Below are 57,671 nucleotides of genomic sequence, written 5' to 3'. Positions count from 1 at the left end.
CACACACCCTCGTTTTCTTGTTTGACACGACAGGTAACAGAACCAGATTGAGTAAATTTAACAGCATTGGAAATTAGGTTAATCAAGACTTGCAACAGACGGTTGCGATCGCCCACTATTTGAGGTAGACCATCTTCAATGTCATTAATTAAATGCAAGCCATTGCTTTCAAATAATGCCCATGTAGAAGTAGTTGCCCAATCTAATAACTCACCCGGATCGATTGGCTGCATCTGCCATTCCACCTTACCGGCTTCCATCTTGGCGATATCTAAAACATCGTTAATTAAAGATGTCAGCCGTTCTGCTTCCGAGACAATAATATTGAGATTGTCACCCACCCGCTTGATTGTTTTCTGAAGTTTGCGGTCTTCAGTAGGAAGTATGGGGAACACATCGGTTTCTAACTTGTCTTTAATGATGGAGGCAAAACCAAGCACAGAAGTTAGTGGTGTCCGCAGCTCGTGGGAAACTGTGGAAATGAAATCAGTCTTCATCTTGTCGATTTCCTTCTCTGCTGTTATATCCCGAATCAACAGTGCTGAACCAAAACAAGCAGCAGGTTCGTTAGCTAATGTCCGCTTAAAGATGGCAGTGGCTACTGCCTGACCAATACGTTCCTTAGTCAGTGCAATTTCAGCAGCAAATATCTCTTGGGGATGGGACTGAGTTTGTTCAATCAGGTTCGGTAAACCGGCGATCGGCAGTTCTTGGTAATGTCCCTTGAGTGCGGCGGCTGTCAATCCGTGCATACTTAAAAATGCAGGATTAAAGTGGGTAATTTGTCCGGTGGTGTCTACTACCAACAAACCATCTGCTAAGTTATCTAAGATGGCATTTAACCCTTGGGCTTCTGCGAGGGTATCTTGCAGTGCTGCCGTCCTTTCGGCAACCCTGGCTTCTAGTTCTTGGTTTAGTTGCCGGAGAGCGATTTCTGCTTGCTTGCGAGCAGTAATATCAGTATTGATTTCTAGTATGGCGCAGGGCATTCCAGAGAAGTCTCTTTGCAATGTCCAACGACTCTGAACCATGATCATTTTGCCGTTGCAGGTGAGGTGTTGCACTTCTCCTTCCCAATTACCTTGCTCTAATAAATCTGCGAAGATTTCTGCTTTGGGTTTGGGAAAGGTTTTGGTAATAAAAGTGTAAATAGATTGGTCTTTTACTTGTTCACGGGTCAAATTGTAGAGACTTTCTGCACCTTGATTCCAGTAAGCAATCTTGTCATTCATGTCACGCACAATAATGGCATCACTGGAATGATTTAACATATCTAATAAACGTTGATTTTCCGCTTCTGTCAGCTTGCGTTCATGAATGTCGGCACAAGTAACAATCCATTCCCGGACGCTACCATCGGCTTCTAGAACAGGTGCGCCACAAACCGAGAAGTGGCGATAGTGACCGTCCTGACTACGCAACCGATACTCGGTTTGATAGATACATCGGCTTGCCACTGCTGCACTCCAAACTTTGGCGGAGCGATCGCGATCATCGGGGTGGACTGCTTCAATCCAGCCCCAACCCTCAGTTTCGGACTCAGTCTGACCTGTATAAGCCATCCAAGTCAACATTTCACGGCTGATGGCCATTCCTGCCGGCGTTGCTCCCCAAACAATCTGTGAGGAGGCGGTCACTAAAGAGCTGTATCGCTCCTGAAGACGTTGATTTTCAGCTTCTGCCAATTTGCGATCTTGAATATCTGTACAAGTGCCAATCCATTCCCGCACACTGCCGTCATCTTCAATCACAGGCGCACCCCAAACCCAAAAGTAGCGATAGTTGCCATCCTTGCCCCGAATGCGGTATTCAATTTGATAGGAACTGAGGTTGGCTACGGCATTACTCCAGGCTTCTTCTGTATAGTCGCGATCGTCGGGATGAACGGCATCAATCCAACCGCCATTCTCGGCTTCAGCTAGGCTTTGACCTGTGTAGGCGATCCAGTCTTTGAGTTCAAAGCAAATTCCTTCTGGTGAACTAACCCAAATAATCTGCGTGTTAGTTTTGAGCAGAGAACGGTATCTTGCTTCATTCTGTTTCAAGATTTTTTCGGTTTTTTGGCGTTCTTGTTGGGCTTTTCTCAAGTCGCTGATGTCCTCCACACTCGACCAGATCAGCTGCTCTCCATCTTGCTCAATCATCCGTCCCCAGATCCTGACTGGAACTAAATGCCCATCTTTGTGGATATACTCCTTTTCATACGGCTGACCTGTACTAGTTTGTTCTGGGTTTTCCAGCATGGCTCGCTCGGTGGCGATATAGTTCTCGGCAGTGATTTGCCAGTGGTTGAGGTTGAGAGTTTCCGGGACAGTGCGCCCCAAAATGGCAGCATAGGCGGGGTTAATGTCAATCAGCGTTCCATCGAGGCGGTAAAGCACAAGACCAATGGGACATTGTTCTAAAAGGTGACGGCTAGATTCTTCAAGTCGGCTAGACATAGTTGAGATTTCCTGGGTGGATGTTGCTAGGAGCTAGGAATGAATCAATTCAAAATAAAAAAGGTTTGAGGCTATGTTATTTTTCTTGAAATAGGTGGGTTTTTTCTCGTTGTTCTCCGTATGGGGTAGCACTAGGACAGCAGAACCAGGACAATAAGGTGGCATAAAGCTTTAAAGAAATCGGGTGACGTTGGAACATTTGGTAAATTTGCTCAGGGGATGCCGCATCTACTCCTGGACTCTGTGTTGAAAGTCGCCGAATCAGTTGAGTATGGCGGATCAGTAGTTCAGCTGGTTTGAGTATTGGAGTTCTCGATGGGATAAAGCCCTCGGCATCGACATCGATTGCAGGTGCGATGGGCTGCGCTCCACGGTCGGAGATCATCGCAGTTTTGCCAACAGCACTGATGCTACTCTGCTCTACAACGCCCTCCTGAGCGACACAATTGACGGGAATCTGAATCCAAAATTCTGTACCTTTGCCTGGTTGTGAACGACACTTGAGAGTCCCCCCATGTCCTTCTACAACAATTTGGTAGGTGATGGCCATACCCAACCCAGTTCCTTTGCCAATTTCTTTTGTGGTGAAGAAGGGATCATAAATCCGGTGAATTACCTCCTCATTCATACCTGGGCCATTGTCGGCAATCCTAATCACAACCCACTGGTCGTCTATGGTTTGGGTACGAATCGTAATTTGGGGAGTAGGGTTAGCTATTACCTCATTCTCCATTGCCTCTTCTAAAGCATCAACAGCATTTGCCAGGATGTTCATAAACACCTGATTTAACTTTCCGGGATAGCATTCAACTAGAGGAAGTTCGGTATAGTCTTTAATGATTTCAATTGCTGGACGGTTACTAGAGGCTTTGAGACGATGGCGCAGAATCATCAGCGTTCCGTCGATACCACTGTAGATGTTGACGGTTTTCATTTGGGCTTCGTCATGGCGGGAAAAGTTTTTCAGGGATTTGACTATTTCCACAATGCGATCTGTCCCCAGTTTCATGGAATCCAGCAGTTTAGGAAGATCCTCCATGATAAATTCCACATCGATATTATCTAGCTCTGATTGCAGTTCTGTGGTAGCTACAGGTGAAAACTGTTGATAGTATTGCAGCAGGTGTAATAAGTCTTGGGCGTATTCGGCAACATACTTCAAATTGCCGCAGATAAAGTTAACTGGGTTATTGATTTCGTGGGCAACTCCGGCGATAAGTTGCCCTAAACTTGACATTTTCTCGCTTTGAATTAGCTGGGTTTGCGCCAGTTGTAAATCGTGGAGAGCCTGCTGGAGTTTTTCTGTTTGGGCTTTAGCTTGGGCGGTGGCTTGGGTGCTTTGCTCGTATAGCAAAGCCTTTTCAATGGCGATCGCTGTTTGTGAAGTAAAAATACTCACAATTTTGAGATGTTCAGCTTTGTATGAGTCGGTTTTGGTTGTACCAATAGCGATCGCTCCTGTGACTCGTTCTTTGGCTCGCAAGGGTACGCAAATCAACGCACTCACTTTTTCTTGTCCTTGCGATCGCGAATCGGCCTGCACATTATTGATCAGTTCTGCTCGCCCGGATTGTACAATGTTGCCAATAATTCCCTTACCTGGTTGCGGCTGACTTTGGTCAAAAAAGAGTCCATATTCGCCGATGATTTCAAATGCAGTTGCATCTGAATTCAGCAGCAGGATCATTCCCGCCGAAGATTCAATTAATTGACTCATTTCCTGAAGTACAAGTTCGGCAATCTGACGTTTATCCAAACTTGTTGTCAGTTGAGTTGAGATATCCTCAAATAAATCAATTTCCTGATATCGCTCCAGCAATTCTTTCGCAAGTTCTTTCTTGTCTGCTTCCTGTTTTGCTATAAATGAGAGCAACATTGCAACTAAGCTTACTTGTTCCTCTCCAATTACCCACCCAATGATTTCTCCTGACACCTCAATTGGATGTCGCTTTTTTGCAGTTTGCTCCCCAATGCTCAGGAGGTTAGTACCGTCTACCAATTCAACATCGATCGCCATATTGAGTTGGTAGACTAACTCGTGCAGGACAGAAGGTAACTCTTTTTTATTAAAAATTTTTTTGAGGTTAACTGCGGACATGAAACACCTCATTTAAAAATTGATCACAAATTTTTGGCATTTAAACCAACCAAATGATTAATTTCATGCACTACCCTTGTGATTACGTTGCCCAAGGCAAATATTTTCTGACTATCGCAAACATACATCTTAGGAGTAGCAAGCTATACGTAGTAGTGCCTAAAAGCGGAGAAAGTTAGCAGATGATTAAGCCTAGCTTTCCCAAAAAAATTGCTCCTATAACAATGCAGTAAACAGAATTTACGAGCAACCAATATTGCGCTCGCATCTTAGTAACAAAACGTATTAATCAATCACATCTACTAGTATTATGTACTTGACGCGAAATTTATTCCCATATTCGCTGCCAAGATAGTTATTTGAGCGGGGAATGGGCGACAAGGAGAAAATAGAACCCCAAGTATACCGACACCGATCATCTCCTAATTTTAATTATGGGGACTTCCCTGTTGCCTGTTCCCGCTTAATTATTGACTATCACTCAAAGTTTCAATTAATAAATCAACCTGCTTTTGTCGTTGCTGTAAAAAAGTTTCGCATTGCTGCAAGTATTCAACTGCATTGGCAAACTGATCAAATACAGCTTCTAACTGTAAATTACCTGATTCAATCCGAGCGATAATTTTTTCTATTTCTGCTACTTTTTCCTCATAATTCCAATCTGGTAAAGCATCAGAATTAGAAGATGATTTCCGTTTAACCATTGATTCTTTCTTTATTTTTAACCAGTGAATTGATCAATTTTCTCTCACATTAAACCACAAATAAACCCCAACAATTCAGCTATGCAACTCTACTACAATGCCCCATACCCATTTATTCATTATCTACTTCCAGCACCTTCACTTTCACTTTACCTTGTGCCAATTGCAGCAATAATTCTTGCCCTATGGTTAGTTCACTAGCAGCACGCGCGATCGCACCATTTTCTTGTCTGACTACCGCATAACCACGCTGTAACACGGCTTTGGGGTCGAGAGTGGCTAATTTTTGCCGTAATAATTCTAAATGTTGTTTTGCTTGTTGCGATCGCCCTTTGGTTAGTTGCAGCAATCGTTGACGTTCCCAAGTCAGTTTTTGGACTTCTTGCTGTACTTGTCTATCTAAGCGCAGATTTCGCAACCGATGGCGCAAGGTTTGCAGTTTATAAGCAGCTTGACTCTGAGAAGCCAGCAACGCATCATATAAAGCATCAAATCGCTGCTGATGCTGACTATATAATTCTGCTAGAGAAGGGACAACAGTTTCCGCCGCCGCCGTGGGTGTATGTACACACACATCCGCCACCAAATCTGTTAACGACTCATCCCGTTGATGACCAATCCCCGTAATTACTGGTATAGAACACTCAGCCACCGCCCTAACTACTCGTTCATCATTAAAACAAGCCAATTCCTCCACTGCACCGCCGCCCCGCGATAAAATTAATACCTCCGCGCGTCCATCTCCTTCTACCCGTTCAATAGCTTTAACAATCGAGTCTGCTGCTTGCTCACCTTGGACTGTAGCGGGTGAAAATAAAACGTGTAACCCTGGATATCTTTGCTTGAGGGTTCTTTGAATATCTCCCCAAGCCGCCGCCGTTGGAGATGTGACAACAGCGATCGTTTGGGGATGCAGAGGAAGCGATCGCTTTCTAGCAGCATCAAATAAACCCTCAGCTAGCAAGCGATTACGCAACTGTTGATAGCGCAGTGCTTGCAAACCCTCACCAGCAGGTAAAGCTTGCCATACTGTTAATTGATACTCTCCTCTTTGGGGATATACGCGAATACTGCCTAAAATAATAATCTGTTCCCCAACAGTAGGTAGCTGCATCAATTTAGTAACTTGACTATTCCATGTCACACACTTAATTGAGGCTGTGCGATCGGGGTCTTGCAGGGTGAAAAATAACCCACTCCGATGCTGATTTGCACTCGATACTTCACCAATTACCCAAACTTGTCGCAGGATGGGATTTTCTTCTAACAGGACTTGGATATATTCGGTGATTCCTGCTACAGATAAAGTGGTATCAGGAAAGTCAAGATTCATATTATTTCAACCCACTATGCACTTAGAATCAACATAACGCCTTTCTTATACATCCAGCATTTAGAGTGAAGACTGACAGTATTTTTTATCAATTATTTGCTGAGTTTCCTAGTATTTTCTTTGAGTTAATCGGATACTCTGGTTATCAATTTCGTTCAGTAGAAATCAAACAAACAGCTTTTCGCATTGATGGAGTATTTCTACCAACAGCCAAAAATCCCGATCAAACTGTCTATTTTTGCGCTCGCGTAGCGTGCCGGAGGCATAGTGCAATTCTAAAAAGATGAATTGCTGTACCATAGGGTATTTGCAGAGCTATTCTTCTATATAGACCAAAATCTAGATATTTATGACTGATATTTAGTGATTATCTACCCCAAACGTTCTCTAGAACCAAATTAAAATAGATTACATCAAATATTGTTAGACAGTTCCAAAGTTCAAAGAGTATATCTGAATGAAATCGAACCAACCTCCCAGTCCTTGGGTATCGATATCATTAAATTAGTAGTAAAACCAGAAGAAACTGCACCTAACCGTGCTAGAGAACTGATTACTAAAACTAGACAAGAAATAGCAGACCGTTTCTCTAGCCAAGCCATCATAGATTTAATTGAAACGATCATAGTTTACAGTTTCCTCTATTAAGCCGCCAAGAGATAGAAAATATGCTGAAACTGAACGCCCTCAAACAAACTAGAGTTTATCAAGAAGCCTTAAATGAAGGGAGAGAAGAAGGTAAGTTAGAGGCTGTGCCATTGCTGTTAAAAGCAGGAATTAGTGTAGAAGACATCGCTCAACAGTTAGACATTAACATTGAAGCCGTGAAGAGAATTGCACAGCAACAGACTTGACACAGGCACTTAGTCACTGTTGTTACAACGCATAGGGAAAATATGTCATCTTGTGAATCAAATAATCCCAATGCTATTGAAGTAGATGGAATCGGCTTTGAAACTATGATGTCTGAAGAAATGGTGCGCCTCCCTAAAATTGGAGAAGAAATTCCTGTTCAATTTGGAGTTCGTATTACTAATCAAGCATCAATACCCTATCGCTTTGACTTACCTTTGATTTTGCCTGAAATATTAGATCCTCATGGCAAGGCTATGCACATATCTTTAAATAAAAATGCCACAAGGGAGGTAGAAAAGTCAGATATCCCACTAATCATACCTAGAGAAAGTTTTGATTTTTTCATGGATGCCAAATTTAATTGGTACGGTGAAAATTATCTACGGCTTCTAGGCAATGCCATTTATTGAGGTATTTGGATTTTCTGGCACAGTCAGCCTGGTAAATATCAAGTTAGGTTCACCTATGAAAATCAACTGGCAAAGAAGAAAATGCTGACATTAAAAGAAGGATGGACTGAAATTGATGGATTTTGGACGGGGAAACTTACATCACACTTTGCAAATTTAATTCTCAGATAGCCCCGATACGCCAATACGAGTGTCAAAAACTACCTTTTTCAAAATTTTTACAATCCCACTACCCCAATCACGTAGCAATCAGGTTAGGATCTTGTCACAGTTACTTTTTAATTTGAGAAGTCCTATTCCAGAAATTTCCGGCTAAAATAGTATATCTGTTCTACTCAAACTCTAGACCCCACACATCTTAAATCCATATACTTATAGAGGCACGAATGGCTATCAATACCGATACTTCCGGCAAGCAAAAGGCTCTAACGATGGTACTTAACCAGATTGAGCGCAGCTTCGGTAAAGGAGCAATCATGCGCCTGGGTGATGCTACCCGGATGAGGGTAGAGACAATTTCCACAGGGGCGTTGACTTTGGATTTAGCATTAGGTGGTGGTTTACCCAAGGGACGGGTAATTGAGATTTATGGGCCGGAAAGTTCCGGTAAGACGACTGTAGCACTGCACGCGATCGCAGAAGTACAAAAAGAAGGTGGCATCGCTGCTTTTGTAGACGCAGAACACGCCCTTGACCCTACCTATGCTGCGGCTTTAGGTGTAGATATTCACAATCTCCTGGTTTCTCAACCTGACACCGGTGAAGCAGGTTTGGAAATAGTTGACCAATTAGTACGCTCCGCAGCAGTTGATATTGTAGTTATTGACTCAGTAGCAGCCTTAGTTCCCCGCGCTGAAATTGAAGGAGATATGGGTGATGCTCACGTTGGGTTGCAAGCCAGACTGATGAGCCAAGCCCTACGCAAAATTACGGGGAATATAGGTAAATCTGGTTGCACTGTAATCTTTATTAACCAGTTACGGCAAAAAATTGGTGTCACCTACGGTAGCCCTGAAACTACTACCGGTGGTAACGCGTTGAAGTTTTACGCGTCAGTGCGCTTGGATATTCGCCGGATTCAAACTTTGAAAAAGGGTACAGATGAATTTGGTAACCGCGTTAAAGTCAAAGTCGCTAAAAATAAAGTTGCACCACCTTTTAGAATAGCGGAATTCGACATTATTTTTGGTAAAGGAATTTCTACTATAGGTTGTCTAGTGGATTTAGCCGAAGAAACTGGTATTCTTGTTCGTAAAGGAGCTTGGTACAGTTACAATGGCGATAACATTTCCCAAGGTCGAGATAACGCTATTAAGTACCTAGAGGAAAAGCAAGATTTTTCTGAACAAATCAAGAAACTAGTACGAGAAAAATTAGATAAGGGCGCAGTTGTTTCGGCAAATTCTGTGGCTAAAGTCAATGAAGAAGATGAAGATGAAGATGATGTTGATGCAGAGGAAGAATAGAATTTAATTCAAAATGCGGCTATTGATGAAAAAGATTACTCCAAATAAGAGTAATCTTTTTTTAGTCCTCACTACCAACATTAAAGTTGTTTGGTTGTTGAAAATATCTGTCTAAAATTTCTGATTTTTGCTGTTCATGTAAACCATCCCGCCCATATTCTAATCTACCCCAAGCACAATCTAGAGAAATTTGTACAGTCTCATCAAGGTTTGCTAGTTCAACTTGCTCTTGATAAACAGTATTATCACCTAATGCCTGTTGTTGAATATCTGTTGGTAGTGGAATTAATTGAGTGAGTAAATCTGTTGGTAATGTTGGTAAAATGCGGCGTTGATGATTTAAGAAAAAATCAAAAGTCAAACTTCCTAACCGGATGCGATCGCCATCTTTAAGTTTGACTGGTTGATAGACAGTTTCACCATTGACAGAAGAACCATTTGTACTATGAAAATCTACTAAATAAAAACCTTGATTCACAATGTACTGAATGGCGGCGTGACAACGAGATAAATGTTGGTCATCAGTGCATATACCATTATTGAGATCGCGCCCTATTGTCCAAACCTGTTGCGGTTGCTGGAGAGTTTGCGTCTGATTGTTACAGAGGTTAGTGATTACATAAACAGATGAAGCATCTACAAAACCCTGAACATAACGCAATTTTAACTCTGTTAATGATGGCTGATAGAGATTTTCTAGTTGGAGAATTTCATCTAGAAGATGACCATGCCGTTCATATAAAGCCAGAAATACCTGATACAAATTTAAACGCCGTTCTATTTCCTGGTTTTTTAAATTATTTTTCATATCTGCAATCCCTAAGAGGAATAAGAATAATTTTGAATTAATTAATTCTGAGTTCAAGCCTGTCACCGTCACCCGTCACCTGTCACCGTCACCTGTCACCTATTCACAGCCTTTTTCAAATCACAATAAACCCCGTTTACCGTTGGGACGTACTGTCATCCAATTAGTCTTAGCTAATGCTAGTTGCTCATCAGAAATTTTTGCCCCGGTGAGGTTAGCACCACATAAATTCGCACCCCGCAGATTAGCATTACTGAGATAAGCATTAGTGAGGTCTGCACCACGTAGGTCTGCTCCTTCTAAATCGGCATGATTGAAGTAAGCTTTAGTGAGATTAGCATCCTTCAAATTGGCACGAGTTAAACTAGCTCTACCAAAATCGCTATTGTGGAGATTAGCTCCTTGGAGATTAGTATTTTGTAATTGACAAGAATGGAAATTAGTAGATGATAAGTCTACACCTTGGAGATTGAGTAAGTTTAAATTATGTAGAGCAAAATCTCGTCTTCCCTTCAAATAAGCTGTTAGTAAACTTTGGGTATCTAGTCTACGTCCAACTTTGGATTTGGGGTTTTGTGAAGCATTGCTGTTACTGTTAGCATGGGAAACGCCTTGTCGTGTTCCTCCAGCATCTAATCTAGTTCCATCACCTATTTTGGCTCGTCTAGCGCGAATTGCAGCAGCTACCTGTGCTACCCCTAAACCTGTCGCTGTAGCAGAAGGGTTGCTATGTAAAATTGCAGAATCTTCTGGGCGATTGTGTGTTGAATCTTTATGATTAGGATCTGATTTAACTAGCAATCCACCAGCCAAGCTTTCTAAATATGGCTCTATCTCCAATGCTTTGAGAACTTCTGTAGCTGAATGATAGCGACTGCGAACAGAGACTTCCAACATTTTTCGTAGTACAAGAATCAAGTGGTCACTAGCTTGCACTAAATGTTCCCACATAATTTCACCTGTACTGGGATTGTAATCGAGGTCTTTGGGAGTTTTACCTGTCAGAAGATAAACACAGGTGACACCAAGTGCATAAATATCACTAGCGTAAACTGGACGCATCGCCATTTGCTCTGGAGGTGCGAAACCAGGAGTACCAATTGCATATGCAGTTAGGGCTGTATGTCCTGATTGGTTGGTTGTGGCTTGGGTAACTTGGTTTTTGACCGCACCAAAGTCAATGAGTACCATTCTCGAATCTTGAGAACGGCGAATTAAGTTAGCTGGCTTGATATCACGGTGAATAACCTTTTGATCGTGGATGTATTGCAATAAAGGGAGAGTTTCGCTTAAAAATTGCTTAACACCCGCTTCGCTAAAAGTTCCATTCAGTTTCACCTCTTGCTGGAGCGTAGAACCGCTAATATATTCCTGAACTAAGTAGAACTGTTCTGCCGCCTCAAAATAGTCTAACAATCGTGGTATCTGGGGATGATTACCAATTTTGCCTAGGGTGTTGGCTTCTCGCGCAAACAGTTCTCGCGCCATCTGCAAAACCTGGGGTGCTGTAGTTGAAAGACGTAGTTGTTTAATTACGCAACTTGGTTCTCCTGGCAAAATTTCGTCACGGGCTAAAAAGGTTGCGCCAAAGCCACCCTGACCTAATGGCTTCAATACCCGATAGCGATCGCGCAACAGTAATTGTGAGCCACAAGCTTCACACCTTTGGCTATATGCTACATTCTCTGGATTAGGACAGGTCGGATTTATGCAATAGCTCATGCACTGTCAACTCGCTGCACGAAATAATAACCGGTAGCGTTACACTCTCTTTTCAATTATTGAGACTTAAAGCCAACTCTTGCTAGGTAAGTTTTGCGGTACATCCTTTGAAGAGTTGCTAAAGTTGAATCTGATTTATGTAAAGCAATTAACAGGTCAAACAACTTATTATACTTATACTTCTAGATAGTGTCGAGTCTCTATCATGTCCTTAAATCAAAGACTGCGATCGCATTTGTTGTACGTAAGCAGATTTTAAGCTCGCTGATTTTAATTCATCAAAAATATACAACTTACGTACTATTACTTAATTAAAAATTTTGAGCTATCTGGATTCAAGTTTCTGATCTGATTGAGCAGATTTTTATCTTCATTGCTCAGAAATTTACGTTAAATTATATAAATAATATATGAATATCTGTTCAGGTATAATAGTGTAATTACAGTAATATTTGGGAGAAAAATGATGACAACCGTAAATCAATTGAAATGTGCCTGTCCGGATTGCCTCTGTATCGTTTCCATAGAGGATGCAATTAACAAGGAGGGGAAATACTACTGTTCTGAAGGCTGTGCAGAGGGTCATAAAACCATCAAAGGATGCAATCACAAAGGATGTGGCTGTTAATTAGTGCTGAGTTGAAAGTGCTGAGTTATGAATATTACATAGGTCTTACCCATAACTCAGCACTCCTCACTCCTCACTCAGCACCGGCTAAACGCCGCGCTACCGCTAACAGCACTCAGCACTCAGCACTCCTCACTCATAGACTAGATAATACATCCCGTGCGATCGCGATCGTTTGGTCAATATCTTCTTCAGTGTGAGCTAAAGAAGTAAAACCAGCCTCAAACTGAGAAGGTGCTAAATAAACACCGCGCTCTAACATACCGCGATGGAAACGGCCAAATTTGGCTGTATCTGACTTTTTGGCATCTTCATAGTTATGTACAGGCCCAGAAGTGAAGAATAAGCCGAACATCGCGCTAATATTACCACCGCAAACTGCATGACCAGTTTCTTGAGCCGCTTTTAGCAAGCCATCTGCTAGTCTTTTAGTGATTCGCTCCAGATATTCATAACTACCTGGTTTTTGCAATAATTCCAAGGTTTTAATTCCCGCAGTCATCGCTAGGGGATTTCCCGAAAGAGTTCCGGCTTGATATACAGGGCCAGCCGGGGCAATCATAGACATAATATCGCGGCGACCACCGTAAGCACCTACTGGCAATCCACCACCAATGACTTTACCCATCGTGGTTAAATCGGGTTTGATGCCAAATTTTTCTTGTGCGCCACCATAGGCAATACGGAAACCTGTCATTACTTCATCAAACACAAGTAACGCCCCATACTCATGAGTTAGTTCCCGCAATCCTTCTAAAAAGCCAGCATCAGGGGTAATAAATCCGGCGTTACCCACAACAGGTTCTAAAATCACACCAGAAATCTGATCGGGGTTTTCTTCAAATAAAGCTTTAACTGCTTCTAGGTCGTTGTATGGGGCGGTAAGAGTGCTGATAGTCGCTGATTTAGGCACACCTGGGGAATCAGGTAAACCCAGGGTGGCTACACCTGAGCCAGCTTTGACTAAGAACATATCAGCGTGTCCGTGATAGCAGCCTTCAAACTTGATGACTTTCTCGCGGTTTGTAAAAGCTCGCATCAGCCGTAGCACAGCCATACAAGCTTCTGTGCCTGAGTTAACAAATCTCACCATTTCGATGCTAGGAACGGCAGCAATTACCATTTCCGCCAGGACATTTTCTAGCACGGAAGGCGCACCGAAGCTAGTACCTTTTTCTAACGCTTCATGGAGTGCGCTAATCACTTCTGGATGAGCATGACCACAAATAGCCGGCCCCCAAGTGCCTACATAGTCGATGTATTGGTTGCCATCTACATCCCAGATATACGCGCCTTTGACCCTGTCAAAAACTATGGGTTGTCCCCCTACAGATTTAAAGGCACGAACTGGGGAACTAACTCCGCCTGGCATCAGGTTTTGAGCAGCAGCAAAAACTTCTTGTGATTTTGTGGTTTTAATTGTGGTGTTTACCAAGGTTTTCTCCTATCTGTGGGCATTCAAAAAAAGCTCTATCTTAGGATAGGGTTAAATTTTGCCTAGAACTTATATCGTATAAAATTAACAGAGACAAAAAAATAACAATATGTTATACAAGTCGAATCAAGACTTGCCTTTAGAGATCCGTACCCAACTATCTGAGGCATACCAAGACCTTTATCGGGCGGCCTTTAACTCGGCAATTCACTGGTATGGTGAAGTTTCTAAGGCTCATCACGTTGCGTCAAGTGCTGTGAGAATGCAGTCCGCCATGCAAAGGGATGTTGTTTTACAAAGATGATCAATATATTGTGTGGAAAAATCATACCAGTCGAACTATTGATAATGGTATCGTGAAACCAGGCATCATTAGATTTATTTAAAGAAAATTAGCTGGTATGTTTTCCACCGATCCAAATTCATTACACAACGCCATCCCCGTCGAAAAAATCCGCTACGATGAACGGGGTTTAGTGCCAGCGATTGTCCAAGATTACCTGGATGGCACGGTGTTAATGATGGCGTGGATGAATCAGGAATCTTTACAAAAGACTTTAGACACCGAAGAAACATGGTTTTGGAGTCGTTCCCGTCAGGAATTATGGCACAAGGGAGCGACTTCTGGGCATATCCAAAAAGTGCAAAGTATTCGTTATGACTGCGATAGTGACGCTTTGCTAATTGGGGTAGAGCAACTAGGAGATATTGCCTGTCATACAGGCGAACGTAGTTGTTTTCATCAAGTAGAAGGAAAAATCACCGCCCCACCTGGGGATACATTATCTCAGGTGTTTGAGGTAATATGCGATCGCCGCGATCATCCTAGTGAAAGTTCCTATACCTGCAAGTTATTTGCTGGTGGTGATAACAAAATTTTAAAGAAAATTGGGGAAGAATCGGCTGAGGTAGTGATGGCGTTTAAGGATGATGAGCCAGACGCGATCGCTGGTGAAGTGGCAGACTTACTATACCATACAATGGTTGCCTTAGCTCACCATCAAGTAGATTTAAAGGCTGTTTATCGCAAGCTGCAAGAACGTCGGCGTTAGGGAGTAGGTGACAGGTGACAGGTGACAGGTGACATTGTCCGTAATTTTAAATTTTGACCCTTCACTTCGTTCGAGGGCAAGATTTTGAATTTTGAATTAGAGCGCAGCGACTTGACTATTTTGTAATTCTTATCATTGAGTAAAATTTTCCTCACTGATTCCACAGGGTTTCCACAGGAATTTTTGGAGTTTTCCACAGATGTTTTACGAAAGGATGGGTACTTGCAGGCTTACTGGGGATTTTTGATTCACGGTGTGGATAATCTGATTAGACTGAGTTTTTATTAAGTTATGTAATATAAATATAGTTAAAACACTGATTATTTCGTTTGCTTTTATTTTTTATACAATCGTTTTTAACATTTCGCAGCATTGACAAACCTACCCCCTCTTGTCGCACAATGATGCGACTAGGTTTTATAGTTTGTGCAAACGTTGACACCAAAACTTACCTCTGAGATAAGTTTTGATGTTGCCTACAACTGCCTCACACCAAGCGATAGTTCGTTTTAACTGAACTTACACAAGGAAAATCTCATGAACGCAACAGTTAGTATTTTTACAGAAATCCCCGAAACTCTTCATGAATCACTGAAAACTTACTTAGAAGCCCATCCTGATTGGGATCAAAATCGGGTACTGACAGCAGCACTATCATTATTTTTACTGCAAAATGGAGACAGCGATCGCCGTGCTGCCCGTGTTTATTTAGAAACTTTGTTCCATCACTGCTAGTTTAAAAAAGTTTTGTACCGACTTGCCAAAGCTTCTGTACCAGATACTCTTCCGTGCTGGTACAAACGGTACTAATTGATCGTCGTAGAACGACGGGGCTTTTACCCAAATTTCCCGTAATTAAAAATTCAAAATTGGTAATACAAAAATTTGGGCATGGTATACCATGCCCACTAATTATTCATACATAAATTGGGATGATTGAAAACAACTCAAGGATTTGTTTCTAACTGGGAATGAGTTGGACATTCAAATTTATAACCAACTCCACGTACAGTCTGAATTAATGCTGGTTGGCTAGCATCGACTTCAATCTTTTTGCGAATTTGGCCAATATGCACGTCTACAACACGTTGATCACCCACATATTCGTAGTCCCAAACTTCTTGAATCAGTTCTGCACGTCGCCAAACTCGACCAGGATGACTAGCTAAAAAATGTAACAAATCAAATTCCAAAGCTGTTAAGGGTACAGCTTGGCTATTCAGTGTCACCTCTCGCCGTACCGGATCGATCATCAATTTTTCAAATAGCAAGCGTTTCTGTTCGGCGGTAGTTACTACCCTCTGTCGTCTCAAAATAGCGGCTACTCTGACTTCCAGTTCTCCCAAGCCAAATGGCTTCGTGAGATAGTCATCAGCACCTTTGGCAAAACCGCGAATCTTGTCAGTCTCATCTGTACGGCTAGTCAGCATGAGAACAAAAACACCATTACGACTTTGCATTTCTTGACAGAGGTTAAACCCAATTACGTCTGGCAAATTGACATCAAGAATTACCAAATCTGGGTTAAATTGCTCAAATAAGGACAACGCGGTCTTTCCATCCTCAGCAGCTTCTACCTGATAGCTTTGCTTCAACAAAAAGCGTTGGATTAAATTCCGCACCGCAGGGTCGTCATCAACTACAAGTATCTTGGCAGGAGCCATGACCATCTCTTTACACAAAAATAAATTTATTTAAGATTAACAGCAGTGTTGCGTAAAACGCAGTTTCCACTGAGGGATGATGTAAGGAGCTACAAGGCTCAGAAATTCATTTCCTGATTTTCTAAATGATAGTGTAATCAAGATGCTGGACAAATATACTAGAAAAAATTTTGTAACTATTTTTACAGTTTAATTTAGATCCTGTCATGAGAAACTTATATGTCCAGCTACCCAATATTAGGCTATTAGCGACAAATCATTTATTCAGCCTGGAAACTTCCCTATATTAATTCAGTGGAGATTTAAAACTTTTCAATTTTAAATCTTTATGTGGATAGATACCACTACTTAGGTTGGAGCTAAATCATAGAAATGTCCTCAAGTTAGGATGGAGTGGTAAACCTAAAGCCGAAAAAATCTTTTTAGAAACATTACATTCTTTAGGTATTCTCAGTTCAAATTCTAGGTTAGAGCTAGAATGGGTCAACGACATGAGGGTATACACGGAGTTATAACAATATGTTAAAGTGGCTGTAGCTGAAATTCCTGGGTCAATCTGACTAACGCGTGCTACTATCCTGGTAGAGCATAAAATTCGGTCGATAGGTTTGTCTTCGATCCAATTAAAATCTAAAATTGTTATTCTGCAACAAAAAATTGCCTCTGACTAAGGCTGAAGTATAAACTCCCATGAGCGATCAAAATCCCTACGAAAAACTTGGGGTATCAGAAGATGCTAGCTTCGATGAGATTCAGGACGCTCGCAATCGCCTGATGGAGCAATGTAGCGGCGATGCCAAGAGTGTAGAAATCGTTGAGGCAGCTTACGATGCGATTTTAATGGATCGCTTACGGATGCGCCAGGAAGGAAAAATCAAAGTACCAGAGCGTATTCGCTTCCCAGAATTGAGGATACAATCTGCTCCCAAAGAAAGTCCTACGCCTCGTGAGCAATCACCTGCATGGCTGCAAAATATTCTGGATCAGCCCACAAAGGCAGATGTGCTTTTACCCGGTGCTTGGTATGTGGGTTTGAGTGCAGTCAGCATTTTTACAGGTAATCAAGTTTTACAGCTGTCCTTAGTGGTTGGGGTAGGAGTTAGTATTTTCTTTCTCAATCGCAAAGAAGGTAGATTTGGCCGAGCAGTTTTGTTTACTCTCGTTGGGCTAATCATTGGCTTAATTGCGGGAGGGCTAATTGCTGGCTGGCTGTTACCACAAATACCATATCTCTCGGCTAATCAGTTTTCGACTGTACTGACGTTTATATTGTTGTGGTTAGTTAGTAGTTTTCTGCGTTAAGTACAATTCTCAATCTAACTCAGCCAAAACCCCTTTCTGAATAAGGAAGGGGTTTTTAGTTTATGTGTTTGATGATGAAGTTGATACTCTAGATTCCAGGATGAAATTTACCGCAGTATTTAAATCTGGAACAATTAAGTCAGGATAGTAAAGTTCCAATTGCGTGCGATCGCGGATACCAGATTCAACAGCCATAACTTTAATATCATGCTTTTTAGCGGCGGCAATGTCAGCTTCTGTATCCCCTACCATCCAAGTATCGGCTGCGGGGGGTAGTTCTGCTAATGCCCTGGTCATTAATAGGGGTTTATCTTCAATATCGCGAGTTTTTACATAATCGTTACTGAGGCAATAACAGCGATTTTCAGGAAAAAATCGCCCTAAATCGTATTTTTGGCAGGCATAATCTAACTCCTTCACCCGGCGCATCGTCATCACAGCTAAATCAACGCCAGCCTGCTGAATTTTTAACAATGCTTCTACAGCACCTGGGATGAGGCTATCATACTCAAAGTAAGATTCTGTATGTACTGTTTTGCGCCGCAATTGGGCAAATTCTTGAGCTTGCGTCTCATCTAAACCGGAATTCAAAGCAATTTGTTTTTCTGGAATTTGCGATCGCTTCATTTGCCAAAATTCCGCTTTAGCCAGTTGTCGCACTGCTTGGTGGGGATATCGGATTTCTTCGAGGCAAAATAGATAGACACGATAATACCTCTCGGAAACATCCATGATAGGGCCGTCGAAGTCGGTAATTAATCTCAGCATCGGCGGAAGTCAGTGTTAATTTTTATTACAAATATTTTACCTCGATGTAATGAGTCATCAATAAATATTTTCCCTACTCCCCACTCTTTACTCAGCACTCAGCACTCAGCACTCAGCACTCAGCACTCTAAAGTCCCGCGTTTGATTTGTTCGCTTTCAATAGCTTCAAACAAGGCGCGAAAATTACCTTCTCCGAAGCCTTGTGCTTGGCGACGACGTTCGATAAATTCAAAGAAAAAGGTTGGTTGCCCGAAGATAGGCTGAGTAAAAATTTGTAACAATACTCCTTGATCGGAATCTTGCTGCCAATCTACCAAAATTTCCTGTTGAGCGATCGCGGCTAATTCTACAGATGATAGGGGAAGTCCGGGGCGGCTTTGGAGTTGGGAGTAGTAGGTTTGGGGTACGGAGAGTAAAGATAACCCACGCTGACGAAATTGGGCGATCGCGTTGACAAGATTGGTGGTTTGCAAGGCGATGTGTTGAATGCCTGCGCCGCGATTGCAATCTAAAAACTCTTGAATTTGAGAATTTTGGGAAGCTGGTTCATTCACTGGTAACTGCACATTACCTTGGCGGGAAACCATGACTTGACTATACAAAGCAGAGCGATCGGTTTGAATTTTAAAAGTCTGGCGGGGTTGAAAATCTAGAATTTTGTCATACCAACTAACTACACGCTCTAAGTCACCTGCTGCCACATTCAAGACTATATGATCTATAGCGGTGACAATGTTGTTTGATGGGCTTTGATGGGGTTCTGGGGGGCGTTCAATTAAGGTATGAGTCAAACTACCCCAAGCAGCTATTTTGCTGCATTTATGGAAAAAATCACCTACTTGTCGTTCCTCGATAGATTGTAAGACTTTCGCACCGTGATTTTGAGCATGAGCGATCGCCGCTTCCACATCTTCAACTGCAAACGCAATATCTACTACACCAGGGGGGTGTTGACGCAAAAAATCAGCTACTGGACTGGTGGGTAATACAGGTGAAGACAGCAAAAACTTGACCACACCACTTTTCACTGCCTCTGTGCAAGTGTGGAATGAATGGATACCACTAGCTACTGATGTGAAACCCAGATAGTTTACAAACCAATCTCGCCAGACTTTGGCATCTTCTACATAGAAGTGAACATGATCAATTTTCATATATTCTCAAAATCTAGCACCACAGCTGATCTAATTGTAAATTTTGTCGTTATTGCTAGATTTTTGAGTCTTGCCTGGGCAATAATTATGCAGACGCAGTAAATTAGATTACATTGACATACATAATCAAGCTATAAATTGCTACATCCCAAGGGCTGATCTTTAGACTTAGTGACTTCGTATTCTTTACCGTTGGCTTTCAAGGTAAATAGGGCTGATGACTGCAAAAACTTGATAAAGCTAGAACCAAGTTTTAATTTCTTGATAATTGAATTAGGCGATTGACCACATATTTTTTGTAATTCTGTGCCTAATTTTGATACAGATAATTTACTTTTAGGAGACTTAATATAGATATTATGAATAATTTCTAAAAGCAATTGCTCTAAGTCTGTTTGGGAATGAACCTCTTGGCAAACAGGGGATGTTGTAGGAGAATGAGGCGTTTGGGTAAGCGGATCTGCTTTTTCTGACTTATCATTATGTAACTCTAGATGACATCGCTCTTGAAATAAATTAGCGATCGCCACGAGATTATTGAGTTTAGTTTCAATAGATTCTTGCTCAGACTTAATTAAATTTTCTATTTTATGCACTACATCTTCCAAAGAAGGAATTTCCATTGTTAAGGGGAGAGAATAGAAAATGGATTGCCTATTATTGCAGTTTTCTATATGCAGTATTTGGGCTTGTCTACGTACCCAATACACTGTTAAACCCTGGTTTAGCAGTTCATTACAAAGGTGCTTTAAAATGGCATCTCCAGAGCAGACTAATACTTCTTTCACAGTAGGATAATAATGTAAAATATTAGCACCAACTGTCATCATTTTCGCATCAGCACTGTCTTTGCCATCAGGCACATGAACGAGTTGATAACCTCGCGCATATAAATCTATATCTTGTTTGCCGATACTAGGATTTTTCCAATTTGCAAAACCTATTTTGACTTTGAGCGGATATTTACATATGCTGGCTAAAAATGTTTCAATATCAATATTTATTTTTAAGTTTTCTACATCCAATAATATTAAAGAAATTCCTTTTTCTGCAAAATCAGTTCTATTTTCTATTGGTTGTTGAATTTTCTTAATAAACTGATAGACTAAGGGAGATTCTAACCACCCATTTGATAGGATATTTTGTAATAGTTCTTCTAATAGGCTTAAACTAAAAGATGCCGTAGATGTTGCAGTCGTTTTTTCCGTTATAGCCTGATTTTCTAAAACGACTGAGATTTCACTATGCCCAATAATATCCGTCATCAACTCATTTTCTTCGGAATGAGGTAATACAGACTCTAGGAATTGTTTACCGCAGTTCTTGCACAGGTAATTCTGCCTACCCTTCCGATGACCATTTTTACGATATGAAGTTGATGCACAATGAGGACATTTCATTTTCTTCTTCAGCCTGTCTTGTGCTGATGATTACCTCTAAGTATGTGATTTGAAAAGTTTGCTTCACATTTTTTAATATAATTATTTAACTAAAACATTTAAATCCATGACTGCAACTATTCCCCCAAAGATGAGAAAACTACCCACCCAAGCCATAGGGGCTAAGGTTTTCCACTCTATCAGCATCATTAGCCTATTTCTCATGGTGACTAGTGGACTGCAAATTTACAATGCTAACCCTGTGTTTGGTGGACGTGACGGTTTACACATACCTCATATATTTACCTTAGGGGGTTGGCTAGCAGGTGGTAGACACTGGCATTTTGCATCTATGTGGCTATTTTCCCTAAATCTTCTGTGGTACGGAATTTATGTTTTAACTACTCGACGCTGGCGACATCGATTTGTTGGTGTTAACGATATCAAAGCATTACAAAAAACTCAGAATCCTAAACGTCTAGTTTATGCTTGGCATCGGATTGTCTATACATCCATTATTCCGATTTTGCTACTGGCATTATTGACTGGGATAGGTATGTATAAACCTGCTCAATTTCCTGTTATTGTTGATATGTTTGGGAGTTGGGAAGCTTTACGAATCGTTCATTTTACCTCAGTCCCAATGTCCATAATATTTGCTATTATTCACTCATTTTTAGGGCGTAAAGCGGGAGGAAAAGAACTCACAGCCTCAATGTTTTGGTAGAACAAATATTAATTGCTAATCTTGCATGATTAAATATGGATTTAATTCGTCTGCGCCATCCCCAATTAAGCCGCCGTAAATTTTTAAATATTTCCGGTATTTCTAGCATAAGTTTTTTGCTAGGTGGTTGTGGTACACCAATATTTGAAGATTTGGTGGGTACACTTTCTGAACCACTGAATCAAAAAATAGAAAAGCTAATATTTAGCCCCCAGAAGGCAGTCCCAGAATTTTCAATTAGCGAAATTCAACCAGAGGAATTAATAGTTAATACCTTTCGGTATACGCCAATTATTGATATAGAAAAATATCGTTTAATTATTGATGGTGAAGTTGATCATCCTTTAAGCCTGAGTATGGCAGAGATTCAAAATTTGCCCTTAACTTCCATGATTATACGCCATATTTGTGTAGAAGGTTGGGCTGCGATCGTGCAATGGGGTGGCATCCGTTTAAGAGAAATTATTGCCCTTGCCCAACCTAAAAGTAATGTCCGATATGCGTATTTTAAATCGGCTGACGGCTACTACGAAAGTTGGGATATTGCTTCAGCTTTACATCCTCAAACACTGTTAGCTTATCAAAAAAATGGTGAACCTTTACCAGTTGATAATGGTGCGCCTTTACGCCTTGCTTCGCCAATTAAACTTGGTTATAAACAGAGTAAGTGGGTAACTCAAATTACTCTCACGAGCCATCTAACACCTTTCCAAGGCTACTGGGAGGATCAGGGTTATGAATGGTTTGCGGGTATTTAGAAGAGTTCGGAGTATAGGGGACGAAAGAGAAGGAGACAAGGGCGAAATATCCAATGCCCATTAACTAGTGATTATCGACTAAATAAATGATTTTTTCTGATAAATTACAAACAATTATATCGCAAAATCAAAGTTTACTGTTTGTTGGTCTTGACCCAAATATAGAGATGATGCCTGATATTTATAAATCTCAAGCTATCATCTCTGGTTTGTGGGAATGGATGCAATTTATTATTGCTGAAACTGCTGATTTTGTCTGTGCTTATAAGCCAACATTGGGTTTTTATGAAGCCTTGGGTATTCCTGGTTTAGAACTACTGCATAAAACTTTAGCAGCTATTCCAAATCATATTCCGATTATTTTAGACGCGAAACATAGTGATTTAAATACCAGCACTATCTTTGCTAAGACAGTATTTACAGAATGGCAAGTAGATGCAATTACACTTACTCCCTATACAGGACAAGATCATGTAGCTCCATTTTTGGTTTATCCTGATAAAGCAGTGTTTGTCTTATGCTGTACTTCTAACCCAGGTGCAGAGGCTTTACAGCAATATCCTACAAAAGAATCACCGCTTTATTTACAAGTAGTAAAAGAATCAAAAAATTGGGGAACGCCAGAACAATTGGGTTTAGAAGTAGGAACTACTAATTCTGAAGTATTATCTCAAATTAGGGCAGTTGCACCAGAACGGATAATTATGGCGCGTAGTGTTTGGGGTGAGGGAGGTAATTTAAACCGAATCTTAGAAGCAGGTTTAGATAGTAACGGGAATCGTTTATTAATTCCTGTGCCTCAAGATATGTTGGCAAAACAAAATTTATCTGAAGAAGTGAAGTCTTTACGCGCAGAAATTAATCAGATAAAAACTCAAGTAATTCAAAATGCTTCTACCTGTTCTGTGTGGCTTCCAGATGTTGTTTTTCCAAAGCAACACCCTTACCATGATTTGATTTTACAGCTTCATGATATTGGTTGCATTATGTTTGGTGAATTTGTCCAAGCATCAGGGGAAATATTTCCTTATTATATTGATTTACGCAAAATCATTTCTAACCCCCAGGTTTTTAATCAAGTTCTTAGTGGCTATGAAAAAATTTTAAAAAATTTAACTTTTGACAGATTAGCGGGTATTCCTTATGGTTCTTTACCCACTGCTACTGGCTTATCTTTACGTCTGCATTGTCCAATGATTTTCCCTCGAAAAGAGGTAAAAGTACATGGAACTCGCAGACTAATTGAAGGTAATTTTTATCCAGGGGAAACAGTGGCGGTTGTTGATGATATTCTCATTAGTGGTAAAAGTGTGATGGAAGGGGCAGAAAAGTTAAAGTCATCTGGGCTAAATGTGCAGGATATTGTGGTATTTATTGACCATGAACAAGGTGTACAAAAGAGATTAGTAGAAAATGGTTATCGTGGCCATGCAGTTTTAACTATTTCGGAAATAACAGATGTTCTTCATCAATCTGGAAGGATTAATGATGAGCAATTTTTGGCTTTGAGTGAGGGTTAATTCTTAAGGAACAAGGCTTGAGGGAAAAATTTTTAGTCTCAGCCCATGTCCTAATAGCTTGAATATCATAGGCTGAGACTAAAGCTAACTATGACTTCTGGGATTTACAGTACATCCAAACATTTATGATGAGAAAAGAATATCAAACCAAATCCGACTCGACCTTCCAGAACGGCTATACTCAACATTGGTTGCCTTTGGTCATGGAGCAATTGACGACAATTGCTATTCTTTACTTCAAATGTTTTGGGAAATAGTAAAGCGGTGAAGGTGGCGTTTCTGTAAAACGATAGCTGCAACGTTGGTAAGTAAGCAGGTAATTGCTAAACCTAACAAAATATAGGTGGGAGACATCACCACACCAATCATGAACCAAGTATATACGTGTAGTATCATTAAGACTGCGAAAACACTTGCAATGCTAGCAGCTTGCCAAATTTGAAGGGTTGGACGACTAATGACAGCTAAAATTATGGTTGACAATGTAGCTAGTAAATTAGCAGGGACAAGAAAGGCACAAATCCCCACGCAGTTAGCACGAGAGAACTCAGCTAAGTTATGAAAATAAAGCATTAATCTGTTGGGATAATGTTGGCATCTAAAACTCAATATATTTTTAGATATATCAACTTAACTTAGCATATATCTAAAGTAAATACTTCTGTGTATATTTAACATAAATTACAATTCATCAGTCTATAAGTATGCTTTTAATAAACTATTCTAATGATTTAGCGATAAATCAGGTGGGTAATACCCACCCAAATAATCATTAATGGGTCTTAGGCAAAAAACACCTATAAAATAGCCTCAAACGTATATATCAAGAGACTTGGACATCGCTTTGATTGATTTGTTCGTATATCTGGGTTTCAGGCGTTTTAGTGTATTTGGTGTATTTCCCTTACCCCGCAAAGGTTTTAAGCTTATTTAACCCTCAAAAATGTTTAAGTCCCGTTAACCCATCAAAATCACAGTATCGATAACGTGAATAATACCGTTATCAGCTTCAATATCTGCGGCTAAAACCGTGGCGTTTTTGACCTCAAAACCTTCAGAACAATCAATCTTGATAGGTGAACCCTCAACAGATGTGACTGTACCAAGTTTCGCTAAGTCAGCCTGTTTCAGCTTGCCAGGCACGACATGATAGGTGAGTATTCTGGTTAACTGGGGAATATTCTGTACCAAAGTTTGGATAGTTCCTGGCGGTAATTTAGCAAAAGCATCATCATTGGGTGCAAAAACAGTAAAAGGGCCAGGACTTTTTAATGTTTCTACTAAACCAGCAGCTTTGACAGCAGTCACCAGAGTTTTAAAAGCATCAGCACTAATTGCAATATCAACAATATCAGCCATTTTTTTACCTAATGATTGGGGATTGAGAAAATAGATTTTCATTGTGTCTCCTGCCAAAAATTTTAAATTATTGTGAAACAGGTTTAATTTTTATGAATAAATTATTTCAAACTAGCTTCCTTCTCTCAGAGAGACTGCGCCCTAAGCGTAGCTATACCGCAGGCTTTACGGAACACTGCGTGAACGCGTAGCGTATCCGTAGGATTCACCCCGCATGGGTACACTACAAACCATTAATCATTTACGCCGTTCTACTTGAAAAACTTTTGACTTTTGACTTTTGACTTTTGCGTAGCGGTAGTAGTTGGTTTTTAGACACTGGTCTATGATAGTCATCAGAAAATTTTGGGCAAAAAAGTATGAGTGAACAGCATTGCAAATATGGCATCTTGGGAACTGGTGCATTAGGCGGATTTTACGGTGCTAAATTGCAAAAAGCTGGTTTAGATGTTCACTTTTTACTCAAGAGTGACTACGAACACGTTACAAACCACGGTTTAATCGTCGAGTCAAAAGACGGTGACTTTACCCTCCCCCAAGTGAACGCCTACAACGATGTCACCAAGATGCCAAAATGCGATGTGGTAGTAGTGGCACTAAAAACGACTCAAAACCATTTGCTACCGCAGTTATTACCACCTGTTGTTCAAGATGGTGGAGTGGTGTTGTTATTACAGAATGGACTAGGTGTAGAAGAAGAAATAGCCCAAATTCTCCACAAAGTTCATGTAATTGGTGGTTTGTGCTTCCTGTGTTCTAATAAAGTGGGGTCAGGGCATATCCGGCATTTGGACTATGGACACATCACTTTAGGGGAATATATCCCTGAATATTCTGCGGCTGGAATTACAGAAAAAATGCAGCAAATAGCCCAAGATTTCCAAAGTGCAGGAGTTGGGATTGAATTAGCAGAAGATTTATTACTGGCACGTTGGAAAAAACTGGTGTGGAATATTCCTTACAATGGACTGTCTGTAATTCTCAACGCTAGCACTGACGGATTAATGAGAGATACTAATACTCGCACACTAGTAGAACAAATCATGTATGAGGTGCAAGGTGGGGCAAATAGTATGGGGCGGATAATTCCTGATAGCTTCATCCAAACCATGTTAGATTACACCATCAAGATGACCCCTTACCGTCCCAGCATGAAAATCGACTATGATGAACACCGTCCGTTGGAAGTAGAAGCAATTTTAGGCACCCCATTAATAAAAGCCCAAGCCGCCGGAGTAAACCTACCACAAATTAACTGTCTATACCACCAGTTAAAATTTTTGGATGAGAAGAATCATAAGACGCGATGAATCGCGTTTCTACAAAAATTCAATATTTCTTCTTCCCAGCCTTTCAACTTTGGATTTGCAATGAGTGGATTTTAGATTATTCAATCTAAAATCTAAAATTCCTAGTCCCCAATCCCCAGTCCTCAATCCCCAACCCTGTGGCAAAATTTATTAGAGTCCTTCCAAACGTGAATTTCCCAGAATGACCGCAACTATACCAAATCTTCCCAGTCTCTACGATCCTTTTTCCACTGAAGCAAAGTGGCAAAAATTCTGGGAAGACAACCAAATTTACAAAGCTGACCCCAATCATGGTGGTGAACCTTATTGTGTCGTAATTCCGCCACCAAACGTTACCGGTAGTCTGCACATGGGTCACGCCTTCGAGAGTGCGTTGATTGATACTCTCGTGCGCTATCACCGGATGCAGGGACGGAATACCCTGTGGCTACCAGGAACTGACCACGCTAGTATTGCTGTCCACACCATTCTAGAAAAACAACTCAAAGCCGAGGGTAAAACCCGCTATGAGTTGGGACGCGACCAATTTTTAGAACGTGCTTGGAAGTGGAAAGCGGAATCAGGGGGAACAATTGTTAATCAGCTGCGACGCTTGGGTGTGTCGGTAGACTGGTCACGGGAGAGGTTTACGCTGGATGAGGGCTTATCTAAAGCTGTGGTAGAAGCTTTTGTGAGTCTCTATGATGAAGGTTTAATTTATCGTGGTGAATATTTAGTTAACTGGTGTCCGGCTTCCCAGTCGGCTGTCTCTGATGTTGAGGTGGAATCTAGAGAGATTGAGGGGAATCTTTGGTATTTCCGCTATCCCTTAACAGATGCTTCTGGTTATATAGAGGTGGCGACGACTCGCCCAGAAACTATGCTGGGTGATACGGGTGTAGCTGTCAATCCCAATGATGACCGATATAAACACCTGATTGGTAAAACTTTAACTCTGCCAATTATGCAACGGAAAATTCCCATCATTGGCGATGAATTAGTTGACCCCACTTTCGGGACAGGTTGCGTGAAGGTAACACCCGCCCATGACCTGAATGACTTTGAAATGGGTAAGCGTCACAATCTGCCGTTTATTAATATCCTTAATAAAAATGGTACGCTGAACGCTAACGCTGGGGAATTTCAAGGACAAGACCGCTTTGTGGCGAGAAAGAATGTAGTTGCACGCCTCGAAGCCGATGGTGTGTTAGTGAAAGTCGAAGATTATAAGCATACCGTTCCTTATAGCGATCGCGGTAAAGTTCCCGTTGAACCCCTACTATCTACTCAGTGGTTTGTCAAAATTCGCCCAATGGCGGATAAAGCATTAGACTTCCTCGACCAGCAAAACACCCCCGAATTTGTCCCTCAACGCTGGACTAAGGTTTACCGCGATTGGTTAGTAAGTCTCAGAGATTGGTGCATCTCTCGCCAACTATGGTGGGGTCATCAAATCCCAGCTTGGTATGCTGTCAGTGAGACAGACGGACAAATCACCGATAGCACCCCGTTTGTAGTTGCTAAATCTGCAGATGCAGCGTTAGAGAAAGCCAAAGCCCAATTTGGGGAAAATGTCCAGATAGAACAAGACCCAGATGTCTTAGATACCTGGTTTTCTTCTGGTTTGTGGCCGTTTTCTACATTAGGCTGGCCAGAACAAACTCCAGATTTAGCCACCTACTACCCCACCACTACCCTAGTTACAGGCTTTGACATCATCTTCTTCTGGGTAGCTAGAATGACCATGATGGCTGGTCATTTTACTGGACAAATGCCCTTCCAGACCGTTTACATTCACGGCTTGGTCAGGGATGAAAACAATAAAAAGATGTCCAAGTCATCTAACAATGGGATTGACCCACTGTTACTGATTGATAAATACGGAACTGATGCCCTACGTTACACCTTAGTTAAGGAAGTAGCGGGTGCAGGGCAAGATATTCGCTTAGAATACGATCGCAAAAAAGATGAATCATCATCAGTAGAAGCCTCCCGCAACTTTGCTAACAAGTTGTGGAACGCTGCTAGATTCGTGATGATGAATCTAGATGGACAAACCCCAGCACAATTAGGTCAACCACTTGCCACGGAATTAAGCGATCGCTGGATTCTTTCCCGCTATCATCAAGTTATCCAGCAAACCACTAACTCCATCGATAACTACGGTTTAGGAGAAGCAGCCAAAGGACTCTACGAATTTATTTGGGGTGATTTTTGCGACTGGTATATTGAATTAGTTAAATCCCGACTACAAAAGGATGCAGACCCAGAATCGCGGCGAGTAGCCCAACAAATCCTCGCCTACGTACTAGAAGGGATTTTAAAGCTACTGCATCCCTTTATGCCCCACATCACCGAAGAAATTTGGCAGACTCTAACCCAACAACCAGCAGATTCTCAGCAAACGTTAGCTTTACAGCCATATCCGAAGGCTGATAATAACCTCATTAACCCAACCTTAGAAACACAGTTTGAACTGCTAATTGGTACTATCCGCACCATCCGCAATTTACGCGCCGAAGCGGAAGTCAAACCAGGGGTAAAAGTCACAGCAAATTTACAGTCGGAAAATCCACAAGAACGCCAAATCCTCACGGCGGGACAATCTTACATTAAAGATTTAGCCAAGGTGGAGACTTTAACCATTGCTGATGAACCAAAACCCCAAACAGTCGTACAGCCAAAACCCAAAAGTAGTTGGCGGACAATTGTTTGGATTATCGTCGGTTTCATCTTTTTCAGAATCGCCATAGCTGTTGGCGATACCCTAGATGATATTCCTGTCATTGGCATTTTCTTTGAACTCGTTGGTTTGGGTTACGCAACTTGGTTTGTTCTCAGCACTTTATTGTCAGCCAAAGCCAGACAAAAATTCTGGGCGCAGTTATTCCCACCCGCCACAGAAAAAACTCCAGTACCGCAGGAATTACAACCACCAACACAAGAACCAGAAAAAGCTATTGCAGGTGTAGTTGGTACAGTACAGGTAGTCATACCTCTAGATGGTGTGGTGGATTTAGCAGCCATGCGTGCCAAGCTAGAGAAAAGCCTGAGCAAAATTGAAGCCGAAGCGCAATCTCTCAAAGGTAGGTTAAGCAATGCCAACTTTGTGGATAAAGCTAGGCCAGATGTAGTGCAGAGTGCAAGAGAAGCTTTAGCCGAAGCGGAAAAACAAGCAGAGATTTTACGCGATCGCCTGAGTGGTTTAGCATAGCTGTAAAGGGTAATGGGAGTCTTCCCATTACCCTAATTTTGAATTTTGAATGGGAATAAAGCCACAGCCATGCTATATCTAGCCCAAGTCCATAAAAATGAATTTTTAAACCAGTACCAATTACGCTTGTTAGCACGTCAAGAAGCTGATTCCCTTTGGACAATGATTCCAGAAGAAGCTTTCATTTTACTGGGCAAAAGTAACACAATCAGCGAAAAATTGCTGGTGTTAGTAGAACTTTCCGCCACAGGTCATATCGAACATATGGAAGATGCTTGTGACTGGGTATTATATTTAGTGCAAGCTTATCTAACAACTGGTGTCACCCCAGAATTTTTACAACAAGAAGCAGAAAGAGCCGAACAGTGGAGACAATCGCTAACTTTACAAAACCAAGATTTAGCACGTCGCACACTAGAATTAGAAGCGCGTCGTGAGCAAATTCAAGCTCTAGAAGAAAGCCTTAAACGTGAAAGAAATGGTATTCAAAAAGATATTAGTAGCGACTCTTAAATACTATTGATTCTTGATAAAATATCAAAAATTTAACTTGAATAAATAACTATATTTTTATTAGCTATTTGCAGAAAGAATACAACAAATAAACCCTTTTTAGAGACGCGACTCATCGCGTCTCCATAAATAAATTTACTCAGCACTCTTCATTACACGAATAACTCGTGTGAGCAACTAAACAACCACAAAATTGACCAACTTCCCAGGTACAACAATCACCTTTTTAATTGCCTTGCCTTCCAAATAACGCTGAACCGCTTCTGATTCACGGGCATATTTTTCCAACTCAGACTTATCTGCTTGGGCTGGAACTTGCAAATCAGCGCGTTTCTTACCATTAACCTGAATCACCAACGTGATTTCATCAGCCACCAAAGCAGCCGAGTCAAAAGCAGGCCAAGTCTGAGTATGAACTGATTTACTATTACCCAATAAATGCCACAATTCATCAGCAATGTGTGGAGCAAAAGGAGCTAATAAAATCACCAAAGTTTGCACACCTTCAGCATAAATTGGTGAATTGCGACAGTCAGCATCAGAGAGGGTATTACTTAACTTCATCATCTCGGAAACAGCTGTATTGAATTGATACTCATCTTCTAAATCTTCCGTTACAGCTTGGATAGCCGTATGAATTGCCCGCCGTAATTCCTTTTCTGGCTTACTCAAATCAGCAAGTTGAGCCTGTTTACGACAGACCCCAGCCGCAGCATAATCTGTCACCAACCGCCAAACCCGATTTAAAAACCGGAATTGTCCTTCAACATCCGCCTCATCCCATTCCAGGTCTTTTTCTGGTGGTGCTTTGAATAAGATGAACATCCGCGCTGTGTCTACACCATACTTAGAAATTACATCTTCTGGCGCAACACCATTACCCTTAGACTTGGACATAGTAGCGTAAAGACGCTCCAATGGTTCACCCGTTTGAGGGTCACGGGGGTCATTGGGGTGAACTAAATTGGAAGGAATCCATTTATCTTTACCTCCCTTGTTGGGATTCAGGTAAGTTAAACCCTGCACCATCCCTTGAGTTAATAGGCGTTCAAATGGTTCATCAAAGTTCAACAAACCTCTATCTCTCAATACCTTAGTAAAGAACCGGGAATATAACAAATGTAAAATAGCGTGTTCGATACCACCTACGTATTGCTCTACGGGCATCCAGTCATTAGTTTTAGTAGGGTCAAACACCTGATTTTCATTTTTAGCATCAGGAAACCGCAAGAAATACCACGAGGAATCAATAAAGGTATCCATCGTGTCGGTTTCTCGTTTAGCAGGAGTACCACAAGTAGGACAAGGCACATTTACCCAACTTTCCAACTGCGCCAACGGTGAACCACCACGGCCGGTAAATTCCACTTCTTCGGGCAACTGTACAGGCAAATCTGCATCTGGTACTGGTACTATCCCACAGTTGGGACAGTGAATAACTGGAATGGGTGCGCCCCAATAGCGTTGGCGCGAAATCAACCAATCCCGTAAGCGATATTGAATACGTTCTTTACCAAAACCTTGTTCTTGGGCATATTTAGTAATTGCTGATTTGGCTTCTGCGGAAGTCATGCCAGTAAACAACCCAGAATTGATTAAAATTCCTGGCTCAGTGTATGCCTCGTTATATTCAATCTGAACTAGTTGGGTAACTTCTTCTGTTTCTGATGTTGGGCTTAAATCAAAACCTGCCACATCTTCTAGGGCAGCGATAACAAAATCAATGGGTAAATCATATCTTTGGGCAAATTTAAAATCCCGTGCATCATGGGCAGGTACACCCATAACCGCCCCAGTACCATACTCATACAGTACATAGTCGGCAATCCAAATAGGTACTTCTTCCCCTGTGAACGGGTTAATGACTTTGCCACCAGTAGGAACACCGCGCTTGGGTTTGTCTTCGGCGGTACGTTCCAACTCACTTTGATTTGTCACCTCTTGAATAAAGGCTTCTACTACCGCTTTTTGGTCTTTAGCGGTGACTTGCTGAGTCAGGGGATGTTCTGGTGCTAAGACTACGTAGCTGACACCGAACACAGTATCAGGTCGAGTGGTATACACGGCGATTTTTCCATCGCTGCCGACAATAGGAAATTCTAAATACGCTCCTGTAGATTTCCCTATCCAGTTCGCCTGCATCAACTTGACCCGTTCCGGCCAGCCTGTCAATTTATCCAGGTCGTTTAATAATTCTTCGGCGTAGTCGGTAATTTTGAAAAACCACTGTCTGAGTAATTTGCGCTCAACTTTAGCACCACTCCGCCAAGAACGTCCTTCATTATCAACTTGTTCGTTTGCTAATACAGTTTGGTCAATAGGATCCCAGTTAACGGCTGCTTCTCGTTGATAAGCCAAACCAGCTTCTAAAAACTGCAAAAAAATCCATTGTGTCCACTTGTAATAGTCTGGTGAACAGGTGGCAAGTTCACAATCCCAATCAATTGACAAGCCAAGACGCTGCAATTGTTGCCGCATTTGGTCAATATTTTGATAAGTCCACCGGGAAGGGGGTACGCCACGGTCAATGGCAGCGTTTTCTGCGGGTAAGCCAAAGGCATCCCATCCCATTGGATGCAGTACCCGATACCCTTGCATTCGTTTGAGGCGGGCAATCACATCGGTAATTGTATAGTTACGGACGTGACCCATGTGCAGGCTGCCCGATGGATAGGGGAACATGGATAGAGCGTAGAATTTGGGCTTATTCCTATCTGTAGGGGTCTTATCTAAGCCAAGTTCTAACCATGTTTTTTGCCATTTTTCCTCAATCGCTTCTGGGTTGTATCGGGAATCCACCAAAAATTCTCCTACTGGACTGTAAATCTTATGTGCCTCCATATTGTAGATGATGGTAGGCAAATGACAATTCGTAATTCGTAATTACTAATTCGTAATTGCGCTAGGGGAATTTAAATTTAGAGCAATCCCTTTCAAGCTTAATAAGTAACTGTGTAATTAACTTTGCTTAAGCTCATATGATATTCCATACAAAAATTTCTGGGAGAGTGCGGGTTTTTGTCTACGGTACACTCAAACCAGGTGAAGTCAATTATCAAAAATACTGTGCTGGGCTGGTAGTAGATACCCAAAGATGCACCACTCTGGGTCAACTGTTTGCTTTGCCGATGGGCTACCCAGCTATGACTATAGGAAAAGAACTAGTCCACGGATATTTAGTCTCTTTTGCTGAACCCTGGATTTTAGATGTCTTAGACGAGCTGGAGGATTATCAACCGACTAGACAAATGTCAGGAAATCTCTACAATCGCCAAGAGGTGGAAGTATACAATCTCCAGGGTTTGTCTCTGGGTTGGGCTTGGGGATATCTGATGAACCCAGAAAGAATCAAAAAGCTAGGAGGTTTACTCCTACCTGATGGTTGGTGGAGTGGTTGTGATCTATCACTCCAGGATAGCTGGGACTAAGGGTTTGTAGTGAGGACTTTAGCCGTGAAAATCAGCACTTAAGTGCTGACTACAAACATGGAGATTAGTTGATGTTTGGGATAACTTCTCCTAGTCCCGATGATGGTTGATTGATCAACTTCTTTGGAGAAGATGTTGCTGCCTTGGGAATTTCCATGACTGGGTTGTTCAAGGCGATCATTGGCAATAGTTCTGACTTAGCAGCAGCCTGGGTAGGTTGTGCTTGTGGTTGTTGTGCTAGCTGCAATATGCCAGATTCTCGATTTGGCAGCCAGCTAGATAATGCACCAATCATACAAGCAGCGATCGCCGCACCACCAAATACCCATTTAATTCTAGAACGACGATTAATCCGCGCAAATACTTGGTCGGCTGTCGTTTCTGGGGTCGTTTGGGTTGTTGGCACTGGCATAGTCCGCAGACCTTGCCTGAGCTTTAGTAGTCGGCTATACAGGCGTTGAACAGAGGCATCATTGGCTAACCAATCTTCTACTTGCCGACGTTCTGCTGCTGTCACCTCACCATCTAAATAAGCACTCAATAATTCAAAGCGATCGCGCTTCACCATATCCATAGCACCCGTTGCTTCATTGGTATGCTTTGCCATCTCATTTGGTAAATCTCTTGGAATTTGCCACCGACAAGGATCATTAAACTGAGAATCAGTAGTCATACTAACATTATTAGCAATTCATCCACGGGTAAAAGGAGTGGGCAAACCTAAGAGCATAATTAAATTTTTCTCCTGATGGCAGAGGCACGAGCCACATTCCTCACAATTCTTAATCAATGCTTAAATTCTGCCATAGGGCAGAGTGAAGATACTGTAAATTAGGCATCAAGATAGTTTTGCAATTGAGTTTGCAAGCGGGTTCTCGCTCTGGCTATTCTTGACTTCACAGTTCCTAGGGAAACTCCGGTGATTTCGGCAATTTCTTCATATGCCATCCCTTCGATTTCTCTCAGAACAATGGTAGTGCGGAATACTTCGGGTAAATCCGCGATCGCCTCACGCAATTGCTCGTAAAATTCTCTTGTTGTCAGTTCTTCCTCTGGCCCAGGAGTATCTCCCGCAATTTCCCAATCCATTTCACCGTCATCTACTGAACGGGGAGCATCTAACGATAAGGGACTCATAACCCGCTTCCGCTTCCGTAATTCGTCATAAAACAAATTGGTGGCAATGCGGCTTAACCAGCCCCTAAACTTAGATGGTTCTTGCAATCGGTTAACATTCCGATACACTCGAATCCACACTTCTTGAGCCAAGTCAGCTCTGTCTGGCCAATCTGGAGCTAGGTGGTATAAAACCCTATCAACTTGGGTTTGATAGCGGCGCAACAGTTCTGCAAACGCAGCACGATCTGGGCGCAGTCCTGCTTGACAGCGCAAAATTAAATCGTGGTTAGAGAGTTTGTCAACTTGCACCGATGCTTCTGAATACCCCGCATCACCCGTTGACCAGGATACAGTAATCGATTGACTCATAGATCGTACTGGTTGTAAATCATCCCTATCTATTAGACTTGGTAATTGGCAGCTTGTTCCTGAATAAGGGACGGATTGAAGACTGGAACACTGAGTTATAAAATTTTGGCTGGATTTCTGATTACGCAAAATCTCAATTTTCCCAGTTAGCAATTGCCTGGACTATTATGGTGCATCATCTCCGTTACTGCAATCTGACAAATGTCTGTGCAGATCATCTCATCTGACTATCCAATATTGACAAATGCTGTATCATATGCGTCAACAATATCTAGTTAGAATTTATGAGGCGTAATGCGTAAAACTCCTCTGATTTATGCGGGGGATATCAGCGAATAGCCAATTAACAATTCAAAGTTAAACAATAAACATTGTAGGGATGATCTGTTTGAATACCTAATTATGTAAATTAGACAACTTGGTAATTAACAATCAAATTAAAAAACTCAGTCATCTGGCAGACAGAAATTTCACTTATAAGCATCTATTTTTGATTATAAGAACGGTGATAAAGACAGCTATAATATGGCAAATGTCTAACCTTTGCTATGATGTTAGGCGATTATACAGGGTAAATACTCGGCTAGTTTGATATTTGAAGACTCAGTGTAACTTTAGTATTACTAATCTTATGGATATGTAACCTTAAAAAATGTTATTTTTCCGGTCTTGTTACCAAAACTGTTGCTGATGTTTCTGTATGTTGTTGCTCACTAGCACCAGAATTAGTGTAACGAGGCACGCGGACTTGAGAAAATAAATTGAGGGCAAATGTAATTGTGACTGCTAATAATAGTTTTTCCAACATAGTCTTTCTCCCACCCACACCATTAATGATTTATTCTGACTCTTGGAGAGCAATCAAGATAATTTCAAAATTTAGAAATCCATTTTGGCAACGCCAAGACAATAAAGTGGTTCTTGGCAAGTCTATTAGTTAAAATTTTTTGATCGCCTTAGTTTGCCCAAGGTTATCAATAGAGTTATAAGTTAACAGATAGGAATTTATAAATTCTTAAGAATTGGATAATCAAGGACTTCAACTATTAAGCTGAGTATGTCAGGGATAAACAAGAAGTGATGGCAATGGTAAAAAATGAATCTCTAGCACGTATGGTAATGCTTATCTGTTTTGGCACAGCTATTTTATCGGTAGCTATCCATTGGCGCATTACTACAACGCAAGGGCAGTTTAAAAAGCCAGCCTCCACCATAGCCAGCCGCCCTGGAGATGTTTACGCAGGAGGCTTAGGCGAAACTGCGTTCGGTGCTTCTACACCTCCAAATAAAACCAACCAGAGGGCTTCCCAAACAAAGTCCTCGGCTATGGAGTCTAATATTAATTCAGATACTATTAATCAAAATGTAGCTTTAACGACTAACACAGCCGAAAAATCACCATTATTAACCCCAGAACTAAAACAAAAGACCAATACTTCTGAGCAACCGAGGTCTATATTTTCTCAGATTTTCACTCAGAACAAGTCTTCTAACCAAAAAGGCAAGATCAACAAGCAAGTGGTAGTTGATTTAAGCGATCGCCGCACCTATGTTTATAGGGGAGATTTAGTTATCGCCAGTTACCCAATTGCTGTAGGTAAGAAGGGTTGGGAAACGCCTACAGGTACGTTTGAAGTGAATGATAAGCAGCATGATCCTATCTGGCGACACCCCATAACTGGCAAAGTTTTTCCGGCTGGTTCTGATAGTCCTTTGGGAGAAAGATGGATTGGTTTTTGGTCGGATGGTCGTAATGAAATTGGCTTCCACGGTACACCAGATATTCATCTCCTAGGAGCAGCAATTTCTCATGGTTGTCTCAGAATGCGTAACTCTGATGTCCGCTTACTTTACGAACAAGTAGGTGTAGGTATGAAGGTCGTAGTCCGTGAATAATAATGGTTCTTCAGTACTTACTATGCTAAATCATTAGCTGCAAAGGTTAAAAAGTATAAAAAATTGCATAGGATCTTTAGTAAAACCTTTGACCTGATTGACTTAGGATGCAGATTCATTATTAACTGTAAGTACTAGAAAAGTATTTTTTGTTTGTCTATTTACAGTTATGAGCAGGAAACAAAATATTAAAATACTAATAGAGCTTCTAGATTTAAAAGATGTGAAAGTTATATCACATCGCCTTCATGTCGGGATAGGAATGATTTTACAAATAGAATCAATAAAATCATACAGTACTTGTCCTCGCTGTGGGACAAAAAGCCATAGATTACATCAAAATCATCGATACATTGTGAAAGATTTACCTTTCGGTGAGAAACCAGTATTTTTAGAAATGTTTTCCCAAAAGTAACAATACTATTATCCGTTGGTTTGATGAGATAATTGCTTACTTTGATAATGGGAAAAATAGTGGTGCTGTGGAAGGTATTAATAACAAGATCAAGTTGATTAAACGTTCCGGTTATGGATTTAGAAACTTTGAGAATTTCCGAGTTAGATGCTTATTGAATTGGCATTTTAACTATTAGTTACGCATACTATGTACTGAAGAACCAACAATTTCATCTATGACCTGCCAATAAAAAAGGGCTTTTCACCCTTTTGTGATCATAAATTCTGTTGTGATTTACCCCCAAATAATTAGGGGGTAAATTGGTTAAGAGGTTTTTCTCATCAAGGGCATTTAGCCACGATTTGGTTCAACCCTAGCGAAAAATAGACCGCGAACCTTGACTTCTTTGGGTTCAGCCGCACCTAAATCAGTATCAGAGGGCTGTTCACTCTCGAAAGTACCAGCAATTTCGCCACTAGCACTATCTACTTTTGCTACTTGTAGAGAAATTGTACCTTTGAGAATTTCCGCACGCTTGACGTTAGCGCGGGTGAGTTCTTCATCATCGGATTGGGCTGGTAAAGCCACAGCATTGTCATAGCCACTAACGATACCGCGACCTTTAGGATCGAGGAAAGCAGCACCACGATAGGAAGGTACTTTAAAAGTTCCTTCAAAGTCTGTGGAAGTGTTGACACTGGTTAAACCAGGTTGAGTTTGAGCAACTAAGTTTTTAATAGTGAACAGGAATGGTACTCGTTCACCACCAGGTAGTTGCACGGTGATGGCTTGGAAGTCAAGACCATCTTTTTCCGTAAAAGTCAAGCTGTTATCAGGGTTGATAGTCAGATCGCCGGAAACTTGGTCAATGGTGGAAGTATATCTAGTCAACAATTTGCCAGCGACAAATTCTGCTTTTTGACGTTTATTCGCAGGTTCTTCTTTGACAAAGAAATTGGTTGGTTCTAAGCAGAGTTCTTTAATGGCGTAGGATTGACTAGAATCCAGGGCAATTGATCCACGGCTTGTTTCTGTTAGTTGGGGGCATTTGTTAGCCAAGCCAGTGCCTCGAATTTGTTCGTAAGTGAGTATATCCCCACTGCTAGCAGCAGGAGCATCACTACAAGCGGTGAGTAGCCCCAAGCACACAGCTAAGAATGCAACAATTAAAGCGCGATACCTCATGGTCAACCTCAATGTCAAAAATTAGTATCTAAAGGTTTTGGGCGCATGGATGAGTAAAACCCGTTCCAGATCGGCATAAGTGCTTGAATAACGCGAAGATTGGCTTTGGCTTCGCGCTTTGCAAATACTGTATGTATTTGCAGTGTCGCCCAAGTCGTTCTGTAGTATGTATGTATTGCCACTACATACAGCCCATTGCTTTATAAGGAAATCAGCCAGATCATACGATTTTTTTTAACTCAAAATCAAAGCACTCTGATCTCAATTAAGCAGCTTCGATCCCATTTAGCTACGATAAGGGACTTGTGACGCGTTACTGCTCACTAAATGAAAGCCCATAATCCTGGGTAAATTTGAGTAGACTTAATTGTAATGGAGAGGGTGGAATGAGTAAAAACAGTAGTTCTGAATCAGGGCAATTGCCCGAAAAGTTACAAAAGATTGCGGCTGTAGTGCATGATGTAGCCCAGAGTTGTCAAGGAGATGTGACAAACCTGTTAAAATTGCTACGCCAGTTGGAGTATTTACATCGGGAGATTCGAGATAGTTCCTTTCAGGAGAGTTTGCCTAATAACCGTCAGCAACTCTACGCATTGCTGAAAGATATTGAATCTGAGGGTGGTTGGCCTTATATCGAACGCATGAGGCTGCAAGCTTTTTTGAAAAATTTGTTACAAGAGGAGGCTAGTCAAAACGGGGAGTTGGAAACCATTGATGAAATGTTAAGTAGCGATCGCTTTGCACCTTAATCTGATCAGCTAGACTCTAGCGATTTGCGCTGTTATCTTCACAGAGTGAGCGATCGCTGGCTTCTACGTTGTTGTTGTGTTTGAGGTAATCATCTACCCAATAACAACCACGAGATAGTAGGTCATCCATATGCAAATTCCAGAGAATAATCGTATTGTCATCACTAGCTGATGCTAACGTTTGACCATCAGGGCTAAAACTGACACTCAAGACCGGAGATTGATGCCCGTTGAGGGTTTTAATTAATTTGCCCTCACGGCTCCAAAGCTTGACTGTGCTGTCCCAATTAGCAGAGGCGAGGATTTCACCATTAGGACTGAAAGTTACAGCATTAACACTGTCGCTGTACCCCTTTAATAAGGTTTGTAACAAAGTCCCGTCTCGCCGCCATAGGCGAATTGTATTGTCCCAACCGGCAGAAGCTAGCAATTGATCTTTGGGACTAAAAGTCACCCCCAGCACCCAGCTATCGTGGGGGGTAAAGGTTTTAATTAAAGTTCCATCCCGTCGCCACAGTTTGATGCTTTTGTCGTCGCTAGCAGAAGCTATTATCTGACCATCTGGACTGAAACTAACGCTGTTTACCCGCTCCTGATGCCCTTCTAAGGTTTTGAGCAAACTACCGTTACGATTCCACAGTTTGACGGTTTTGTCCCTGCTAGCTGACACTAACAACTCACCATCAGGGCTAAAATTCACACTGATCACACCATCACTGTGTCCGAGGAGAGTTTTGAGTAAAGTCCCGTTGTGTCGCCAAAGTTTTATAGTTTGGTCATAACTACCTGAAGCGATAATTTCACCTTTAGGGTCAATACTGACGCTATTAACGATATCTGTATGACCTACTAAAGTTTTGTAAATATTTGTTTCGATTTTACCATTGATCAAATCTCGTCGCCAAAGTTTCACGGTGCGATCGCGACTTCCAGAAGCCAACATCTGACCATCAGGACTCCATGCAACGCTCAAAACCCGCCCCTCATGACCGTGCAGAATAGGTAGTGTGGTAGATTCAAGACTCCACAATCGCACACTTTTGTCATAGCTGCCTGATGCCAGCATTTTGTTATCTGGACTAAAAGCCACGCTAACAACTGCATCGCTATGACCTTTAAAAGTTTTGATTAATATCCCAGTTTGAGTCCAGAGGTTGATGATATTGTCATCGCTGGCAGTAGCTAACTTTTGACTATCAGTGCTAAAGCTCAGACTCCAAACTGTACTGGTATGTTGAGTTAAAGTCTTGTACATTTGAACATCGACAATATCTCGCTGCGTGCGCTCTATTTGCCAAAGTTTAACTGTTTTATCTCGACTGGCGGAGGCTAGTAGTTCACCATTGGGGCTAAAAGCCACGACTGTTACACCCAATTCATGACCTGACAAAGTTTTGACCAAGCTACCATTCCTCTGCCAGATTTTTACTGTTTTATCTTCACTAGCTGAGGCAATAAATCGACCATCAGGGCTAAAACTGACCCAATTTACTGCTCCTTCATGTCCCTTGAGTGTCGTGACTAAGCCACCGTCTCGTCGCCAGAGTTTGACAGTTTTATCTCTACTTGCGGTAGCTATTAACTCCCCATCAGGGCTGAAGGTGACGTTATAAATCCAATCTCCAGCATTATCAAGGGTTATGGATGGTTGTTGGTCAAATATTCCCGTTGTGGGGTTTTTGCGCCAAATTATTACAGTTTTGTCGAGGCTAGAAGAAGCCAGACTTTGACCGTCAGGGCTAAAACTCACGCTAGTTACAGCACTACTATGACCGACAAGACTTTGGCTTAAATTGCCATCACGATGCCATAACTTGATTGTTTGGTCAGTGCTTGCTGATGCCAATAATTTACCATCTGGGCTAAATGTTACACCCCAGACAATATCAGTGTGTCCTTCTAAGCGATTTAACTCTGTGACTCCATAAATTGCCTGTTGCAAGGCACTCACCACTCGCATTTGAGTTTCTGGGAGGATTCCCTTTGAGTGTTTAAGTTTTCTCCAAGCACGCAAACTTTCTAGTAGGGCATCAAATTGCTGATTAGAAGTGTATAAGGCTTCACTAGAGGAAGCGATCGCGCTAATTTGTAAGTTGGTTTCACTGCTTTCAGCGCGGATTGTTTGCATCTCTGCGGCTCTTTTTTGGATGTCAGCTTGCCACCACAGAGAGGCGATAGTGCTACCCATGATTGCTAACAGGACACCAGCTATGCGTGCTTCTCGCAATCGCCTTCGCAAAACCAAATTGAGTTGTTCTTGAGAAACCTGTTGAGCTACTTCAGCTTGCTTTTTTTCGCCTTTTACCTTCTCTAATTCAGCTGCTATACCGTGATTATTTTTTTGACGAATTGGTTCTACTAAATAATCATGCACCAGTTGGTAGCAATCGCCTGTTTCTTCTCGCCAACGTAATACTAACCCTGAACCGACTAAAATCTCTAAAATTAAGTCTCCAGATGAATCAAAATCGGATATTGCGTTACTATATTGTTCGATGACGTGGGCAAAATCAATTTTATTTTTTAATGGACGTGTACCTTTTTCATCAGTTAGCTCAAATAATAATTGCCAACTTAACGCTTCATTTTTTATCCCACAATCTTTGATAACCTCTTCTAACCATCGCTCTACTAATTTTTTCGAGCCACCACAAAGTTTATATTTTTCTAAAGTTGTAATATTCTCTGCTTGTAATTGTGCGCCTACTATTTGCAATTCAATTGGATGTACTTCTCCTATATCTCCTGCTAAATCTTGTACTAGTTTGTTAATTAGTTCACTGCTCATTTCATAGTGAGAGTTTTGAGTAAAGCTACATATAATACTTAAAGCATCCTCAATCGAAAAATTTCCTAAATAATAGCGAATATCTTTATCTAAAATATTTTGGTTGATTACACTTAAATCATATAAAATTTCACTACTACTCTTACTAAGACGTTCAAATTCCAATAAATAGTGTAAATAATCTTCTCTCAAAGAAATAATTATTTTTACATAAGGAATATTCAAACATTGACTCAAAAAATAATAAAAATTCATTCTTTGATCAACATGATTAATAAAGAAAAATTCTTCAAACTGATCAAGAATAATAATTATTGTGTAATTTCGTTCAACAATTAAGCGAATTTTTTCAATAATACTAGTCGGAGTAAATTCAACTAAACTTGAGATATCTGTCTGTGAGATCGCTTGATTAACACAGTTTCCTAAAGCAGAAATCCAATCAGTATACGCAGATAAAACAATGGATAAAGGGATACGATCACCAATAACTTTTCCCATAAGAGCAGGGACTAAACCTGCTTTCAAAATTGAGCTTTTGCCAACTCCAGATGGGCCATGAACTATGGTAAGTTTATAATCAGAACGAGTAATTCTTTCAATTAAACGATGAATATCTTGCTGTCTTCCAGATACAGCTATTTCCTGGGCAATATCATCAGGAATAGATGCTATTTTTTGAGATTCTAAAACTGAGTTTATTTTGTAACGTTGTGGTTGTAATTGACTAGCACCAATAAAAGCACGAAAGCCATATTGATGCTCAATTTGAATTTTTTCTTGTTTGATTTTAAATGCTTCTAGATAGTCATGCCGTTCGATAAAATAGAGCGATCGCAACTCGTCTAAAATTTCCAAATAAAGTGAAGGTTCATGGTGTACTTCACAAACTACCTTAGCCCATTCTAGGTTACTAATTGCTTCTTCTGGCTTTCCTAAATGCCATTGTGTTCTGGCTAATAATAATAGATATCTACTTTCTTGGTGGGGAGAAATTTCTGAGGATTGTTCTGCGATCGCTAGGGATGAAGTGACTAGTTCATGAGCTAATATCCAATTAGATTCCGTAATTGCGATCGCAGCTAAAAAGCTATAATCTTGAGCAATTTGTGCTGGGAAACCATATATTTTATGTAATTTTAAAGATTTGTGAGTTAATATCTTTAATTCTTCCCAGCCTTGTAAGTGTTGTAACATTTCACAGGCTGAAAGAATAAACTTAGCAACTAAATCTTCTCTTTGCGCTTCTGCCAATATCTCTAGACATTGTTGAAACCATAACAAAGCACGTTGCCAATAGCTACTCTTACTACCTCGGTGTAAATCTGCCATCCGGCGATAACACAAACCCAGGTGAAATGATATGATTGCCTGCCAAAGCTCATGAGAGTAATGACACTTGACAGCACCTAAATCTCTTAGCTTTCTTGCTTCCCTCTGCCACAAAGCTAGGCTTTTTTGGTAATGAGCTAAAGCACTATTAATTTGATCATTTGCATATTTATCTCTTCCCAAAACAAATTCTAAGCTAGCTTCTAGTCCCGGTTCTAATTGCAAACTATATAAGCGCAGTAAATCATTACGAGCTGACTCTATTTCGTGACGGTGTTGCGACTTAGGGTCTAAATTAAGAGCAGCATTAGATATAAATTTATCAGCACCTGTTTCTAACACTCTAGCAAATAAAGACTCAGTTTCTTCCCTAATTAAGGCAATTAAATCTTCTTTTGCAAGTTCAAATTTAATTGTGGTTGCTGCCCAACTTTTAAAATCAGGTGCTAACCTAGAAAGTGATGATGCTACTTCATCTTGTAGCCATAATACTAGCGGAAAAGGGAAAGTAGCTGCATAGATATCTCGTGCTTGATTAATACCAATAATTAAATCATCAAGAGAAATGATTGACTCTAGACCAAAAACCATTACAGATGATGGTAATGAATCTGTAGCAACAGCAGGTTGTTCTAGAAATAGTTCTGAGGATATGGTTGTATGTAAGGTGGTAGTAGATGAGGGCAAAAATAGCTCTCTGATATTCATATCTTGACTTTGAGAGCGTAGTTCATTTAGCATTTGCTCTCGTAGATGTTTATAATTACAACGTACTAAAATTAGAGCAAATTGGTCTTTAGAAAGCTTAATAGACCTAATTAGTCTTTGTAGAGAATGCTGATTATTATTAGTGATCGCTGTCGTCAGTTGGCATTGTGTCATAGTTATAAACTTTAGAAATAGAAATAAAATACAAAAATTTCACCACGGCAGAATGTAAAAGGCATAGTTAGCCTTTTACACTTTTATTCATCCAACGATTTACACATAAAAATGTGTTGTGTCAAAAAATGGATAATTGCTTTTGCAGCGTGCTTGTACCAATTTAAAATTAATCATAATTCAAACTTCCATAAAGTTGAGGATTTTAAGTTTGAATTTTGCGTATTGAGTTGCTTAAGCTATTGTTTTCTTACTTAACTTTTTGCCAAGCAACAACTTTTTCTGTCTCTGCTAATGCAGGGCTAATACCAAACCAACGACCTCTAGGATCTCGATATTCAAACAGATACATACTTCTGAGCAAACTCTGGTAGTCTGACTCTCCTTTAACACTCTGCTGTTGTACTACTTCAAATAGCAATTCCCACTGACATTCATCAATTGCTAATAGCAGATCATCACGGTAATCTTTAATGACAGCTTCTAAACAGTCTCTGGAAAATGGCGGATCTTGTCTTTGCAGACAACTGTAAAGTAACCCCAATAAATTACGTATGTGTCCACCACTGACACGACATAAACGATCTAAAGTTTCTGGTGAATCAAATAACTCTCTAATAAATTGCTCCCGGTCATTAGAGGTAAATTCTGGAAAAGCTCTTGCTAAAACCAACTGGCGCAGTAGAGACATCCCTGGTTCATAATCACTACCATCTCTTTGTCGCACCAGTACCATTGGTAAAACCTTGGGTGCAATACCCCCACCTAAGCGATTTTTGAGTGCTTCGTACTCATTAGAGAAAATTAATGCCAGTGGAATAGTGTAAACTAGATGACATTTAAGTCGGCGTAACTGTTCGCCTCTATCAATGAAGAGATATTCTGGTTGCGTTCGTCCAGATGCCATTGGACGCATATCTACTCGATCTAAGTTATCTACAATTACTACTAGTCCTTTTTGACCCCGTAACTTTAGCTGTTCAATTGCTTTTTCTAATATCTCTTCATTAATCGCTTGCAGGATGCTATTGGTACGAGGTTCTAAATACTGTCTCAGTTGATTGCGTAACTGAGTGCTATCTTTGGTTTTAGCTGTAATTTTGGCAATACCCAAGGAAAATTCGGCTTCTCCTGAAAGTTCTATGGGTGTTTGCAAAAAATCGCCTATTTCTCTAAATAAATTGGTAAAATAGCCTGGTTTTTGCTTGATACCAATTGCTTCTAAACTGACACTAACTTGACGAGCCACACTCAGTAGAATATCACTGATGTCAATATCTGCCATGTCTAAGTCTTGGCTGGACTCAAAATAAACTACATGAAATCCTGCTAGTTCTAGCTCTGCTTTGAGGCGTTGTAGCTCTGTTGACTTACCGCAACCAATATGACCTGTAAACAACTGACAGGTAGGCTCGTCAGGAGAAATACGACTGATTGTACGTTGTAATTCTTCGACAATCTTGCATCCACGCACATCAGCAAAATCTATATAGTATTGCTGATCTAACTTCACACTCATATTCAATGTGTAGCTAGGATTACACGCTTTGTAAAAGCGCGACAAGTTTAATGTATTTCCCATTTGCAGATGTAGATGCTATTTTCTGTCTTCTTAGACACTAATTATCTCTAACTTTTAGTGATACCCCGTATGTAATTATTCGTATTTTATTATTTATTTGTCATGAAAATTATCACTTATTTCTGACAACAGCTTCTTAAGTAATCTTCTGACAACTTGAAATTATTCTGGGATTGACAACATAGTAGTTCTCGTGTGCGTGAGATATACGGATAGGATCGCAATACTTGGCACTATATTTTTTAAACGTAAAATTTTTAAACGTAAAATTTTTGACAGTTTATTTTTGGCTTGCTTGATTAGGAGTTCTGTAATTGATAGTTGACACCCCAAGCTACATCCGAGATAAGGATTACACCTGAATTTTGTTAGGGTTGCTGTAAAGTGTTACTAGCAATCACACCACTTTTAAACAAGGCAGCTAGTTCATGACAGTATTTATACTGAACTTGACCGAGAATTTAAGCCTAACAATGAATTTAGCCTGTAATCTAAAGATGAGGTATTAATGCCTGAGATTGTATCTGTTTCTCGCAAAGATTTAGCCCAACGGCGCCAAAAATTACGCCGACAACGCCAAGTAAAAATTTTGCAAACGATTTGGCGTAGCATTGCCATCAGTGGACTAGCTGGTGGTTTGCTGTGGGTGGCTATCCAACCGATATGGGTGTTAAAAACACCTAAACAAGTATTGATAACATCAGGTAATCAATCACTTTCACAAGAGGCGGTTCGGTCGGTGTTACAACTATCTTATCCTCAGTCTTTATGGCGGATTCAACCCTCTGTTATTGCAGAATCCTTGAAGAAACAGCCTACTATTGCACAAGCGACTGTTAACCGTCGCCTTTTTCCTCCAGGATTAATGATCGAAATTGAGGAAAGAGTACCTGTAGCGGTAGCGCAAAAAACTAAGGAACAAGGAAATACTAATAAAGATAGTACAGGTTTATTAGACGCAAATGGGATTTGGATACCTTTAGAAAAATATATACTGATAAATCCTGACTTTAAATTGCCTAGTCTGAAAGTGATTGGATTACCAGAAAAATACGGCTCATACTGGAATCAACTGTATTCCTATGTCAGTCAAAGTTCCGTCAAAATTACGGAAATTGATTGCCAAGACCCTACAAACTTAAGATTGAAAACAGAAATAGGAAATGTCTATATCGGGGCTTTCAGTCCTCAATTGCCTGAGCAGATTAATTTACTTGCTAGAATGCGTAACTTACCCAAAAAACTCAACCCCAGTGAAATCGAGTACATTGACTTGACAAACCCTGACTCTCCATTAGTACATATGATCCAAAAAAAGGAGATCATTAACTCTTCAAATCCTTAGTACCGCTACACTGAATGCAACATTTAAACAGCCTGTACTTCAAGACTTTTAAGGCTTAGAACTATATATTTAATTTCGCCATATTGCACTAGCAGTAGACTGTTCTATAACTGATAAGCAGAGTCTCTCTTTTTGGGGAATTCCCTGATGAACCACAGTTATAGAACTAATTTTTGCCAAAACTTGGAATTATTCCCAATTGTGAAACCTATAAACTATATTATTAAGGCAGATAAGACATACTGTGGCTTATATTTGCAAGTTGTGTTATAAACTCATAATTTTTAGAGATGTTTTAGTAGTATTTTTATTAAATGTATGTCTAAGTGCTTAGATTTAACCCCTAGAACTAATCATCAAGGAATCAAAAACATTTATTACAAGTATTACTTTTCTAAAATCTGTAAAAATAAACACAACTAATGTCTAGTACAGACCACAGTAAGTAAGATAAAAAGCAATAGTGTGAATAGTAATAGCAGTGATCAATTTCCACCCTTAACAAAGAAAGTGTATCGTGTATGCCAAAGGTATACTATGCAAAATCGACAATGTGGCAAAAATATTAATATCTTGTTGAAGTTATACAGATCAATTTTAGGTGAATATAGGTATACTTCTCTAGAATTAGCTGTGCGACCAGCTGCCTTTGTAGCTTATACCATAGCCAAGTTTCCCACTGACAATCCTATTAAGGCTGGAAGTGGTGACAACAATAAATAACAGTGCCATAAATTTTGGCTATGTCGAACTATAGTTGACTTCTAGGCAAATAACATCGGAAATAAAGTCGTTTATCTACCTTTCTGAATCCAATGACACTTGATAATAACCAAGAGCTTACCTATAAAAACTCCCAATCTTTGGGGCAACCTGGTTTCTCCTTAGCAGTAAACGCATCTAACCCCTTTAATCATTCTGGACTGAATTTTGCACAAAACCACGACAGCAAGAAAATTAATACTGAAAGTGGCAGAATTGGTGAGATTGTTCCAGGACGGGTAGCCAATATTAAAGTGATAGGTGTAGGTGGTGGTGGTGGAAATGCGGTGAACCGCATGATTGAATCTGATGTTTCTGGGGTAGAGTTTTGGTCAATTAACACGGATGCCCAAGCTTTGACTCTAGCAGGTGCGCCTAGTCGGTTACAAATTGGACAAAAACTCACACGAGGTTTAGGGGCTGGTGGTAATCCGGCTATTGGTCAAAAGGCCGCAGAAGAATCGAGGGATGAAATTGCTACAGCTTTAGAGGGTGCTGATTTAGTGTTTATTACTGCTGGTATGGGAGGTGGCACTGGTACTGGTGCTGCGCCCATTGTCGCAGAAATAGCGAAAGAAATGGGCGCACTAACTGTTGGTGTGGTGACACGTCCTTTTGTCTTTGAAGGTCGTCGCCGTACTACCCAGGCAGAGCAAGGTATTGAAGGACTCAAAAGCAGGGTTGATACACTAATTATTATTCCTAACAATAAGCTATTGGAAGTGATTCCTGAACAAACACCAGTGCAAGAAGCTTTTCGCTATGCAGACGATGTATTACGTCAAGGTGTGCAAGGTATTTCCGATATCATTACGATTCCTGGCTTGGTAAACGTAGACTTTGCTGATGTTCGTGCTGTAATGGCTGATGCAGGATCGGCGTTGATGGGAATTGGTGTGAGTTCTGGAAAATCAAGAGCGAGAGAAGCTGCGATCGCCGCTATTTCTTCACCACTGTTAGAATGTTCTATTGAAGGAGCTAGAGGAGTTGTCTTTAATATTACTGGTGGTAGCGATCTGACTCTACATGAAGTCAATGCTGCCGCAGAGACGATCTACGAAGTTGTTGATCCTAACGCTAATATTATTTTTGGTGCAGTCATTGATGACAGGCTACAAGGTGAGGTCAGAATTACTGTGATTGCTACTGGATTTACTGGGGAAATACAAGCAGCACCCCAACAGAGTGTAGCTAATGCCCGTGTAACAACTCCACCTAAACGGCAATCTTCGCAGCCACCAGCTGCTAATCCACCAGCAGTCACTCCAGAGCCTAAAGAAAAGTCTGGTTTAGATATTCCTGACTTTCTCCAGAGGCGACGCACACCACCACGGAATTAAGAGTTTAGATTTGAGATTATTAAAATTTGTAGTCTTAGGTCAGGCTGAGTGCTATATAAAATCTGTTAATTCTCAAGCAGAGAGATAGGGAAAATGCAGTGGTTAGCAGTATTGTTGCTATCTGCGTAAATATCTGTTTGTTAACAAATCAACATCAATCTTGGTTGATGTTGATTCGTGAACCAACGGCTTTGTCGTATTGCCTAGAAAAAACTTGCCTTGCCGTAACTTCAGGATAGAGCAAATTACAGATGTGGCAATAAATGTCAGTTATTTTAGTTTTTTATTTTTGCAAAGTTTGCGCGATCCACTTAATGACTTGATGAGCAAGGCGAGTACCATCCAGCCTGTCAATTTCTCTCAATCCGGTGGGACTGGTGACATTTACTTCCGTCAAGTAACCGCCAATCACATCAATACCCACAAAAATTAAACCGTCTTGACGCAATTTTGCAGCTACTTGGGAGCAGATTTCGTACTCTCTGGGGGTGATGTCGGTTTTAGCCACTGTACCGCCAGTTGCCATATTGTTGCGAAAATCACTCCCACTAGATAGACGATTGAGTGCGCCAATAGGCTCTCCATTGAGGAGGATAATCCGCTTGTCTCCTTCTTTAGCCTCTGGTAAATAAGTTTGTACCATGACTGGTAATCGACCTTGGTAGGTACTGAGTTCAACTATAGAATTAAAATTGCGATCGCCTGACTGCAAAAATAAAATTCCTTCCCCAGCTTTATTACCTAGTGGCTTGATAATCGCTGCTCCTTTATCTGCAACAAATTGGCGAATTAACTCCTTATCAGCACTCACAATGGTTTCTGGAATGGCATTGGTAAACTGGAGGGCATACATTTTTTCGTTTGCGTCTCTAATACCACTGGGATTATTGATCACCAAAGTTTTATTTTGGTCAATGTAATCCAGAATATAAGTAGCGTAGAGGTAAGAATCATTGACAGGTGGATCTGTCCGCATAAATACGGCATCCATCGTTTCCAGAGACACGAAGGGACGCTGGCTCAACTTATACCAAGGATTCGCTGCTTTCCAGCGTCCCTCTAGCAACTCCACTGGTGTAATTTCCACCTGCTGTAAAATCGCCCAAGCCTTGCTGTCTACTACACTCAGCCAGTTAACCTGAGTTACCCACACTTCATGTCCCAAAATTTGTGCTGTTTCCATCAAAGCAACGCTTGTATCATGACACGGGTCAAGCTGATGGATGGGATCAATAATAAAAGCCAGTTTCACACTTTTTGCCTCAATCGCCAGAACATTCCCAGGATAGTCAATTTAGATTATCTCAAGAAATACAGGTGATAGGTGACAGGGGACAGGTGACAGGAAAGAGAGTTTGATTTATTTGTTTGGTTTTTACCCTATTCCCGACTCTCTACTTACTAGCTACTTGCTAATAATTCATCTAGCTTGCCTTTAGCTTCCAAAGCGTGGATATCATCACAACCACCCACATGGCGATCGTTGATAAAAATTTGTGGTAAAGAACGTCTTCCATTTGCTCTTTCTGACATTTTAGCCCGTGCTGCTTCGTCTCCATCAATACTGTATTCAGTAAATTCAACACCTTTTTGAGTCAGCAAATTTTTGGCGCGGATGCAGAATGGGCAAGTCATCCAAGTGTAAATTTCTACCTTAGCAGCCATAAAGTCCTCAATTTATTTAAATATTTATTAATTTTAAGCTTTACTTTTGAAGTTTAGTCAAAATGACGAATGAATCTGGTTGTGAGCAAGAATCACAGTCGCCATGATGTAATATTTTGCTCAATAACTTTTGAGTTACTTCGTCAGGAATTGTTTGAACAAAAAAATAGGTTGACAAGTGTATCAATACTTCTCAACCCATATATTTTCATGATGCTTTAACAGAGTTTTTTAAATTTGTGAGTTGCCATGATTATTTTTTTTCTTAGCTTTGAAAGCACCTGCTGCAAACAAGCCTAAAGCGGCGATCGCGCTAGGTTCAGGGACAGTTCTAGGCGTAGATACAACTGGAGTGGGTTGATAGTAAGTTGTGGGTGGGGATGCTGGTGTGGGTGCTGGTGCTGGAGTGGGCGCGGGTTCTGGTGTGGGTGCTGGTGTGGGTACGGGCTCTGGTGCTGGTGCTGGTGCTGGCGTGGGTGCTGGTGCTGGCTCTGGTGTGGGTGCTGGTGCTGGTATTATTGCAGCTGACTTATTTACAAAAGCTTCACTTCCACCATCACCAAATGCTTGAACATGGAATCCAACACGTAAGGCACTACTTTTTAGGCTATTAATAACATCATTGAATGTGATGTTGGTGTCTAGATTAAAAAGTACACTAACAAATTCCCCAGGGTTCACACCCATTTGCGAGACTGGTTGATTAGCCTCAATGGAAAAGTCTGAGTTAAAACTGCCTCCAGGAGCATTATTACTTCCGGGTAGTGTACCTATTTTCTTGGGAATTACGAAATCCACACCACTACCGCTATTAGTTATTGACGCGATACTTTTTAACAAATTCGTGGTTTGGTCAAAATAAATTTGGGTTATTGAAGAGGCTTGTTGTCCAAAGTTATTGAAGGTAAATAAAACCTGGTTTGATTGACTGCTTTGAGTAATATCTAAAAATAGTTGACTTTCACCTGTTGCAGCATTAACAACACTATTGCCCGTGATATTTTGGAATCCAAAGCTCGTAGCTGGTGCTGGTGCTGGTGCTGATGCTGGTGCTGGTGCTGGTGCTGGTGCTGGAGATGCTTGAGAACTGTTCTTGTCATTCTTAGCCTCTGCAATGGTAATCTGCCCTGTTCCAATCACAGCAAATGTCATTAAACCCAAAGCTATGTGGCATAATGTTGATTTTGAATATTTTGACATTTTCTCTTTTGTCCTTAGTTAAAATCTAGGATTAACAAAAAATCAGATTTTTTTACTAGAATTGCTGAATACAATTTGGCATAAAAAATTACCAAAGTAAGGAATTTATTCCTTAGCTTTATCAAAGATTTAATTAACAATAAAATTATATAAAAACTAGTTATTTCTCAGTGATAGTGCTAGTTGTATTCATTTTTAAAATACAGTGTTATTACTGAAACACATCAATTTATATATTCTTTAAAAGAATACAAAAAATCAGTTGTGTGTGAAGTTATAACAAAATAAAAGGGGTTCTTCCTTACCTGTTATGCTAAAAACATCTGTAAATAGGGTTTGCTGAAAAGTCATGAAAAGGGAAGAGAAAAATTGACTAAGTAGTCAGGCAGGCAAAAATATAAGTTTTTGTTCTCTAAAATTCTCCTGTTTATCAGGATTGCTAATAAAAAAGTGGTTTTGAAAAAGTAACAGAAAAAGATACAAAAAAGCCTTAATAGCAGGGTAGAAATATTCATAACTAAAAAAGTTAGGGCAATAGAAGTGAGAGAAGTATGAGGCAGTTTAGCCATAACTCTGCCCAAGCTAAATCTTCGTTTACTTGTCCGAATTTACCCATTTTTATTGAATTTTGCCCTCGGCAAATCCAACCATTGATCGTGAAGCGACTATTAGCAAAATCTTTAGAAGAGTAACTCACAGGCAGTACTTCGTGCATATATCGGCTTAGGAAAAATACAATACTATTGTTATGTGGATCAACGGGTTTAAAAATTGTTTTAGCCATTTTTTAGTGTTAATTTATCAACCCAAGTCTGGGAAAGCCAAGATTATTTAATATAGTGATATCTTATTTTACATAAAATGTGTACTGATGACCTCCTGCCAATAGAACTTGAACTTTGATATCTCTGAACTTCGATGATTGTGAACTTGATAGGATAGAATTATTTATGTTTAATAATTTTAGTAGTTAGTGTGTTTTTTGAGATTTATAGGACTTACGCACAAATTACGGAATAACGTTCGCGTAGCGTGCGCGTAGCGCATACCACAGAGACGCAGAAAACACAGAGAAATAAGGGTTTGAGAGAGTTTTTGCGTAAGTCCTGATTTAAACTAAAAAGTTACTTTTAATCTTTATGTAGTAGTTCTTTTTACATATCAATTGACTACTTGTTCTAGCATCCTTTTCCCAAGATTGTCATCACGTAAATTCCACATCAGCACAATCGGCTGAATGGGATAGACAAATTTTATTTATATATAAAAAATGCCGTAAGCATAATAGCTACGACATTATTATAACTTTGCTTATGCTACGTGTTTACCGCAGGTCAACAGCGTATTGAATCAACTGGCTAAGGCGATGACGTAGGGTTTCTAATCCTAAACGCTGACTTGCTGAAATAAACACGGCTAGGGGAAACTCTTCTTGAGCTAAAGCTAGAGTCTGGCTATCTACTTGATCAATTTTGTTAAAAGCCACTAACGCCGGGCCGGGAGTTATTGGCATTTGGGCGAGAATTTCCCGAACTGAGCGAATATGACTCAACCAAGCCGGATGGGATAAATCTACTAGGTGTAATAGGGCATCCGCTTCTGTTACTTCTTCCAAAGTGGCACGGAAGGCATCCATTAGTGATGGTGGTAGCTCATGGATAAACCCTACAGTATCTGTAATCAGAATTTCTTGGGTTTGTCCATTCTCGTCACCAGGAATCACTAAACGGCGTGTAGTGGGGTCAAGAGTTGCAAATAATTGGTCTGCTGTGTAAACTTCCGCATTGGTGAGAGCATTTAACAGGGTAGATTTACCAGCATTGGTATAACCAACCAAAGCCACTGAGGGAACTTCCTGATGTTGTCGTCTTTGGCGTAAGCGTGAACGGTGGGCTTGTAATTGATCAACTTCTTGTTGTAGTCGGGAAATACGTCTTTGAATTGTGCGGCGTTCGGTTTCTAATTTAGTTTCACCAGGGCCGCGAGTCCCTATACCACCCCCCAGTCGAGACATTGCTTGACCTCTGCCGGTGAGTCTGGGCAGCATATATTCTAACTGTGCCAATTCTACCTGCAACTTACCGGCGCGGGATTGAGCGCGTTGAGCAAAGATATCTAAGATAACTTCGGTGCGGTCAACTACGCGGATACCAATTTGCGCTTCTAAGTTGCGGACTTGGGCGGGTGAGAGGGCGCGGTCAAAGACGACGAGGTTACATCCTAATGTTTGGGCTGTGAGGGCAACTTCTTGGACTTTGCCTTCACCGATGACGGTTTGGGGATGAATGCGCGATCGCTTTTGTTGTACTGTCTGTAATACATCACCGCCAGCCGTATCCACCAGCCGCGCCAATTCTGCTACGGTATCGTGGAATTGCTGTAGTGATATTTGCTCAGTCATTACACCCACAATTAACACGCGATCATGGTCAGCATCTACTTCCTGGGCGACGAATTCCCGGCGGAACTCTTCTTCGAGTCCTTCCACCAAGTCCATGAAATCTTGGTCTGCCAGATGATCTAAGTCTAGTGGTGGTGATATGCTCCAACTGGGAGACTGACCATTATTTGATCCTGCGATCGCTGCACTAGGAATCAAAGCACGGGCATCTTGAGGGACTAGATGAGCTAAATAAGCTTCTTTAACGTAACCTGTAGCCCCACCACCGCGCCGTGTGAAGCCAGTCCCAGTAATATTTATTACCACTAAGGCATCTAAACGTTGCATTGCCATTGCTGTTAAAGCCCCTTCACTTGGCGGTTCTGCCTTGAGATGGGTGGCTAGACAACGAATACCACTAAGACGTTCTGCACCATAACGTGGCAATTCCATTGGCGGGATTTGCGTTTGACGCGGTGTGCCTACGCCAACACGAATCACTTGTCCGCGACGGTTGACGTAGGCACACACAGGTTGATTAATTTCCGTGCTAATTGCTGCCAGACGCTGGGAGAACTCAGGCGTGGTGATGCGATCGCCTGGTATGCGCTGGTGGTACAGTCGCTGTAGTTGTTTCAGCTGACTGGACTTTAAACCCTGAAGATTACCGAAAATAGTTTCTATAGGCGTTTCGACCAGTTAACTGGCCCCCCGAATCCTTCTACTGTCTATTTTACAACAGTGCTAGGGGTGCAAACTCAATCTTTTGAGGGTTGCTTAGGGGAGTGGGGGCGATCGCGGTTAATTCCTAGTTTAAAACTGAGGCTTAATGTACATATCCCATATTTCTTTTAGCCGCTTTGCATCTGATCCAGAAATTTGCCCGATTTTGGTGATTAACAAAGACTTTTCCAAGCAATCTAATCTAGACAGCCGCACAGTTGAAGCAACACGCAAGCCACTTGCAGACCAATCATTGAGAACCGCATCAGTTTGTGTGCGCGGTTTAGCAGATGTAACTATTGCTGCGACAACATCATCCCCATCTAACCACAAAACCAGCACAGGACGCTTTTTAGAACCGCCACCACTGGTAAAGGGAATGTCTGCTACCCAAAACTCACCTGCTTGGATAGTCATCATAAAGTCCTTCGTCTTCTGGTGCGTAACCTTTCAAAAAGGCATCATGACTACGGATTTTTTCAAGTGTTTCTGCTTTTTGTTGGATGGTAATTACCCAACATCCGGTAGTAATACTGTTTAGGATTGATTCTGGGAGATGCAATTTTTCTCCTGGTTGCAGTTCAATTTCATAAATCAATTTAATCAATTCACCATTCATAATTTTGCGTTAAGTGAGTAGAGATTTACTCTGTGATTTTATTTATGAATATCTCTTAGTTTATCAGCAATTAATTTCAGGATTATAATCAACTCATACAATTGCCTTATTTCATCCAGCAATGGTCACTACGCGTAACGCTTCAGAACAAAGAGTTGTGTTGAGGAATATTAGCTGGCAGACTTTTGAAACGATGCTAGCTGATATGGGAGAAGACCGGACTTCCCGAATGACTTATGACCAAGGAATGCTGGAAATCATGACCCCACTTTTCCCCCATGAGTATTGGAAATGTTTAATTGAACGCCTGATTTTTGTGCTAGGAGAAGAGTTAAATTTAGAAATTCTTCCGGCGGGTTCTACAACATTTAAACGGGAAGATTTGCAGCGTGGTGCTGAACCTGATGGCAGCTACTATATTTGTAATGCAGTATTGATGAGGAATAAAACGGAGATTGATTTAAATACTGATCCAGCACCAGATTTAGTAGTAGAAATAGATTTGACTAGTTCTTCACTAGATAAATTCCAGATTTATGCTTCTTTGGGTGTGGCTGAATTGTGGCGTTATGATGATGGATTACTTTATATTTATCAACTGCAACAAGGGCAATATATAGAGTGTAATAGTTCACCGATGTTTAACCAGTTGAATTTAACTGAAATTCCTAGATTTTTAGAAGAAAGTCAGCGAATTGGTGTGATGGCGATGACAAGAAACTTCCGTGATTGGGTGAGAAACAGTTAGAAATTCGTTAATTCTGGGTCTGTTAAAAAATCTTCGGCTGTAGCTGCTATATAAGATTCTAGTATTTTGTGGCGTTCTGCTATGGGTAGCTTGGCAATTTCTTTAAGAGATAACTGGTTTACTGGTTGTGGTGATTTTTCGCTTGCTAATTGGTGATTTTTTGCGGTTTTTTGAACGAGAAATTCAACAAAATCTAGCACTTCCTGTTGTTTTTCATTGGAAAGAATGCGTAGATTATTTATCACAGCCTGTTCAATATTTATTGTTTCTGGCATTCTATTTGTATTCCCTCGATATATGAATATATCTCTATTGCATTAAAAGCTATTTATTTTTGCATTAAGGCTTTAAACCGTTCATCGTCTCTAATGCTATCAAAATCTGAATTATTTTTTGCCCATTCACGACATTCTTCAGGATTAAAATTAATAGCTATTTGCAGGTTTTCTATTGCTTTTTCAATATTATTTTCAATGGCGTAACAGCAAGCTTTATTGTACCAAGCTTCGTGAAAATCTGGTTTAAATTTCACAGCTTGGTCGTAGGATGATATTGCCTCTTCA

Annotated in this window: 53 protein-coding genes and 2 pseudogenes (1 of these 55 running past the window's edge); 26 read left to right on the top strand and 29 right to left on the bottom strand. The window is 40.8% G+C overall.

What is annotated here, in order from left to right; genetic code table 11:
* The 4 genes from VB693_RS09675 to xseA all read right to left on the bottom strand — a co-directional run.
* Positions 1 to 2,441, bottom strand: the 5' portion of a protein-coding gene (locus VB693_RS09675; RefSeq protein ID WP_323266070.1) for a PAS domain S-box protein. Its footprint begins 931 nt before the window's first position; only the first 2,441 of its 3,372 coding nucleotides appear in the window; it begins with the start codon at positions 2,439 to 2,441; its stop codon lies beyond the left edge, outside the window.
* A 76-nt stretch (positions 2,442 to 2,517) separates the two neighbouring features.
* Positions 2,518 to 4,539 (bottom strand): ATP-binding protein, encoded by a 2,022-nt coding sequence (locus VB693_RS09670; protein WP_323266069.1) that lies wholly within the window; start codon positions 4,537 to 4,539, stop codon positions 2,518 to 2,520.
* A gap of 467 nt (positions 4,540 to 5,006) precedes the next feature.
* Positions 5,007 to 5,243, bottom strand: a complete 237-nt coding sequence (gene xseB, locus VB693_RS09665; RefSeq protein WP_323266068.1) for an exodeoxyribonuclease VII small subunit — start codon at positions 5,241 to 5,243, stop codon at positions 5,007 to 5,009.
* A gap of 112 nt (positions 5,244 to 5,355) precedes the next feature.
* The gene (xseA, locus tag VB693_RS09660) at positions 5,356 to 6,576 is read right to left on the bottom strand and encodes an exodeoxyribonuclease VII large subunit (protein WP_323266067.1); all 1,221 of its coding nucleotides are present in this window, start codon (positions 6,574 to 6,576) and stop codon (positions 5,356 to 5,358) included.
* Between the two features lie 65 nt (positions 6,577 to 6,641).
* On the opposite strand from xseA, the gene VB693_RS09655 reads away from it, so the two are divergent.
* The 5 genes from VB693_RS09655 (at position 6,642) to recA (ending at position 9,307) form a co-directional block, all read left to right on the top strand.
* Entirely contained in the window at positions 6,642 to 6,863 is a 222-nt protein-coding gene (locus tag VB693_RS09655; RefSeq protein WP_323266066.1) for a DUF2887 domain-containing protein, read from the top strand.
* A gap of 133 nt (positions 6,864 to 6,996) precedes the next feature.
* Positions 6,997 to 7,224, top strand: coding sequence for a DUF2887 domain-containing protein (locus VB693_RS09650; RefSeq protein ID WP_323266065.1), 228 nt, complete (start codon positions 6,997 to 6,999; stop codon positions 7,222 to 7,224).
* A 20-nt stretch (positions 7,225 to 7,244) separates the two neighbouring features.
* Complete coding sequence (locus VB693_RS09645; protein ID WP_323266064.1) at positions 7,245 to 7,430, top strand: hypothetical protein; 186 nt, start codon at positions 7,245 to 7,247, stop codon at positions 7,428 to 7,430.
* Positions 7,431 to 7,472: 42 nt separating this feature from the next.
* Positions 7,473 to 7,841 carry a hypothetical protein gene (locus VB693_RS09640; RefSeq protein WP_323266063.1) on the top strand — a complete coding sequence of 123 codons (369 nt, stop codon included), beginning with the start codon at positions 7,473 to 7,475 and terminating at the stop codon, positions 7,839 to 7,841.
* Between the two features lie 386 nt (positions 7,842 to 8,227).
* On the top strand, positions 8,228 to 9,307 hold the full coding sequence (gene recA, locus VB693_RS09635; protein ID WP_323266062.1) for a recombinase RecA: 1,080 nt from the start codon (positions 8,228 to 8,230) through the stop codon (positions 9,305 to 9,307).
* A 61-nt stretch (positions 9,308 to 9,368) separates the two neighbouring features.
* On the opposite strand, the gene VB693_RS09630 is transcribed toward recA, so the two are convergent.
* Both VB693_RS09630 and VB693_RS09625 read right to left on the bottom strand, forming a co-directional pair.
* A complete protein-coding gene (locus VB693_RS09630) occupies positions 9,369 to 10,115 on the bottom strand; it encodes an FHA domain-containing protein (protein WP_323266061.1) in 747 nt (248 codons plus the stop codon).
* A 120-nt stretch (positions 10,116 to 10,235) separates the two neighbouring features.
* A complete protein-coding gene (locus VB693_RS09625; protein ID WP_323266060.1) occupies positions 10,236 to 11,837 on the bottom strand; it encodes a serine/threonine-protein kinase in 1,602 nt (533 codons plus the stop codon).
* Positions 11,838 to 12,303: 466 nt separating this feature from the next.
* Between VB693_RS09625 and VB693_RS09620 the strand changes: the two genes are divergently transcribed.
* Both VB693_RS09620 and VB693_RS09615 read left to right on the top strand, forming a co-directional pair.
* The gene (locus VB693_RS09620; protein ID WP_190706393.1) at positions 12,304 to 12,465 is read left to right on the top strand and encodes a metallothionein; all 162 of its coding nucleotides are present in this window, start codon (positions 12,304 to 12,306) and stop codon (positions 12,463 to 12,465) included.
* Positions 12,438 to 12,665: a hypothetical protein gene (locus VB693_RS09615; protein WP_323266059.1), complete on the top strand. Its 228-nt coding sequence runs from the start codon at positions 12,438 to 12,440 to the stop codon at positions 12,663 to 12,665. Before VB693_RS09620 ends, VB693_RS09615 begins: the two co-directional genes overlap by 28 nt.
* Here the strand turns inward: VB693_RS09615 and hemL are convergent.
* The gene (gene hemL, locus VB693_RS09610) at positions 12,602 to 13,900 is read right to left on the bottom strand and encodes a glutamate-1-semialdehyde 2,1-aminomutase (RefSeq protein ID WP_190706310.1); all 1,299 of its coding nucleotides are present in this window, start codon (positions 13,898 to 13,900) and stop codon (positions 12,602 to 12,604) included. The two genes, VB693_RS09615 and hemL, sit on opposite strands and share 64 nt — an antisense overlap.
* A gap of 109 nt (positions 13,901 to 14,009) precedes the next feature.
* Between hemL and VB693_RS09605 the strand changes: the two genes are divergently transcribed.
* From VB693_RS09605 to VB693_RS09595, 3 genes are all read left to right on the top strand, one after another.
* Positions 14,010 to 14,204: a ChaB family protein gene (locus tag VB693_RS09605; protein ID WP_190706307.1), complete on the top strand. Its 195-nt coding sequence runs from the start codon at positions 14,010 to 14,012 to the stop codon at positions 14,202 to 14,204.
* A gap of 97 nt (positions 14,205 to 14,301) precedes the next feature.
* Positions 14,302 to 14,952: a bifunctional phosphoribosyl-AMP cyclohydrolase/phosphoribosyl-ATP diphosphatase HisIE gene (hisIE, locus tag VB693_RS09600; RefSeq protein WP_323266058.1), complete on the top strand. Its 651-nt coding sequence runs from the start codon at positions 14,302 to 14,304 to the stop codon at positions 14,950 to 14,952.
* Positions 14,953 to 15,489: 537 nt separating this feature from the next.
* Positions 15,490 to 15,687 carry a DUF2811 domain-containing protein gene (locus tag VB693_RS09595; protein ID WP_087538495.1) on the top strand — a complete coding sequence of 66 codons (198 nt, stop codon included), beginning with the start codon at positions 15,490 to 15,492 and terminating at the stop codon, positions 15,685 to 15,687.
* Between the two features lie 212 nt (positions 15,688 to 15,899).
* On the opposite strand, the gene VB693_RS09590 is transcribed toward VB693_RS09595, so the two are convergent.
* Positions 15,900 to 16,616 carry a response regulator transcription factor gene (locus VB693_RS09590; RefSeq protein WP_190706302.1) on the bottom strand — a complete coding sequence of 239 codons (717 nt, stop codon included), beginning with the start codon at positions 16,614 to 16,616 and terminating at the stop codon, positions 15,900 to 15,902.
* 690 nt (positions 16,617 to 17,306) lie between these two features.
* On the opposite strand from VB693_RS09590, the gene VB693_RS09585 reads away from it, so the two are divergent.
* Positions 17,307 to 17,918, top strand: coding sequence for a CPP1-like family protein (locus tag VB693_RS09585; RefSeq protein WP_323266057.1), 612 nt, complete (start codon positions 17,307 to 17,309; stop codon positions 17,916 to 17,918).
* A 60-nt stretch (positions 17,919 to 17,978) separates the two neighbouring features.
* Here the strand turns inward: VB693_RS09585 and VB693_RS09580 are convergent, their stop codons facing one another.
* The 3 genes from VB693_RS09580 to VB693_RS09570 all read right to left on the bottom strand — a co-directional run bounded on the left by VB693_RS09580 (position 17,979) and on the right by VB693_RS09570 (position 21,240).
* Positions 17,979 to 18,686, bottom strand: a complete 708-nt coding sequence (locus tag VB693_RS09580; protein ID WP_323266056.1) for an HAD family hydrolase — start codon at positions 18,684 to 18,686, stop codon at positions 17,979 to 17,981.
* A gap of 119 nt (positions 18,687 to 18,805) precedes the next feature.
* Entirely contained in the window at positions 18,806 to 19,840 is a 1,035-nt protein-coding gene (gene hppD, locus VB693_RS09575) for a 4-hydroxyphenylpyruvate dioxygenase (protein ID WP_323266055.1), read from the bottom strand.
* 131 nt (positions 19,841 to 19,971) lie between these two features.
* A complete protein-coding gene (locus tag VB693_RS09570) occupies positions 19,972 to 21,240 on the bottom strand; it encodes a transposase-like zinc-binding domain-containing protein (RefSeq protein WP_416233378.1) in 1,269 nt (422 codons plus the stop codon).
* Between the two features lie 106 nt (positions 21,241 to 21,346).
* Here VB693_RS09570 and VB693_RS09560 point away from each other — a divergent pair, with 106 nt between their 5' ends.
* The 3 genes from VB693_RS09560 (at position 21,347) to VB693_RS09550 (ending at position 24,224) form a co-directional block, all read left to right on the top strand.
* Positions 21,347 to 21,946, top strand: coding sequence for a cytochrome b/b6 domain-containing protein (locus VB693_RS09560; RefSeq protein ID WP_323266054.1), 600 nt, complete (start codon positions 21,347 to 21,349; stop codon positions 21,944 to 21,946).
* A 35-nt stretch (positions 21,947 to 21,981) separates the two neighbouring features.
* On the top strand, positions 21,982 to 22,704 hold the full coding sequence (locus VB693_RS09555; protein ID WP_323266053.1) for a molybdopterin-dependent oxidoreductase: 723 nt from the start codon (positions 21,982 to 21,984) through the stop codon (positions 22,702 to 22,704).
* A gap of 86 nt (positions 22,705 to 22,790) precedes the next feature.
* On the top strand, positions 22,791 to 24,224 hold the full coding sequence (locus VB693_RS09550) for a bifunctional orotidine-5'-phosphate decarboxylase/orotate phosphoribosyltransferase (protein WP_323266052.1): 1,434 nt from the start codon (positions 22,791 to 22,793) through the stop codon (positions 24,222 to 24,224).
* Positions 24,225 to 24,461: 237 nt separating this feature from the next.
* Here VB693_RS09550 and VB693_RS09545 read toward each other — a convergent pair whose 3' ends face one another.
* Complete coding sequence (locus VB693_RS09545; RefSeq protein ID WP_190706280.1) at positions 24,462 to 24,797, bottom strand: hypothetical protein; 336 nt, start codon at positions 24,795 to 24,797, stop codon at positions 24,462 to 24,464.
* A 384-nt stretch (positions 24,798 to 25,181) separates the two neighbouring features.
* On the bottom strand, positions 25,182 to 25,583 hold the full coding sequence (locus VB693_RS09540) for a fasciclin domain-containing protein (protein WP_190706390.1): 402 nt from the start codon (positions 25,581 to 25,583) through the stop codon (positions 25,182 to 25,184).
* 359 nt (positions 25,584 to 25,942) lie between these two features.
* On the opposite strand from VB693_RS09540, the gene VB693_RS09535 reads away from it, so the two are divergent.
* The 3 genes from VB693_RS09535 to VB693_RS09525 all read left to right on the top strand — a co-directional run bounded on the left by VB693_RS09535 (position 25,943) and on the right by VB693_RS09525 (position 30,599).
* Positions 25,943 to 26,893, top strand: coding sequence for a putative 2-dehydropantoate 2-reductase (locus VB693_RS09535; RefSeq protein WP_323266051.1), 951 nt, complete (start codon positions 25,943 to 25,945; stop codon positions 26,891 to 26,893).
* A 181-nt stretch (positions 26,894 to 27,074) separates the two neighbouring features.
* The gene (locus VB693_RS09530; protein WP_323266050.1) at positions 27,075 to 30,086 is read left to right on the top strand and encodes a valine--tRNA ligase; all 3,012 of its coding nucleotides are present in this window, start codon (positions 27,075 to 27,077) and stop codon (positions 30,084 to 30,086) included.
* Positions 30,087 to 30,155: 69 nt separating this feature from the next.
* Entirely contained in the window at positions 30,156 to 30,599 is a 444-nt protein-coding gene (locus tag VB693_RS09525) for a hypothetical protein (protein ID WP_323266049.1), read from the top strand.
* Between the two features lie 177 nt (positions 30,600 to 30,776).
* Here the strand turns inward: VB693_RS09525 and leuS are convergent, their stop codons facing one another.
* Positions 30,777 to 33,398, bottom strand: a complete 2,622-nt coding sequence (gene leuS / locus VB693_RS09520) for a leucine--tRNA ligase (RefSeq protein ID WP_323266117.1) — start codon at positions 33,396 to 33,398, stop codon at positions 30,777 to 30,779.
* Positions 33,399 to 33,577: 179 nt separating this feature from the next.
* Between leuS and VB693_RS09515 the strand changes: the two genes are divergently transcribed.
* Positions 33,578 to 34,027 carry a gamma-glutamylcyclotransferase gene (locus VB693_RS09515; protein WP_323266048.1) on the top strand — a complete coding sequence of 150 codons (450 nt, stop codon included), beginning with the start codon at positions 33,578 to 33,580 and terminating at the stop codon, positions 34,025 to 34,027.
* A gap of 64 nt (positions 34,028 to 34,091) precedes the next feature.
* On the opposite strand, the gene VB693_RS09510 is transcribed toward VB693_RS09515, so the two are convergent.
* The 3 genes from VB693_RS09510 to VB693_RS09500 form a co-directional block, all read right to left on the bottom strand.
* Positions 34,092 to 34,700 (bottom strand): anti-sigma factor family protein, encoded by a 609-nt coding sequence (locus VB693_RS09510; protein WP_323266047.1) that lies wholly within the window; start codon positions 34,698 to 34,700, stop codon positions 34,092 to 34,094.
* A gap of 158 nt (positions 34,701 to 34,858) precedes the next feature.
* Positions 34,859 to 35,515: a sigma-70 family RNA polymerase sigma factor gene (locus VB693_RS09505; RefSeq protein WP_190706266.1), complete on the bottom strand. Its 657-nt coding sequence runs from the start codon at positions 35,513 to 35,515 to the stop codon at positions 34,859 to 34,861.
* A 655-nt stretch (positions 35,516 to 36,170) separates the two neighbouring features.
* Positions 36,171 to 36,323 (bottom strand): hypothetical protein, encoded by a 153-nt coding sequence (locus tag VB693_RS09500; protein ID WP_190706263.1) that lies wholly within the window; start codon positions 36,321 to 36,323, stop codon positions 36,171 to 36,173.
* A gap of 272 nt (positions 36,324 to 36,595) precedes the next feature.
* Here VB693_RS09500 and VB693_RS09495 point away from each other — a divergent pair, with 272 nt between their 5' ends.
* The 3 genes and pseudogenes from VB693_RS09495 to VB693_RS09490 form a co-directional block, all read left to right on the top strand.
* Positions 36,596 to 37,411 carry a L,D-transpeptidase gene (locus VB693_RS09495; RefSeq protein WP_323266046.1) on the top strand — a complete coding sequence of 272 codons (816 nt, stop codon included), beginning with the start codon at positions 36,596 to 36,598 and terminating at the stop codon, positions 37,409 to 37,411.
* Between the two features lie 169 nt (positions 37,412 to 37,580).
* Complete coding sequence (locus VB693_RS29010) at positions 37,581 to 37,826, top strand: transposase family protein (protein WP_416233377.1); 246 nt, start codon at positions 37,581 to 37,583, stop codon at positions 37,824 to 37,826.
* Positions 37,813 to 38,004, top strand: a pseudogene (locus VB693_RS09490) (transposase); the annotation flags it as partial. The gene VB693_RS29010 and the pseudogene VB693_RS09490, both read left to right, overlap by 14 nt.
* Before the next feature lie 155 nt (positions 38,005 to 38,159).
* Here VB693_RS09490 and VB693_RS09485 read toward each other — a convergent pair.
* Positions 38,160 to 38,993, bottom strand: coding sequence for a photosystem II manganese-stabilizing polypeptide (locus VB693_RS09485; protein ID WP_190706255.1), 834 nt, complete (start codon positions 38,991 to 38,993; stop codon positions 38,160 to 38,162).
* A 386-nt stretch (positions 38,994 to 39,379) separates the two neighbouring features.
* On the opposite strand from VB693_RS09485, the gene VB693_RS09480 reads away from it, so the two are divergent.
* Positions 39,380 to 39,742, top strand: a complete 363-nt coding sequence (locus VB693_RS09480; protein WP_323266045.1) for a hypothetical protein — start codon at positions 39,380 to 39,382, stop codon at positions 39,740 to 39,742.
* A gap of 16 nt (positions 39,743 to 39,758) precedes the next feature.
* Here the strand turns inward: VB693_RS09480 and VB693_RS09475 are convergent, their stop codons facing one another.
* The gene (locus tag VB693_RS09475) at positions 39,759 to 44,744 is read right to left on the bottom strand and encodes a hypothetical protein (RefSeq protein WP_323266044.1); all 4,986 of its coding nucleotides are present in this window, start codon (positions 44,742 to 44,744) and stop codon (positions 39,759 to 39,761) included.
* 250 nt (positions 44,745 to 44,994) lie between these two features.
* Positions 44,995 to 46,326: an ATP-binding protein gene (locus tag VB693_RS09470; protein ID WP_323266043.1), complete on the bottom strand. Its 1,332-nt coding sequence runs from the start codon at positions 46,324 to 46,326 to the stop codon at positions 44,995 to 44,997.
* A gap of 508 nt (positions 46,327 to 46,834) precedes the next feature.
* On the opposite strand from VB693_RS09470, the gene VB693_RS09465 reads away from it, so the two are divergent.
* The 3 genes from VB693_RS09465 (at position 46,835) to ftsZ (ending at position 49,773) form a co-directional block, all read left to right on the top strand.
* Entirely contained in the window at positions 46,835 to 47,671 is an 837-nt protein-coding gene (locus VB693_RS09465) for a cell division protein FtsQ/DivIB (protein WP_323266042.1), read from the top strand.
* 537 nt (positions 47,672 to 48,208) lie between these two features.
* Positions 48,209 to 48,394 (top strand): hypothetical protein, encoded by a 186-nt coding sequence (locus VB693_RS09460; RefSeq protein WP_323266041.1) that lies wholly within the window; start codon positions 48,209 to 48,211, stop codon positions 48,392 to 48,394.
* A gap of 92 nt (positions 48,395 to 48,486) precedes the next feature.
* Positions 48,487 to 49,773: a cell division protein FtsZ gene (ftsZ, locus tag VB693_RS09455; protein WP_190706243.1), complete on the top strand. Its 1,287-nt coding sequence runs from the start codon at positions 48,487 to 48,489 to the stop codon at positions 49,771 to 49,773.
* A gap of 283 nt (positions 49,774 to 50,056) precedes the next feature.
* On the opposite strand, the gene gshB is transcribed toward ftsZ, so the two are convergent.
* The 7 genes and pseudogenes from gshB to VB693_RS09420 form a co-directional block, all read right to left on the bottom strand.
* The gene (gene gshB, locus VB693_RS09450) at positions 50,057 to 51,025 is read right to left on the bottom strand and encodes a glutathione synthase (RefSeq protein WP_323266040.1); all 969 of its coding nucleotides are present in this window, start codon (positions 51,023 to 51,025) and stop codon (positions 50,057 to 50,059) included.
* A gap of 149 nt (positions 51,026 to 51,174) precedes the next feature.
* On the bottom strand, positions 51,175 to 51,438 hold the full coding sequence (gene grxC / locus VB693_RS09445; protein ID WP_323266039.1) for a glutaredoxin 3: 264 nt from the start codon (positions 51,436 to 51,438) through the stop codon (positions 51,175 to 51,177).
* A 231-nt stretch (positions 51,439 to 51,669) separates the two neighbouring features.
* Positions 51,670 to 52,638, bottom strand: a complete 969-nt coding sequence (locus VB693_RS09440; protein ID WP_323266038.1) for a hypothetical protein — start codon at positions 52,636 to 52,638, stop codon at positions 51,670 to 51,672.
* A gap of 347 nt (positions 52,639 to 52,985) precedes the next feature.
* A pseudogene (locus VB693_RS09435) lies at positions 52,986 to 53,275 on the bottom strand (transposase); the annotation flags it as partial.
* 687 nt (positions 53,276 to 53,962) lie between these two features.
* Positions 53,963 to 55,702 (bottom strand): GTPase HflX, encoded by a 1,740-nt coding sequence (hflX, locus tag VB693_RS09430; RefSeq protein WP_323266116.1) that lies wholly within the window; start codon positions 55,700 to 55,702, stop codon positions 53,963 to 53,965.
* A 129-nt stretch (positions 55,703 to 55,831) separates the two neighbouring features.
* Positions 55,832 to 56,161: a type II toxin-antitoxin system PemK/MazF family toxin gene (locus VB693_RS09425; protein WP_323266037.1), complete on the bottom strand. Its 330-nt coding sequence runs from the start codon at positions 56,159 to 56,161 to the stop codon at positions 55,832 to 55,834.
* Positions 56,139 to 56,360: a hypothetical protein gene (locus VB693_RS09420; RefSeq protein ID WP_323266036.1), complete on the bottom strand. Its 222-nt coding sequence runs from the start codon at positions 56,358 to 56,360 to the stop codon at positions 56,139 to 56,141. Before VB693_RS09420 ends, VB693_RS09425 begins: the two co-directional genes overlap by 23 nt.
* Before the next feature lie 121 nt (positions 56,361 to 56,481).
* Here VB693_RS09420 and VB693_RS09415 point away from each other — a divergent pair, with 121 nt between their 5' ends.
* Positions 56,482 to 57,108: a Uma2 family endonuclease gene (locus tag VB693_RS09415; protein WP_323266035.1), complete on the top strand. Its 627-nt coding sequence runs from the start codon at positions 56,482 to 56,484 to the stop codon at positions 57,106 to 57,108.
* Here the strand turns inward: VB693_RS09415 and VB693_RS09410 are convergent.
* Entirely contained in the window at positions 57,105 to 57,383 is a 279-nt protein-coding gene (locus VB693_RS09410) for a DUF2281 domain-containing protein (protein WP_323266034.1), read from the bottom strand. The two genes, VB693_RS09415 and VB693_RS09410, sit on opposite strands and share 4 nt — an antisense overlap.
* Before the next feature lie 53 nt (positions 57,384 to 57,436).
* The coding region (locus tag VB693_RS09405; RefSeq protein ID WP_323266033.1) for a TPR end-of-group domain-containing protein at positions 57,437 to 57,671 on the bottom strand (235 nt) is incomplete at its 5' end.

The sequence above is a fragment of the Anabaena sp. UHCC 0399 genome, from assembly GCF_034931465.1.
GTDB lineage: Bacteria > Cyanobacteriota > Cyanobacteriia > Cyanobacteriales > Nostocaceae > Trichormus > Trichormus minutissimus.
Note: the sequence above shows the minus strand (reverse complement) of the source record. Positions and strands in the feature narration are given on the sequence as shown.

Coding starts and splice junctions, on each gene's coding strand:
- VB693_RS09670 (WP_323266069.1), bottom strand. CDS start 4,539: ATGTCCGCAGTTAACCTCAAAAAAATTTTTAATAAAAAAGAGTTACCT.
- xseB (WP_323266068.1), bottom strand. CDS start 5,243: ATGGTTAAACGGAAATCATCTTCTAATTCTGATGCTTTACCAGATTGG.
- xseA (WP_323266067.1), bottom strand. CDS start 6,576: ATGAATCTTGACTTTCCTGATACCACTTTATCTGTAGCAGGAATCACC.
- VB693_RS09645 (WP_323266064.1), top strand. CDS start 7,245: ATGCTGAAACTGAACGCCCTCAAACAAACTAGAGTTTATCAAGAAGCC.
- VB693_RS09640 (WP_323266063.1), top strand. CDS start 7,473: ATGTCATCTTGTGAATCAAATAATCCCAATGCTATTGAAGTAGATGGA.
- recA (WP_323266062.1), top strand. CDS start 8,228: ATGGCTATCAATACCGATACTTCCGGCAAGCAAAAGGCTCTAACGATG.
- VB693_RS09630 (WP_323266061.1), bottom strand. CDS start 10,115: ATGAAAAATAATTTAAAAAACCAGGAAATAGAACGGCGTTTAAATTTG.
- VB693_RS09625 (WP_323266060.1), bottom strand. CDS start 11,837: ATGAGCTATTGCATAAATCCGACCTGTCCTAATCCAGAGAATGTAGCA.
- VB693_RS09620 (WP_190706393.1), top strand. CDS start 12,304: ATGACAACCGTAAATCAATTGAAATGTGCCTGTCCGGATTGCCTCTGT.
- VB693_RS09615 (WP_323266059.1), top strand. CDS start 12,438: ATGCAATCACAAAGGATGTGGCTGTTAATTAGTGCTGAGTTGAAAGTG.
- VB693_RS09605 (WP_190706307.1), top strand. CDS start 14,010: ATGTTATACAAGTCGAATCAAGACTTGCCTTTAGAGATCCGTACCCAA.
- hisIE (WP_323266058.1), top strand. CDS start 14,302: ATGTTTTCCACCGATCCAAATTCATTACACAACGCCATCCCCGTCGAA.
- VB693_RS09595 (WP_087538495.1), top strand. CDS start 15,490: ATGAACGCAACAGTTAGTATTTTTACAGAAATCCCCGAAACTCTTCAT.
- VB693_RS09590 (WP_190706302.1), bottom strand. CDS start 16,616: ATGGCTCCTGCCAAGATACTTGTAGTTGATGACGACCCTGCGGTGCGG.
- VB693_RS09585 (WP_323266057.1), top strand. CDS start 17,307: ATGAGCGATCAAAATCCCTACGAAAAACTTGGGGTATCAGAAGATGCT.
- VB693_RS09580 (WP_323266056.1), bottom strand. CDS start 18,686: ATGCTGAGATTAATTACCGACTTCGACGGCCCTATCATGGATGTTTCC.
- hppD (WP_323266055.1), bottom strand. CDS start 19,840: ATGAAAATTGATCATGTTCACTTCTATGTAGAAGATGCCAAAGTCTGG.
- VB693_RS09570 (WP_416233378.1), bottom strand. CDS start 21,240: ATGAAATGTCCTCATTGTGCATCAACTTCATATCGTAAAAATGGTCAT.
- VB693_RS09560 (WP_323266054.1), top strand. CDS start 21,347: ATGACTGCAACTATTCCCCCAAAGATGAGAAAACTACCCACCCAAGCC.
- VB693_RS09555 (WP_323266053.1), top strand. CDS start 21,982: ATGGATTTAATTCGTCTGCGCCATCCCCAATTAAGCCGCCGTAAATTT.
- VB693_RS09550 (WP_323266052.1), top strand. CDS start 22,791: ATGATTTTTTCTGATAAATTACAAACAATTATATCGCAAAATCAAAGT.
- VB693_RS09545 (WP_190706280.1), bottom strand. CDS start 24,797: ATGCTTTATTTTCATAACTTAGCTGAGTTCTCTCGTGCTAACTGCGTG.
- VB693_RS09540 (WP_190706390.1), bottom strand. CDS start 25,583: ATGGCTGATATTGTTGATATTGCAATTAGTGCTGATGCTTTTAAAACT.
- VB693_RS09535 (WP_323266051.1), top strand. CDS start 25,943: ATGAGTGAACAGCATTGCAAATATGGCATCTTGGGAACTGGTGCATTA.
- VB693_RS09530 (WP_323266050.1), top strand. CDS start 27,075: ATGACCGCAACTATACCAAATCTTCCCAGTCTCTACGATCCTTTTTCC.
- VB693_RS09525 (WP_323266049.1), top strand. CDS start 30,156: ATGCTATATCTAGCCCAAGTCCATAAAAATGAATTTTTAAACCAGTAC.
- VB693_RS09515 (WP_323266048.1), top strand. CDS start 33,578: ATGATATTCCATACAAAAATTTCTGGGAGAGTGCGGGTTTTTGTCTAC.
- VB693_RS09510 (WP_323266047.1), bottom strand. CDS start 34,700: ATGACTACTGATTCTCAGTTTAATGATCCTTGTCGGTGGCAAATTCCA.
- VB693_RS09505 (WP_190706266.1), bottom strand. CDS start 35,515: ATGAGTCAATCGATTACTGTATCCTGGTCAACGGGTGATGCGGGGTAT.
- VB693_RS09500 (WP_190706263.1), bottom strand. CDS start 36,323: ATGTTGGAAAAACTATTATTAGCAGTCACAATTACATTTGCCCTCAAT.
- VB693_RS09495 (WP_323266046.1), top strand. CDS start 36,596: ATGGCAATGGTAAAAAATGAATCTCTAGCACGTATGGTAATGCTTATC.
- VB693_RS29010 (WP_416233377.1), top strand. CDS start 37,581: ATGAGCAGGAAACAAAATATTAAAATACTAATAGAGCTTCTAGATTTA.
- VB693_RS09485 (WP_190706255.1), bottom strand. CDS start 38,993: ATGAGGTATCGCGCTTTAATTGTTGCATTCTTAGCTGTGTGCTTGGGG.
- VB693_RS09480 (WP_323266045.1), top strand. CDS start 39,380: ATGAGTAAAAACAGTAGTTCTGAATCAGGGCAATTGCCCGAAAAGTTA.
- VB693_RS09475 (WP_323266044.1), bottom strand. CDS start 44,744: ATGACACAATGCCAACTGACGACAGCGATCACTAATAATAATCAGCAT.
- VB693_RS09470 (WP_323266043.1), bottom strand. CDS start 46,326: ATGGGAAATACATTAAACTTGTCGCGCTTTTACAAAGCGTGTAATCCT.
- VB693_RS09465 (WP_323266042.1), top strand. CDS start 46,835: ATGCCTGAGATTGTATCTGTTTCTCGCAAAGATTTAGCCCAACGGCGC.
- VB693_RS09460 (WP_323266041.1), top strand. CDS start 48,209: ATGCAAAATCGACAATGTGGCAAAAATATTAATATCTTGTTGAAGTTA.
- ftsZ (WP_190706243.1), top strand. CDS start 48,487: ATGACACTTGATAATAACCAAGAGCTTACCTATAAAAACTCCCAATCT.
- grxC (WP_323266039.1), bottom strand. CDS start 51,438: ATGGCTGCTAAGGTAGAAATTTACACTTGGATGACTTGCCCATTCTGC.
- VB693_RS09440 (WP_323266038.1), bottom strand. CDS start 52,638: ATGTCAAAATATTCAAAATCAACATTATGCCACATAGCTTTGGGTTTA.
- VB693_RS09425 (WP_323266037.1), bottom strand. CDS start 56,161: ATGATGACTATCCAAGCAGGTGAGTTTTGGGTAGCAGACATTCCCTTT.
- VB693_RS09420 (WP_323266036.1), bottom strand. CDS start 56,360: ATGAATGGTGAATTGATTAAATTGATTTATGAAATTGAACTGCAACCA.
- VB693_RS09415 (WP_323266035.1), top strand. CDS start 56,482: ATGGTCACTACGCGTAACGCTTCAGAACAAAGAGTTGTGTTGAGGAAT.
- VB693_RS09410 (WP_323266034.1), bottom strand. CDS start 57,383: ATGCCAGAAACAATAAATATTGAACAGGCTGTGATAAATAATCTACGC.